General features: G+C 72.6%; 45 protein-coding genes (1 of these 45 cut by a window edge). 19 read left to right on the plus strand and 26 right to left on the minus strand.

Going from position 1 to position 56,300, the window contains the following annotated elements; genetic code table 11:
• From CLV71_RS34495 to CLV71_RS34505, 3 genes are all read left to right on the plus strand, one after another.
• On the plus strand, positions 1 to 2,655 hold the 3' portion of the coding sequence (locus CLV71_RS34495; protein ID WP_133907089.1) for a non-ribosomal peptide synthetase. The gene continues 636 nt to the left of window position 1, outside the view; only the last 2,655 of its 3,291 coding nucleotides appear in the window; the start codon falls outside the window, past its left edge; it ends in the stop codon at positions 2,653 to 2,655.
• A 247-nt stretch (positions 2,656 to 2,902) separates the two neighbouring features.
• Positions 2,903 to 3,892, plus strand: a complete 990-nt coding sequence (locus tag CLV71_RS34500) for an ArsR/SmtB family transcription factor (protein WP_133907090.1) — start codon at positions 2,903 to 2,905, stop codon at positions 3,890 to 3,892.
• A gap of 281 nt (positions 3,893 to 4,173) precedes the next feature.
• Entirely contained in the window at positions 4,174 to 6,549 is a 2,376-nt protein-coding gene (locus CLV71_RS34505) for a helix-turn-helix transcriptional regulator (protein ID WP_133907091.1), read from the plus strand.
• Here CLV71_RS34505 and CLV71_RS34510 read toward each other — a convergent pair.
• Genes CLV71_RS34510 through CLV71_RS34525 form a run of 4 tightly spaced genes read right to left on the minus strand, consistent with a single transcriptional unit; the run spans position 6,520 to position 10,168 of the window.
• Positions 6,520 to 7,761 (minus strand): cysteine desulfurase-like protein, encoded by a 1,242-nt coding sequence (locus tag CLV71_RS34510; protein ID WP_133907092.1) that lies wholly within the window; start codon positions 7,759 to 7,761, stop codon positions 6,520 to 6,522. The genes CLV71_RS34505 and CLV71_RS34510 overlap by 30 nt on opposite strands.
• 28 nt (positions 7,762 to 7,789) lie before the next feature.
• Positions 7,790 to 9,130 carry a M20/M25/M40 family metallo-hydrolase gene (locus CLV71_RS34515; RefSeq protein WP_133907093.1) on the minus strand — a complete coding sequence of 447 codons (1,341 nt, stop codon included), beginning with the start codon at positions 9,128 to 9,130 and terminating at the stop codon, positions 7,790 to 7,792.
• Positions 9,127 to 9,972, minus strand: a complete 846-nt coding sequence (locus tag CLV71_RS34520; protein ID WP_133907094.1) for an amino acid kinase family protein — start codon at positions 9,970 to 9,972, stop codon at positions 9,127 to 9,129. The genes CLV71_RS34515 and CLV71_RS34520 overlap by 4 nt, the downstream gene beginning before the upstream one ends.
• A 10-nt stretch (positions 9,973 to 9,982) precedes the next feature.
• Entirely contained in the window at positions 9,983 to 10,168 is a 186-nt protein-coding gene (locus CLV71_RS34525) for a lysine biosynthesis protein LysW (RefSeq protein WP_243866982.1), read from the minus strand.
• 151 nt (positions 10,169 to 10,319) lie between these two features.
• Between CLV71_RS34525 and CLV71_RS34530 the strand changes: the two genes are divergently transcribed.
• A complete protein-coding gene (locus CLV71_RS34530) occupies positions 10,320 to 11,225 on the plus strand; it encodes a GNAT family N-acetyltransferase (protein ID WP_133907095.1) in 906 nt (301 codons plus the stop codon).
• Between the two features lie 129 nt (positions 11,226 to 11,354).
• Here CLV71_RS34530 and CLV71_RS34535 read toward each other — a convergent pair whose 3' ends face one another.
• Complete coding sequence (locus tag CLV71_RS34535) at positions 11,355 to 12,455, minus strand: glycosyltransferase family 2 protein (RefSeq protein WP_133907096.1); 1,101 nt, start codon at positions 12,453 to 12,455, stop codon at positions 11,355 to 11,357.
• Between the two features lie 139 nt (positions 12,456 to 12,594).
• Here CLV71_RS34535 and CLV71_RS34540 point away from each other — a divergent pair, with 139 nt between their 5' ends.
• Entirely contained in the window at positions 12,595 to 13,851 is a 1,257-nt protein-coding gene (locus CLV71_RS34540) for an MFS transporter (RefSeq protein ID WP_166664385.1), read from the plus strand.
• On the opposite strand, the gene CLV71_RS34545 is transcribed toward CLV71_RS34540, so the two are convergent.
• Genes CLV71_RS34545 through CLV71_RS34570 form a run of 6 tightly spaced genes read right to left on the minus strand, consistent with a single transcriptional unit; the run spans position 13,842 to position 19,700 of the window.
• A complete protein-coding gene (locus tag CLV71_RS34545; protein ID WP_243866984.1) occupies positions 13,842 to 14,813 on the minus strand; it encodes a transketolase family protein in 972 nt (323 codons plus the stop codon). The two genes, CLV71_RS34540 and CLV71_RS34545, sit on opposite strands and share 10 nt — an antisense overlap.
• Positions 14,810 to 15,664, minus strand: coding sequence for a transketolase (locus tag CLV71_RS34550; RefSeq protein WP_243866986.1), 855 nt, complete (start codon positions 15,662 to 15,664; stop codon positions 14,810 to 14,812). The genes CLV71_RS34545 and CLV71_RS34550 overlap by 4 nt, the downstream gene beginning before the upstream one ends.
• Positions 15,661 to 17,019, minus strand: a complete 1,359-nt coding sequence (locus tag CLV71_RS34555; RefSeq protein WP_133907098.1) for a DegT/DnrJ/EryC1/StrS family aminotransferase — start codon at positions 17,017 to 17,019, stop codon at positions 15,661 to 15,663. Before CLV71_RS34555 ends, CLV71_RS34550 begins: the two co-directional genes overlap by 4 nt.
• Complete coding sequence (locus tag CLV71_RS34560) at positions 17,016 to 17,882, minus strand: RimK family alpha-L-glutamate ligase (protein WP_133907099.1); 867 nt, start codon at positions 17,880 to 17,882, stop codon at positions 17,016 to 17,018. Before CLV71_RS34560 ends, CLV71_RS34555 begins: the two co-directional genes overlap by 4 nt.
• 2 nt (positions 17,883 to 17,884) lie before the next feature.
• The gene (locus CLV71_RS34565; RefSeq protein WP_133907100.1) at positions 17,885 to 18,976 is read right to left on the minus strand and encodes a M20/M25/M40 family metallo-hydrolase; all 1,092 of its coding nucleotides are present in this window, start codon (positions 18,974 to 18,976) and stop codon (positions 17,885 to 17,887) included.
• Positions 18,966 to 19,700 (minus strand): 2OG-Fe dioxygenase family protein, encoded by a 735-nt coding sequence (locus tag CLV71_RS34570; RefSeq protein WP_166664386.1) that lies wholly within the window; start codon positions 19,698 to 19,700, stop codon positions 18,966 to 18,968. The genes CLV71_RS34565 and CLV71_RS34570 overlap by 11 nt, the downstream gene beginning before the upstream one ends.
• A gap of 178 nt (positions 19,701 to 19,878) precedes the next feature.
• Between CLV71_RS34570 and CLV71_RS34575 the strand changes: the two genes are divergently transcribed.
• The 6 genes from CLV71_RS34575 to CLV71_RS34600 all read left to right on the plus strand — a co-directional run bounded on the left by CLV71_RS34575 (position 19,879) and on the right by CLV71_RS34600 (position 26,057).
• Positions 19,879 to 20,601: a sulfotransferase-like domain-containing protein gene (locus CLV71_RS34575; RefSeq protein ID WP_133907102.1), complete on the plus strand. Its 723-nt coding sequence runs from the start codon at positions 19,879 to 19,881 to the stop codon at positions 20,599 to 20,601.
• 110 nt (positions 20,602 to 20,711) lie between these two features.
• Positions 20,712 to 21,737, plus strand: a complete 1,026-nt coding sequence (gene argC, locus CLV71_RS34580) for an N-acetyl-gamma-glutamyl-phosphate reductase (protein WP_133907103.1) — start codon at positions 20,712 to 20,714, stop codon at positions 21,735 to 21,737.
• Between the two features lie 8 nt (positions 21,738 to 21,745).
• On the plus strand, positions 21,746 to 24,268 hold the full coding sequence (locus CLV71_RS34585) for a penicillin acylase family protein (RefSeq protein ID WP_133907104.1): 2,523 nt from the start codon (positions 21,746 to 21,748) through the stop codon (positions 24,266 to 24,268).
• Positions 24,265 to 24,690 (plus strand): hypothetical protein, encoded by a 426-nt coding sequence (locus CLV71_RS34590; RefSeq protein ID WP_133907105.1) that lies wholly within the window; start codon positions 24,265 to 24,267, stop codon positions 24,688 to 24,690. Before CLV71_RS34585 ends, CLV71_RS34590 begins: the two co-directional genes overlap by 4 nt.
• A 72-nt stretch (positions 24,691 to 24,762) precedes the next feature.
• Positions 24,763 to 25,161, plus strand: coding sequence for a GntR family transcriptional regulator (locus CLV71_RS34595; RefSeq protein ID WP_133907140.1), 399 nt, complete (start codon positions 24,763 to 24,765; stop codon positions 25,159 to 25,161).
• Complete coding sequence (locus CLV71_RS34600; RefSeq protein WP_133907106.1) at positions 25,158 to 26,057, plus strand: ABC transporter ATP-binding protein; 900 nt, start codon at positions 25,158 to 25,160, stop codon at positions 26,055 to 26,057. The genes CLV71_RS34595 and CLV71_RS34600 overlap by 4 nt, the downstream gene beginning before the upstream one ends.
• A 13-nt stretch (positions 26,058 to 26,070) precedes the next feature.
• Here CLV71_RS34600 and CLV71_RS50230 read toward each other — a convergent pair whose 3' ends face one another.
• A complete protein-coding gene (locus CLV71_RS50230; RefSeq protein ID WP_133907141.1) occupies positions 26,071 to 26,286 on the minus strand; it encodes a winged helix-turn-helix transcriptional regulator in 216 nt (71 codons plus the stop codon).
• Positions 26,283 to 27,284 (minus strand): NAD(P)-binding domain-containing protein, encoded by a 1,002-nt coding sequence (locus CLV71_RS34610; RefSeq protein WP_133907107.1) that lies wholly within the window; start codon positions 27,282 to 27,284, stop codon positions 26,283 to 26,285. Before CLV71_RS34610 ends, CLV71_RS50230 begins: the two co-directional genes overlap by 4 nt.
• A gap of 165 nt (positions 27,285 to 27,449) precedes the next feature.
• On the opposite strand from CLV71_RS34610, the gene CLV71_RS34615 reads away from it, so the two are divergent.
• Both CLV71_RS34615 and CLV71_RS34620 read left to right on the plus strand, forming a co-directional pair.
• Complete coding sequence (locus CLV71_RS34615; protein ID WP_133907108.1) at positions 27,450 to 28,994, plus strand: DUF885 family protein; 1,545 nt, start codon at positions 27,450 to 27,452, stop codon at positions 28,992 to 28,994.
• A gap of 144 nt (positions 28,995 to 29,138) precedes the next feature.
• Positions 29,139 to 30,275, plus strand: a complete 1,137-nt coding sequence (locus CLV71_RS34620; protein ID WP_133907109.1) for a hypothetical protein — start codon at positions 29,139 to 29,141, stop codon at positions 30,273 to 30,275.
• 15 nt (positions 30,276 to 30,290) lie between these two features.
• On the opposite strand, the gene CLV71_RS34625 is transcribed toward CLV71_RS34620, so the two are convergent.
• From CLV71_RS34625 to CLV71_RS34635, 4 genes are all read right to left on the minus strand, one after another.
• On the minus strand, positions 30,291 to 35,330 hold the full coding sequence (locus CLV71_RS34625; RefSeq protein WP_133907110.1) for a non-ribosomal peptide synthetase: 5,040 nt from the start codon (positions 35,328 to 35,330) through the stop codon (positions 30,291 to 30,293).
• Positions 35,327 to 36,067 carry a thioesterase II family protein gene (locus CLV71_RS34630; protein WP_133907111.1) on the minus strand — a complete coding sequence of 247 codons (741 nt, stop codon included), beginning with the start codon at positions 36,065 to 36,067 and terminating at the stop codon, positions 35,327 to 35,329. The genes CLV71_RS34625 and CLV71_RS34630 overlap by 4 nt, the downstream gene beginning before the upstream one ends.
• Before the next feature lie 112 nt (positions 36,068 to 36,179).
• Complete coding sequence (locus tag CLV71_RS48095) at positions 36,180 to 36,326, minus strand: hypothetical protein (protein ID WP_166664387.1); 147 nt, start codon at positions 36,324 to 36,326, stop codon at positions 36,180 to 36,182.
• Between the two features lie 2 nt (positions 36,327 to 36,328).
• On the minus strand, positions 36,329 to 38,242 hold the full coding sequence (locus CLV71_RS34635) for a B12-binding domain-containing radical SAM protein (RefSeq protein WP_133907112.1): 1,914 nt from the start codon (positions 38,240 to 38,242) through the stop codon (positions 36,329 to 36,331).
• Between the two features lie 125 nt (positions 38,243 to 38,367).
• Between CLV71_RS34635 and CLV71_RS34640 the strand changes: the two genes are divergently transcribed.
• On the plus strand, positions 38,368 to 39,750 hold the full coding sequence (locus CLV71_RS34640; RefSeq protein ID WP_208297892.1) for a cytochrome P450: 1,383 nt from the start codon (positions 38,368 to 38,370) through the stop codon (positions 39,748 to 39,750).
• Position 39,751: 1 nt separating this feature from the next.
• Here CLV71_RS34640 and CLV71_RS34645 read toward each other — a convergent pair whose 3' ends face one another.
• Positions 39,752 to 43,108 (minus strand): non-ribosomal peptide synthetase, encoded by a 3,357-nt coding sequence (locus tag CLV71_RS34645; protein WP_133907113.1) that lies wholly within the window; start codon positions 43,106 to 43,108, stop codon positions 39,752 to 39,754.
• Positions 43,109 to 43,417: 309 nt separating this feature from the next.
• Here CLV71_RS34645 and CLV71_RS34650 point away from each other — a divergent pair, with 309 nt between their 5' ends.
• Both CLV71_RS34650 and CLV71_RS34655 read left to right on the plus strand, forming a co-directional pair.
• A complete protein-coding gene (locus tag CLV71_RS34650; protein ID WP_133907114.1) occupies positions 43,418 to 44,437 on the plus strand; it encodes a PLL family lectin in 1,020 nt (339 codons plus the stop codon).
• Positions 44,438 to 44,546: 109 nt separating this feature from the next.
• On the plus strand, positions 44,547 to 44,780 hold the full coding sequence (locus tag CLV71_RS34655) for a hypothetical protein (protein ID WP_243866989.1): 234 nt from the start codon (positions 44,547 to 44,549) through the stop codon (positions 44,778 to 44,780).
• An 88-nt stretch (positions 44,781 to 44,868) separates the two neighbouring features.
• On the opposite strand, the gene CLV71_RS34660 is transcribed toward CLV71_RS34655, so the two are convergent.
• Complete coding sequence (locus tag CLV71_RS34660; RefSeq protein ID WP_133907116.1) at positions 44,869 to 46,050, minus strand: sensor histidine kinase; 1,182 nt, start codon at positions 46,048 to 46,050, stop codon at positions 44,869 to 44,871.
• The gene (locus tag CLV71_RS34665; RefSeq protein ID WP_133907117.1) at positions 46,047 to 46,706 is read right to left on the minus strand and encodes a response regulator transcription factor; all 660 of its coding nucleotides are present in this window, start codon (positions 46,704 to 46,706) and stop codon (positions 46,047 to 46,049) included. The genes CLV71_RS34660 and CLV71_RS34665 overlap by 4 nt, the downstream gene beginning before the upstream one ends.
• Before the next feature lie 90 nt (positions 46,707 to 46,796).
• Here CLV71_RS34665 and dacB point away from each other — a divergent pair, with 90 nt between their 5' ends.
• Both dacB and CLV71_RS34675 read left to right on the plus strand, forming a co-directional pair.
• Entirely contained in the window at positions 46,797 to 48,335 is a 1,539-nt protein-coding gene (gene dacB, locus CLV71_RS34670) for a D-alanyl-D-alanine carboxypeptidase/D-alanyl-D-alanine endopeptidase (RefSeq protein ID WP_133907118.1), read from the plus strand.
• Between the two features lie 10 nt (positions 48,336 to 48,345).
• Positions 48,346 to 49,488 carry a serine hydrolase domain-containing protein gene (locus CLV71_RS34675; protein WP_243866991.1) on the plus strand — a complete coding sequence of 381 codons (1,143 nt, stop codon included), beginning with the start codon at positions 48,346 to 48,348 and terminating at the stop codon, positions 49,486 to 49,488.
• Here CLV71_RS34675 and CLV71_RS34680 read toward each other — a convergent pair.
• A complete protein-coding gene (locus CLV71_RS34680; RefSeq protein ID WP_133907119.1) occupies positions 49,460 to 50,977 on the minus strand; it encodes a carboxylesterase/lipase family protein in 1,518 nt (505 codons plus the stop codon). The genes CLV71_RS34675 and CLV71_RS34680 overlap by 29 nt on opposite strands.
• A 51-nt stretch (positions 50,978 to 51,028) precedes the next feature.
• On the minus strand, positions 51,029 to 52,447 hold the full coding sequence (locus tag CLV71_RS34685) for an MFS transporter (RefSeq protein ID WP_133907120.1): 1,419 nt from the start codon (positions 52,445 to 52,447) through the stop codon (positions 51,029 to 51,031).
• A 90-nt stretch (positions 52,448 to 52,537) separates the two neighbouring features.
• On the opposite strand from CLV71_RS34685, the gene CLV71_RS34690 reads away from it, so the two are divergent.
• Positions 52,538 to 53,056 carry a winged helix-turn-helix transcriptional regulator gene (locus CLV71_RS34690; protein WP_133907121.1) on the plus strand — a complete coding sequence of 173 codons (519 nt, stop codon included), beginning with the start codon at positions 52,538 to 52,540 and terminating at the stop codon, positions 53,054 to 53,056.
• A gap of 9 nt (positions 53,057 to 53,065) precedes the next feature.
• On the opposite strand, the gene CLV71_RS34695 is transcribed toward CLV71_RS34690, so the two are convergent.
• Genes CLV71_RS34695 through CLV71_RS34710 form a run of 4 tightly spaced genes read right to left on the minus strand, consistent with a single transcriptional unit; the run spans position 53,066 to position 56,230 of the window.
• The gene (locus tag CLV71_RS34695) at positions 53,066 to 54,046 is read right to left on the minus strand and encodes a hypothetical protein (RefSeq protein ID WP_133907122.1); all 981 of its coding nucleotides are present in this window, start codon (positions 54,044 to 54,046) and stop codon (positions 53,066 to 53,068) included.
• Positions 54,043 to 54,381, minus strand: a complete 339-nt coding sequence (locus CLV71_RS34700; RefSeq protein WP_133907123.1) for a PadR family transcriptional regulator — start codon at positions 54,379 to 54,381, stop codon at positions 54,043 to 54,045. The genes CLV71_RS34695 and CLV71_RS34700 overlap by 4 nt, the downstream gene beginning before the upstream one ends.
• 52 nt (positions 54,382 to 54,433) lie before the next feature.
• On the minus strand, positions 54,434 to 55,699 hold the full coding sequence (locus CLV71_RS34705) for a TRAP transporter large permease (protein WP_133907124.1): 1,266 nt from the start codon (positions 55,697 to 55,699) through the stop codon (positions 54,434 to 54,436).
• 3 nt (positions 55,700 to 55,702) lie between these two features.
• On the minus strand, positions 55,703 to 56,230 hold the full coding sequence (locus CLV71_RS34710; protein ID WP_243866993.1) for a hypothetical protein: 528 nt from the start codon (positions 56,228 to 56,230) through the stop codon (positions 55,703 to 55,705).
• Between the last annotated feature and the right edge of the window lie 70 nt (positions 56,231 to 56,300).

Below are 56,300 nucleotides of genomic sequence, written 5' to 3' on the forward strand. Positions count from 1 at the left end.
TGGGAGCACACCCGGCAGGTCGAGCCGCAGCTGCGGTACTGGGAGCAGCGGCTGCGCGGCCTGGCGCCGGTCGACCTGCCGACCGACGTGCCCCGCCACGCACTGGCGTCGTTCGCGGGCGAGTCCCTGCCCGTCACCGTGCCGGCGGACCTGGTGCGCAGGCTGCACGAGCTGGGCGCCGCCGAGCGGGCGACCCCCTACACCGTGCTGCTCGCCGGCTTCGTGACGCTGCTGGGCAGGTGGAGCGGCCAGGCGGACGTGGTGGTCGCGGCGTCGACGGCCAACCGCACCAGGGTCGAGACCGAGCAGATGATCGGCTGCTTCGTCAACACGCTGCCGCTGCGGGTCGACCTGTCCGGCAGGCCGGGCTTCCGGGAGCTGGTCCGCCAGGTCCGCGACGGCTGCCTCGCCGACTACGACAACCAGGACGCGCCCTTCGACCAGGTCGTGGAACGGCTGCGCCCGGAACGCGAGCGGACCGCGCACACCCCGCTGCTGCGGCACACGCTCGTGCTGGCCGACCCGAACCCCTCGGTGGACCTGCCGGACCTGCGCATGGAGGTCACGCCGGTGCGCACCGCGACGGCCAAGTTCGAGCTGCGGCTGGAACTCTGCCCCGACCGGACCGGCGCGCTGACCGGTGTCCTCGAGTACTCCTCCGAGGTGTACTCCGCCGACTCGGTTCGCCGCCTCGCCGACAGCTTCGTGACCGTGCTGGGCGCCGCGGTGCGCGAGCCGGACCGGCCGGTCACGCTGTCGAGCCTGATGGGACCCGCCGAGTACGACCGGGTGGTCCACGACCTCAGCGGGGCCGGGGTGCCCGCGCCGGCACCCACGTGCCTGCACGAGCTGTTCGAGCGCTGTGTGGACGAGGCACCGGACAGGGTCGCCGTCGTGGACGGCCCGGTCCGGCTCACCTACCGCCAGCTCGACGAACGCGCGAACCGGTTCGCGCACTTCCTGCGTGGCCGAGGGATCGGCCCCGAGCAGCGGGTCGCGGTCTGCCTGCCGCGCTCCGCCGAGCTGGTGGCGCTGCTGCTCGGCGTGCTCAAGGCGGGTGCGGCGTTCGTGCCGCTCGACCCGGACTACCCGCAGGCCCGGCTCGCGTTCATGGTCGGGGACAGCGACCCGACCGTCGTGCTGGCGGGCTCGGACCTGCCGCCGGACCAGACGGCACCCGTCGTGCTCCTCGACGACGTGACAGCCCAGCTGGCGACGCAGTCGAGTGACCGGCCGCCGGTCGCGACCCGGCCGGGCGACTGCGCCTACGTCGTGTACACGTCCGGCTCGACCGGGCTGCCCAAGGGGGTGAGCGTCGACCACCACGCGCTCACGAACCTGTTGCGCTGGCGCCAGGCGACCTTCCCGCTCGGCACGGACGACACCGCGTTGTTCAAGGGATCGATCGGCTTCGACGTCACCACGGGCGAGTGGGCGTGGCCGCTGACGTGCGGCGCCCGGGTCGTCGTGGCGCGGCCCGGGGTGGAACGCGACCCGGCGGGACTGGCCGCGCTCATCCGGGACGAGCACGTCACCACCTGCAACTTCGTGCCGTCCATGCTGCGGGTGTTCCTGGCCGACCCCGCGGCGGCGGGCTGCAGGCAGTCGCTTCGCCGAGTCCTGTCCGGGGGCGAGAGCCTCACCAGGGACCTGGCCGAACAGTGCCGGGCCGTGCTGCCGGGCACCCAGCTGCACAACCTGTACGGGCCGACCGAGGCGACCATCGACGTCACGACCTTCCCCGCCGATCCCGCCGGGCTCGCGGACCACACGCGTGTCGTGCCGCTCGGCAGGCCGGTGACGGGATCCCGGCTCTACGTCCTCGACCCGGAGCTGGCTCCCGTCCCCGTGGGGGTCGCCGGAGAGCTGTACGTCGGCGGTGTCGCCGTCGCCCTCGGCTACCACCGGCGCCCCGGCCTCACCGCGGCGCGGTTCGTCCCCGACCCGTTCACGCCGGGCAGGCGCCTCTACCGGACCGGCGACCGGGTGCGGTGGCTCGCCGACGGCGCGCTGGCCTTCCTCGGGCGGCTCGACGACCAGGTCAAGATCCGCGGCCAGCGGATCGAGCCCGCCGAGACCGAGGCGGTACTGGCACGTCATCCGGCCGTGCGGGGGGCCGTGGTGACCGTGGACCGGGACCAGGACGGCGACACACGCCTCACCGCCTACCTGCTCCCGCACGACCGGGTGGCGGCCTCGCTCGTCGAGGAGGTCCGGGCGCACGCCCGCGAGCACCTGCCCGAGCACATGGTCCCGGCGGCGTTCGTGCTCCTCGCGGAGTGGCCGGTCGGCCCGAACGGGAAGCTCGACCGGTCCGCGCTGCCCTCGGCGACCCCGGTCGGGGACCTCGCCCGCCCGGCCACCGCCCCCCGCACACCGACCGAGCGCCGCGTCATGGACATCTGGCTCGGGGTGCTCGACGTGGAGCAGGTCGGGGTCGAGGACAACTTCTTCGACGTCGGCGGGCACTCGCTGCTCGCGGCCAAGCTGGTCGCCAGGATCCAGGCCGCGTTCGGGGTGGTGCTGTCGCTGGAGGGGCTGTTCGGCGACCCGACCGTCGCGGGCGTGGCGGCGCAGCTCGACACGGTTCGCCGGGACGAACCGACGGCGGTGCCGATCACCAGGGCCGCGCGCCGCCGCCACGTACCGGGATGACACGCTCCCGACACGCCGCTCCCGACACGAACCGGATATGCCGATTTTTCGGTCCGAGGTGGACGATGGCTTCGCCCAGGTGACCCCTCCCGCACGGCCGTTTCCTTGCCGGGCAGGATGTCCCTCGACAGTCCGGCCCGACCGGTCAAGGTGGTTTAGTGGTCCGGTCATGGGTATGATGTGACATGCAGAGCCAATTCGTCACACCTCTTCACGTTCCTTCCCGGTCGGCGATGATGGGGACGGTATGAGTTTGCGGCTAGCGTTCGACTGGGAAGACCTTCAGCGCGTACGGCTCGCGTCCAGGCCGGACGTGATGTGGGAGCTGGTGCTCGGCCTCAACCGGTTGCGCGACCCGAGGATCGGCGTCCAGCTGTCCCGGTGGCAGCGACAGACCCGGGTACGGCTGCGCAGCGGGAAGTCCCACCAGCACTGGCAGAAGACCCTGTTCACGCTGGTGCCCTACCCCGGGCTGTTTCCCGACTTCCTCACCCCGGCACCCTCGTTCGCGGACATCGGCGCGGCGTGCGAGGCCATCGCGGGCACCGGACGCGGACGGCTGCGAACCGACCTCACCACCGCGTTCCCCGACGCCACCCGTCCCCCGGTCTGGCTGCGTGAGCTGGCCGAGGGCAACCGAGGCGAGATCAGCTCCGTTGTGGATTCCGTGCACGCCGCCTACGAACACCTGGTCGCGCCGCAGTGGGACGCGGTACGTGGGTCCGTCTCCGCCGACCGGACCGCGCGAACCCAGGTGCTGGGACACCACGGCGTCGAGGCCCTGCTCGCCGGGATTCCCGGCGTCGAGGGCTGGGACGGCCAGGTGCTCAACATTCGCTATCCGCGTACCCGCACTGTCCACCTGGCGGGACGGGGACTGACCCTTGTGCCGAGCTATTTCTGTGCATCCCCTGTGAGTCTCATCGATCCGGATCTCCCTCCGATCCTGGTCTACCCGACCGCGGCCCGCATCCAGGCCGAGGGCGCGCAGGTGCCGAGGCGACTGGTCGCCCTGCTCGGACAGACGCGGGCGGAATGCCTTGCGGCCCTTGTCACACCGTGCACGACGACCACTTTGGCCGAACGCCTCGGCATGTCCGTCGGCAACGCCAGCAAGCAGGCCGCGGTACTGCGGGAGGCGGGGCTCGCCACGGCCCGGCGGCAGGGCCGTTCCGTTCTACACCATCTCACCCACCTCGGCGAACAACTGCTCGTCGGCGCGGACGTCTTGCGTTGACGCACGTTTTCCGCCACGGGAAAAGGCGTTGCCCGCACCACCGGTCCCGATCACGCTGGGGTTGTGATCAAACGGTGTGGGTGACCATTTCGGAACGCCCCGACCTCCCCGTCGAGCGGGGACGGCCACATGCGACCACCACCAAGCCACGGAAGGGAGATGTGCTGGCGACATCATCGGACGGCACCCGCGGGACTCACCGGCGGACGTGCTCGACACGAAGGCTCACTAGCAGAAAAGCGTTGTCGCGCAACGGGAAACTCTAGTCAAGGGGGCCTGAGATGAATGCACAGAACCGCAGTCCCGGCGAGGGACGGCTCCGGTCGGACGGGTCGGCGGGCCGGGCCGGGGAACTCGCCCGGCTGGCCTCGGTCGTCGACGCCGCGACCACCAGCGTCCAGGTGGTCCAGGTCAGCGGAGACCCCTGGATCGGCAAGACCCGGCTGCTGACCGACCTGGCCGAGATGGCGAGGCACCGCGGCTGGACGGTCCTGGAAGGCTCGGCCGACGCCGGGTCCTGTTCGCCACCCGGCGGCATCCCCTACGGTGTCCTCGCCGACGCCTTCGACGGGCTCATGGCTACCGGTCCGGACCTGACCGGCGTGCCGGACGAGCACCGCCAGTGCCTCGCCGGGATCTTTCCCAGCCTCGCGGACCTGTGGCCGCAGAACGGGACCGCGCCCGACGGCGACGCGACCGACGCCATCCACGCCCTGCTGTGCGCCCTCGCCTCCCCCGAGGGCCTGCTGCTGGTGGTCGACGACCTGCAGTTCGTCGACGGCGGGTCGCTCGACCTGCTGTCGCGTCTGGTGCGCCAGCCCCCGGCCGGGCGGTTCGTCCTCGCGCTCGCCTACCGGCGCAGGCAGGTGGACATGCGGGTGCTGAGCGCGTTGGCGCAGCTGCGGGAGGGTTACCCGCACGTCGAGATCGAGCTGACCCCGCTCGCCGACGAGGACGCCGCCGCGCTGCTGCCTCCCGACCTCAGCGACCTGCGCAGGCAGTCGCTGCTGCGTCAGGGCGGCGGCAACCCCGGGGTCGTGCGGGCGATCGGGTCGGTCAGCATGCTGCCCGGCAGCCCGGAGGACTCGTTGCACCACCTCCCCCACGAGACGCTGACCGCGTGCTTCCGCGACTTCCGGACGCTGTCGCGGCTCGGCTGGCTCGCCGCGCGTGCCGCGGCGGTGCACGCCGAGCCCGCCGACGCCGACCTGATCAAGGCGATCGCCGAGCTCACCGAGACCGAGATCTGGCACGCCCTCGACGAGGTCACCGCCGTCGACGTCCTGCGGATCGACGAGGGCTCCCACACGTTCCGGTTCCGCGACCCGCTGCTGCGCACGGCCGCCTACCGGTCGGCGAGCACCGGGTGGCGCATCGGCGCACACCGGCGCGCGGCGGCGTGGTTGCGGTCCCGGTCCGCGCCGCCGGTCGAGGTGGCCCACCACCTGCTCGGCAGCGACGACATCCGCGACGCGCCCAGTGTCGAGGCGGTGCTGGACGCCGCCGAGTCGGTGCTGTGGGACCGGCCGACGCGGGCCGCGTCCTGGGTCCGGGCCACCATCGGCTCGGTGTCGCTGGACAGCGGGACCGTGGCGCGCCAGCACCTGTTGCTCGGCAAGAGCCTGACGCTCGCCGGTCCCGTCCAGGCCGCGGCGACCACGCTGGACCTGGTGGACGAGCGGCACCTTGACGACGCGAAGCACCGCGCCGACCTGGCGTGCTGGCGTGGCGCCGCGGCGCGGCTGCTCGGCAGGCACGACCACGCGGCGGCACTGCTCCGCCACGCCCTTCGGTCGATGCCCGCCGAGGACACCTACGCCAGGCTGCTGCTGCACGTCGAGCTGACCGCCATCGCACTGGAGCGCAACGCCGAGCTGGACCAGGCCGACCTCGCCGCGGTCCGCGAGGCCGCGCGGGCCGGGGGCACCGACACCGCGCTCCACGCCTACCTGGTCGCGCTGCTCAGCGTCGCGGACGCCGGGCAGGCGCGGACCACCGTCGACGTCCGCGCGGTCGGCAGGCTGGCCGACGAGCTCACCACCACCGAGGTCATCCGGCTGCCCCACACGCTGCTCTGGGTCGCCCGCGTCGAGGTCACGCACGGCCTGCTCGACGAGGCGCGGGCACACCTGCAGCACGGCCTGGAGATCGCGCGGGACCGGTTGCTCACCGGGCTCGTCCCGCCGATCGCGCTCGAGCTGGCCGCGCTGGCGGCCCGGCGCGGCGACACCGCCGCCGCCTCGGCGCACGCGAACGACGCCGTGCAGGCCGCACTGCTCATCGAGAGCTCCTTCCTGCTGGACGTCGCACGCAACCTCCAGGTCCAGCTGGCGACGGGCGGGTTACCCGAGGCCGAGGACCAGCCGTCGGTCCCGGAGAGCCGGAGCCCGGCCGACAGCGAGGCGGCGGCCGAGCCCCAGCTCGACCGGTTGAGCGAGCGCGAGCTGGAGATCGCGGTGCTGGTCAGCAAGGGCCGCACCAACCAGCAGATCGCCCGCGCGCTGACGCTCTCCCACAAGACGGTGGAGACATACCTGGCCAGGATCTTCAAGAAGCTGTGTGTCTGCTCCAGGACCCAGGTGGCGACCCTGATCGGCCAGCGGGCGATCCCCGCGGGCCGTCTTCGTTCAGCGCATGCCGGCCACGGCGTCCAGTAGCCGGTCGACCTCCGCCCGGACGTTGTAGTGCACGAGGCCGGCGCGCACGGCGCCCCCCGAGTCGCGGACGCCGAGCGCGCCGGTCACCTCCCAGGCGTAGGCGTGCCCGCTCCAGACGTTGACGTTGCCCTCGGCGAGCTTCCGTGCGACGTCGCGAGGCGCGATGCCGTCGACGGTGAAGAACGCGGTCGGCGTGCGCCTGCGCGGGGACCCGACGAGGCGGACGTGCGGGATCGAGGACAGCCCGCCGAGCAGGTGGGCGAACTCCGCGCGCTCGTAGGCCTCGACCGAGGACATGGAGGCCAGGATCCGGTCCCTGCGGCTGCCCCCGGCGGTCGGGTCGAGCCCGGCGAGGTGGTCGACCGCGGCGGTGACGCCTGCCAGGTCGGCGAAGGGCGGGGTGCCGTGCTCGAACCGGTCCGGCACCCGGTCGGGTGCTGGGGCGAGCTTGTCGGGCCGCAGCCGTGCGAGCAGTTCCGGGTCGGCGACCACGGCACCCACGTGCGGGCCACACCACTTGTAGGCGCTGGTGGCGAAGAAGTCGGCGCCGAGCGCCGTGACGTCGATCGGGAGGTGCGGGGTGGCGTGGACGCCGTCGACGTAGAGGAGGGCGCCGGCGCGGTGGACGGTGTCGGCGATGGCCGGCAGGTCGGGCATCGTGCCGAGCACGTTGCTGGCCGCGGAGACGGCGACGAGCTTCGTCCGCTCGTTGACGAGCGCGTCGAACCGCTCGGCGGGCAGCTCGCCGGAGGGCACGTCGACCTCGGCCCACCGGACGGTGGCACCGGCGTGCTCGGCGGCCTGGACCCACGGCCGCACGTTCGCGTCGTGGTCGAGCCGGCAGACGACCACCTCGTCGCCCGCCCGCCAGTCCGAGGCGAGCGTGGCGGCGATCCGGTAGGTCAGGGTGGTCATGTTGGGGCCGAACACGACGCCGTCGGCCTGTCCGCCGAGCAGGTCGGCCACGGCGAGCCTGGCGTCGGTCACGATCGACTCGATCCGGTGGCTGGCGGGGAAGACCCCGTTCACGTTCGCCATCCCGGCCCGGTAGGCACCCGCGACCGCGTCGATGACCGTCTGGGGCACCTGGGTACCGGCCGCCGCGTCGAGCTGCGACCAGTCGTCGTCCAGCGCGGGGAAACCGGCGCGGACCGCGGTCGGGTCGAACCCGGACCGCGTCGGAGTCCGGTCGTCGGTTGCGTTGGCCGTCATGCGGGGGCGTCCTCTCGGTTGTGGATGGTCACCGGTAGCGCTCGACCATGCGGTGGACGCAGTCGGCGCCGAAGCGCAGTGCGTCGACCGGGACGCGTTCGTCGGCGGCGTGCATCGTGTCCTGGTAGCGCGCGCCGGGTGGGACCCGCAGCGGGAGCCAGCCGTAGCAGGCGATGCCCAGTGAGGCGAACAGGCGGGCGTCCGTGGACGCGGTCATCAGCATCGGCAGCGGCAGGCCCGCCGGGTCGGCCTCCCGCAGCACGTCGGTCAGCAGCTCGTAGAACGACCCGAGCTGGGGTGCGGGCATCCGCTCGCCCTCGACCAGTACCTCGAACTCGTGGTCGCCGATCAGGCCGCGCAGCTCGTCCTGGTAGTCCGCGACCGTCCAGTCGCCGGGCAGGATCCGTCCGTCGAGGTCGACCGTGATCGTGCTCGGCAGCACGTTGATCTTGTCGCTGGTGCGCACGATCGTCGCGTTGACGGTGTTGCGCAGGATGGAGTCGAGGAACACCGCGTCCGGTTCGGACAGCAGGTCGAACGGGACCGTCGCGGCCGGGTCCTCGCGCAGCGCCCGGAACCGCCCGGCCAGCGGCTCGTCGGAGTTCGCGGCCAGTTCGGCCAGCAACAGGTCGACTGCCGGGGTGATGTGCGCGGGCATCCTGCGGTCGTGCACAGCCGTCAGCAGCGTGGCCAGCCGGCCCATCGCCGTGCCGGAACGGCCCTGCCGGGAGGCGTGGCCACCGGGGCCACGCAGCGTGACCCGCTGCCAGCACGCCCTTTTCTCCGCCACGACGATCGGGTAGGTGCGGCGGTCGCCGCACGTGAACACCGCGCCGCCGTCCTCGCCGATGGCGTGCCGGACGCCGGCGAACAGCTCGGCGCGCTCGGCCACCAGGTGCGCGGCACCGACCGCGCTGCCCGCCTCCTCGTCCGGCGACACCGCGAGCACCACGTCTCCCGGTGGCTCGATGCCCTCGGTGCGGAACCGCAGGATGGCGCTGAGCATCATCGCCAGGCCACCCTTCATGTCGATCGCGCCTCGACCCCACACGTGGCCGTCACGCAGCTCGCCGTCGAACGGCGGGTGCGACCAGTCCTGGCCCTCGACCGGCACCACGTCGACGTGCGCGTGCATCAGCAGTGGTGGCGCCGCGCCCCGGCCACGCAGCCTGGCCACCAGGTTCGGCCGTTCCGGGTCGACGCCGGTCAGCACGCACTCGACGCCTGCGCTCCGCAGGATGTCCTCCACATACCGCACGCACGGTCCCTCGCCGCCCGGCGGGTTGACGCTGGCGAACCGGATCATGTCCTGCAGCATCGGGACCGGGTCGGTGGTCGTGATCTCGCTCGTCAGTGGTTCCGCTGTCATGGTTTCCTCGCTGTCGTGGGCAGGATCCGTGTCCCGCCGGTGCCGGCCAGTGCCCGCGCGGCGCTGTCCCGGTCGCGGCCGTCGGCCACGACCACGTCCCCGACCCCGCCCGCGAGCGCGGCCTGGGCGGCGGCGAGCTTGACGGCCATGCCGCCCGCGATGGCGGGGTCACGGCCATCCGGCGGGGGGCGGTAGGTGGCGAGCACGGTGCCCGCGTCGTGCCGGTCGGCCAGGACCCCGGGCGCGGCGGTGAGCAGCACGAGCCTGGTGGCGCCCAGTGCGACCGCGACGGCCGCGGCGATGCGGTCGGCGTCCACGTTGACCACGGTGCCGTCGGAGGCGAGCGCGGGCGGCGAGACCACGGGCACCAGTCCCTCGTCGAGCAGGACCCGCAGGATCCCGGGGCGGACCGAGGCGATCCGGCCGCTGCGGTCGTCGCGGACGACGACGGTTCGGCCGCCGACCACGGCACGCTGCGCGCCGTTGCGCCTCGCCTGGAGCAGTCCGCCGTCCAGCCCGGTGATCCCGGCGCACGGGACCCCCTCGCGGATCAACGCGGTGACCAGCGCAGGCTTCACCCGGCCCGACCACGCCAGGGTCAGTGCCTCCATGGCACCGTCGTCGGTGTGGCGGCTGGTCGAGCCGTCCGGCGCCACCATCCGCCGCAGCGGTATGTCGAGCCGGGCTGCGAGTGCCGCGGCCTCCGCCGAACCGCCGTGGACGAGGACGACCCGGCAGCCGCCCGCCACCGCCCGTGCCACGGCGGCACAGACAACGGCCGGGTCGACGCCTGCCGTGCCGCCGCTCTTGACCACGATCAGGCTCGTGCCGTCGGTCGTCACCTCGGTGGCTCTACTCGCCCCAGTCCTCGTCGGCTTCCGGCGCGACCGCGAGGACGACGGGTTCCAGCCCCACCACCTCCAGCTCGCACCGGCAGTCCGGGCACTCGACGATCTCGTTCTGCCTGGTCTCGGTGTCGATCTTGACATCGCCCTCGCACTCGGGGCATGCGGCCAGCGAACTCGTAGCAGGGGGCATGGTGGGTCTCCTCGGCTGACAGAGGCGCGAAGGCGTCCAGAGTGCAGAGTTCCCCAGCCGCGTAACCGTTTGCAGTCAGGAGAATCCCTACCGGGCACGCAGGAGGGCTCCCGACTCCCTGACACCCCTCGTGCGCCGAATACTTCCCACCATGGCGACCAACACCGGTGCGCGGGCGACCACGTGGCAGCTGACCGAAGTCGAGCCGTCCGAGCACGCGCTGCTCGAGGAGCTGGCGGTGCTCACCAGGCGCGCGTTCGCCGTCGGCGACATGCTGCCGGGCCTGCCGGACGCGGACGGCGCACACGACACCGCCGCGTCGATCAGGGCGGACCTGGATGCCGGGATACGGCTGTGGATGGCGCATGCCGGGGACGGCCGGCCGGTCGGCTGCGTGCGTGCGATCCCCCGACCCGACAGGGTCTGGCAGATCCGCAGGCTGGCGGTCGCACTCACCGACCAGGGTGCGGGGCTGGGGCGGCTGCTGGTGCGCGGGCTCGAGCGGGCCGCACTGGCCGAAGGTGTGCGCAGGCTCGTCGTGTGGGCGTTGGTGGAGCGGGGAATCGCGCCGCTCTACAGCAAGCTCGGCTACCGCACGACCGGCCACCTCGGCACGCCGGACAAGCCGTTGTCGGAGGCGGTGATGGAGCTGGACCTCGGTCGCCCGTCCCCGCCGCTGGCCTACCCGTGGGGCACCCAGCCGCGGTGCCCGTACCACGGGGGGCTCATGGTCACCTGGTTCGGTTCGGCGAGCCGGACCGTCGCGGTGACCGATCGGCTCACCGCGAACCCGCGCCCGGTCGTGGCCCGGCAGCAGGAGCGGGTGACCCGCCTGCTCGGTACGGCGAGGTTCCTGGGCGGTGACGGCTGGGCGGACTGCCCGCCGAGGTCCTCGGCAGCCGTGTGCGACACGCTCGCCGCGCGGGCGGACACAGTGGACGGACGGGTGCTGGTGTTCGAGCGGCCCTACCGCGAGGTGGTCGAGTACACCATGCCCAGGACAGTGGCCCCGGAGCTGCTCGCACTGTGGCGGGTACCGGGCGACCCCGTGCACTGAAGGACGCCTTCCTTACGCTGGGCGTTACGAAGGCGTCCATCAGTGCACTGGGCGATACGAAGGACGCCATCAGTGCGCTGGGCGTTACGAAGGCGTCCTTCAGTGCGCGGGGCGTCACGAAGGCGTCCTTCAGTGCGTTTCGGTGCCGGCCTGGCGCTTGGCCCGAGCCCGGTCGTGTGCCTGCTGCACCCAGTCCGCTACGGGGCCGAGCTTGGCGCGGGCCCGGGCCGGGAAGGCCCTGACGTAGACGTCCAGCACGACACGCCAGACGGCCAGCGCCCGGATCGTGCCGACTGCGCTCGCCAGGGCGCGGAAGGCGACGGGGCCGGGGAGCTGGGGGCTGATGTCCTTCGCGAGCGACACGTACCTCTCGGCGTTGCGGGGCTTTCCTTCCCGGACACAGTCCAGCGCCAGCTCCCAGACGAGGAAGGTCACGGCGAAGTCCTTGATGGCGCCGGACATCTGCCCGTGCGCGTGCACCAGCTCGATCAGCTTCACCAGTGAGCGGTAGTAGACCTCCTGGTCGTAGCGCAGCTTGCTGGTCCACCGCTCGCCGGGATGGTCCCGGTAGATCACACCGACCATCGGCACGTGCCGAACCCGCGCCCCGCACAGGATCTGCCTGCACACCAGCTCGTAGTCGTCGAGCACCACCAGCGTCTCGTCGAAGGCGCCGTTCTCGTGCAGCACCCTGCTGCGGTAGAGCGGTTGCGACGTCTCCAGCGCGGGCATTCCGGTGCCGGGGAACTGTTTCTCGTACGCGTACTCGATCATGCCGTCCACCGTCCGCTGGAACTCCGCCGACGTGAACTCCGACTCGTCGACGAAGTCGTAGGACTCCGGCAGGTGGATGGCGGTGAACACGATGTCGGTGTCCGGGTGCTCGCGGAAGCAGTCCATCGACCGCTCGATCTTCTCCGCGGTGAGAACATTGTCGGCGTCGAGGTACTGCACGAACTCACCGCTCGCCGACTCGAGCGCCACGTTCCGCGCCGCGCCGGGACCCGAGTTCGCGATGCCGATGACCTTCACGGCGTCCCCGAACTCCGCCTCGATCACCGCGCGGCTGTCGTCGGTGGACCCGTCGTCCACCACGATCACCTCGATGTTCGGGTAGGTCTGGCGCAGTATGCTGTGGATGGCGTGCTCCACCCACGGAATGCCGTTGTAACAGGGAATGATGACGCTGACCAACGGCGAGGTGTCCATGGTGGACGGACGTCCGGTCACTGTCTCCTCCTCGGCTCCCGCGTGCCAGCCAATCTGACACGCGGAGGCGCCCGGCGTGCTGTCGGGAGTTCCCCCGGCTGCCCGCGCCGCCCCGCCACGCCGAGACTGGACCGATGACACCGACCTGGAAGCGGTCCGGGTGAGGCCGCGCGCGGTCGACGAGCACGACTTCCGCCTGCTCTGGGCCGGAGACGTCGTCTCCCACGTCGGTACGCAGATCACCCTGTTCGCACTGCCGGTCCTCGCGGTGGCCACCCTCGAGGTCACCGGCAGCCAGATCGGGCTCCTGCAGGCGCTCTACACGCTCCCGTTCCTGCTGGTGCCGATCCCGGCGGGTGTCTGGATCGAACGGCGGCCGCTGCTCACCGTGCTGATCGCGGGCCAGCTCGTGTGCGCCGCCCTGGTGCTGTCCGTCCCGGTGGCGGACGTGCTGGACCGGCTGGGGCTCGTGCAGCTCTACACGGTCGCCGTGCTCGGCGGCGCGGCCATCATCGTCTGCGACATCGCCAAGGTGTCGCTCATCCCCCGGCTCGTCCACGCCGACCGGCTCGCCGCCGCGAACAGCAGGATCGCCATCGGCCTCGCGGTCGGCCTGACCGCGGGTCCCGTGCTCGCCAGCGCGCTCACCGCCCTCGGCGGGCCGTCGCTCGCGCTGACCGTCGACGGCGTGACCTACCTCGTCGGCATCGCACTGCTGGCGCGCCTGCACCACCGGGACCGGCCGACCGCCGAACCGGACGCCGGACGCAGGCAGGTCCTCGCGGAGGTGCGTGCGGGCCTGCGGACGGTGTTCGGCTCGCCGTCGATCCGCAACATCGCGGTCCACACGGCGTTGTTCAACGGCGGCGTGCAGGTGCTGAGCGTCGCGATCGTCGTGTACTTCGTCCGCGACCTCGGCTACGGCAGCGCCGCGTTCGGTGTCGCGATGCTGTGCGGTGGCGCGGGGGCGGTGCTCGGTGCCGTGGTCGCGCCCGCGCTCATCCGTCGGCTCGGACACGGCACCACGCTGCTGGCCACGATCGGGGTCACGGTGAACGCGTTCTGGGTGCTGCCGTCGGCGCACGGGTCCGCGGCGACAGTGGTGGTCCTGTGCGGGCTCGCCATGGTGGTCGGTCTCGCGGGCGGCGGTGTCGCGGGCGTGACGAGCGTGACCGTGCGGCAGCTCCTCACGCCGAAAGCGTTGCACGCCAGGATGAACGCGAGCTACCAGCTCGTGAATCTCAGCACCACGCCGATCGCCGCCATCGTCAGCGGTTACCTCGTCGACGGGGTCGGGGCGCGGGACACGCTGTGGATCGCGGCGGGTGTGCTGGCGATCTCGGTGGTGCCGCTGACACATCGCGCGGTGCGGTCACTCGGCACCGTGGTCGAACCCGTCCCGGCCCGTCAGGGCTGAGCCGACACGATCGCCATCGCCTCGCGGACGACCGCCTCCGTCGTGATCCCGGCGGCGGTGAGCAGGTCCAGCTCGCCACCCACCCGGTCACTGAACCGGTCCGGCACGCCGATGCGCCGCACCGGACACGGGTCCGCCGCGACGGCCTCGCACACGGCCCCACCGAGCCCGCCGACCACGAGGTGGTCCTCGACGGTCACGATGCCCCGCGTCCGGGCCGCCGCCTCCCGCAACGCCGCGACGTCCAGGGGCTTGACGGTGTGCATGTTCAGGACGCGGGCGTGCACGCCCGCGTCGGCGAGCAGCTCCGCGGCCCGCACCGCCATGCCCACGGGATACGGGCCGGTGGCCACCAGGGTGACGTCGTCGCCGTCGGCGAGCCGCACCGCGCGGCCCACCTCGAACTCGTACGGGCCCCGGTAGACGAGCGGGGTGGCGGCACGGCCGAGCCGGATGACCACCGGCCCCGGCAGCCGGTGGGTGGCCAGCAGCGCCCGCTCGGCCTCCGCGGCGTCCGCGGGCACCACGACGGTCAGGTTCGGCATCAGCCGCAGGATCGCCAGGTCCTCCACGGCGTGGTGGGTCGGACCGTAGTGTCCGGCGGACAGTCCGCCGTGGGTGACGACGATCCGCACCGGCAGGTCGTTGCCCGCGACGTCGATCTTGATCTGCTCGCACGCCCTCGCCGCGGCGAAGCTGCTCAGCGTGTGCGCGTACGGGATCAGCCCCGCCGCGGCCATCCCGGCCGCCGTGCCGATCAGGTTCGCCTCCGCGATACCCACGTTGACGTACTGGTCGGGCAGGTCGCCGAAGAGGTCCTCGAGGCCGCCGACGTCGGAGTCGACGCACATGATCCTCGGGTCCTCCCGAGCCAGCTCGAGCAGCGCCTGGCGGCAGACGTCCCGGCTCGGCGTGGCGTAGCGCCGGGCCCACTCGGTCGTGTCCTCGATCGTGTCCGTCACGACTGGCGCTCCCTGCGGTTGCGCATCCCCACGCTGGCGCGGTGGTACATCTGCGGCGTCAGCTTCACGTAGTGGCACTTCTTGCGGCCCTCGAGCATGGGCACGCCCCGTCCCTTCACCGTGGCGGCCAGCACGACCGTCGGCCTGCCCTCCGGGTCCGGCAGGCTCGCGAACGTCGTGACCAGCGCCTCGACGTCGTGCCCGTCGACCTCGACGACCGCCCAGCCGAAGCTGCGCCAGCGGTCGGCGAGCGGCTCCAGCGAGACGGTCTCCTCGGTCCGGCCCGTGATCTGCCACCCGTTGCGGTCCACCACGGCGACCAGGTTGTCGAGCCGCTGGTGCGGCGCGGCCATCGCGGCCTCCCACACCGAGCCCTCCTGCAGCTCCCCGTCGCCGAGGACCGCGAACACGCGGGCCGGCCTGCGCAGCCTGCGTGCGGCGATGGCGGCGCCGGTGGCGAGGGACAGGCCGTGGCCGAGCGAGCCGGTCGGGAACTCGACGCCGTCGAGGCGCCGCAGCGGATGGCCCGCGAGGCGGCTGCCGGGTTGTGCGTAGGTCCGGTACTCGTCCGCCGGGATGAAGCCGAACTCGCCGAGGACCGCGTACAGCGCGGCGGCCGCGTGGCCCTTGCTCAGGACGAGCCAGTCGCGGTCCGGCCAGTCCGGCTCCTCGGGTCGCACCCGCAGGACCGCCCCGTACAGGACGGTGAGCAGGTCCGTGGCGGACAGGCTGCCGCCGAGGTGGGTGCCCTCCGAGGACGCGCCCATCTCCAGCACCCGGCCCCGGACGCGGTGGGCGCGTTCGGTGAGGTCGGCGACCAGCGAGGTCATGGCCGTCTTCGCGCCGGTCATCCTGGCACCTCCGCGCTCGTCCAGTCCGGCCCGTGCCACGCGGGGGTGTAGACCATCGACCGCGCGGCGGTGGCGACCGCGTCGCGGTGCTCCCAGACCTTCTCGAACGCCCCGGCCCAGTCCCGCAGCACCGGACCGGCGTTCGGGTTGAGGTGCAGGCGTTGCAGCGTCAGGGAGTCCTCCAGGACCGCCACCGTGTGCGGGTAGTCCGCCGCCTCCTCCTGGCGCCGGTCGTCGGCCAGCAGCCACGGGTAGCCGCCGAAGCCCTCGCGGGTGCGCAGTGCGCGCTGCATCGGCAAGGGCGCCAGCTGGTAGGGCGACACCGGGACGCCCTCCGCGCGCAGGGCGCGTTGCAGCACCGCACGGACCGCGCCGGGGTGCGCGCCGTCGATGCCCATCGCCGCAGGGTCGAACCGGAACCGCAGGATGTGCCACGCGTGGGTGCGGTCCGGCGGACACGCGGGCGTCCGCAGGCCCGGCAGCGCGTCGAGCCTGGTGAGCATGGCGCGCACGTTGCGGTCGCGTGCCGCGTGGTACTCGTCGAGCCGTGCGAGCTGGCAGCGGGTGAACGCCGCCTGCATCGCCGACAGCTTCGCGTTGCCCGCGAGCTCGCGGGAGATGTAGTCGCGCTCCCGCCTGCCCTCCAGGTCCTCGCCGAACTGGCGCAGGCGCAGGATCCGCCGGTGGGTCTGCTCGTCGTCGGTGTTGAGCAGCCCGCCCTCACCGCACGTCGGGAGGTTCTTGACCACGTTGAGGCTGAACGCGGCGATGTCGCCCAGCGAGCCGGTGCGCCTGCCGCGGTAGTGCGCGGCGTGTGCCTGGGCGGCGTCCTCGATCAGCAGCAGGCCGTGGTCGTCGGCGACGGCACGCAGGCCCGCCATGTCACACGGGAGCCCGTGCAGGTGGACGGCGATGATCGCCCGCGTGCGGGGACCGACGGCGGCCCTGGCCGCGGCGGGGTCCATCGTGAAGGTGTCCGGGTCGATGTCCACGAACCGGGGCACGACGAGCCGGTGCACGGGGGCGACGGCCGTGGCGATGAAGGACAGCGCGGGCACCAGGACCTCCGACCCCGGCTCGACACCGGCGGCGGCCAGCGCGATCTCGAGTGCGGCCGTCCCGTTGGCGATGCCCGCGGCGTGGGCGGTGCCGACGTAGGCGGCCCACTCACGCTCCAGCAGCTGCACCTCGCCGTTACCCGTGCTGTTCGACGTGTAGCGCCCGCTGTCGAGGACACCGAGCACGGCCTTGCGTTCGGCGTCGGTGATCACCGGCCAGCCGACGAGGTCCCGGCTCGCCCGCCGCGGCGGTATGGCACGGGTGCCGCCGAACAACGCGAGCTTGTCCGCCGTCATGTGTCCTCCTCCCGTAACCGGGTGAGGACGAAGTCGACGTACCTGGCGACGAGGTCCACCGGCAGCACCTCGATCGCCCCGTGGAACTCCGGCGTGTGGTTGATCTCGTTGACGTAGCGGGTGCCGTCGCGGTGTTCGAGGACGTCGATGCCCAGCACCCCGTCACCGGCGACGGCCGAGGCGCGGGTGAGCAGGTCGACCAGCTCGTCGTCGAGCGGGCACACCTGCGGGGCACCGCCGCGCTTGGTGTTGGTGCGCCACTCGGTGGAGACCTTGTAGATGGCGCCGACGACCTCGCCGCCGAACACGTACGCCTTGATGTCCCGGTCGGGCTTGTCGACGTACTCCTGGACGTAGGTGATCCGGTTGGTCGGGTTGCTCAGCGCGGCACGGTGTTCCAGCACCGTCTCGGCCGTGTCGTGGCCGTCGAGGCGGGCGGCGAGCCTGCCCCACGAGCCGATCACTGGCTTCACCACCGCCGGGTAGCCGAACTCGTCGAGCGCGTCCAGCGCCCCCTCGGGGCTGAGCGTGGCCATCCACCTCGGCACCGGCAGGCCCGCCGCCTCCAGCGCGAGCGTGGTGAGCAGCTTGTCCCCGCACAGCGACACCGTGCGTGCGTCGTTCACCACGCGTACTCCGCCGCGCTCCAGCAGGTGCGTCGCGTAGGTGTTGCGGGTGTGGGAGATCTCGCGGCTGATCGCGCCGCCGTAGGGGAGCTTCGTGCCGCCCCGGAAGACCGTCCGGCGCGTGTCCAGCACCTCGTAGGGCACGTGCCTGCGTTCCAGCTCCTTGCACAGGAGCTTCTCCTCGAGCCGGACGATCGAGGTGAGCACGGCCAGTGGCCGGTCGTCCCGAATGGACATCGTCACCCTCCCGGTGTGCCCGCCGCCGCGGGATCGCGAGTGGACAGCCTGGCCGCGACGTCGGGCAGTGCCTCGGCGAGGACGTCGATCGCGGTCAGGTACTCCTCGACGGCGACGCGTTCCTCGTCGGTGTGGTCGAGCGCGGAGTCACCGGGCCCGTACGCGACGGCGGGCACCTGCCAGGCCGGCACGAGCACGTTCATGTCCGAGGTGCCGAGCTTGACCTTCACGTTCGCCCGGCCGGTCACCCGCCGCACCGCGCGGACGAACGTGCGGACGAGCGGGTCGCCCCGGCTGGTCCGCACCGCGGGCAGGTCCTCGTGGACGGTCACCTCCGTGCTGTCCGTCCAGCCACGCAGCCAGGTCAGGAAGGGCGCCGACTCGAAGCCGCGCGGCACCCGGCACGAGAGGTGCGCGTACGCCTGCACGAGGTCGCCGCGCAGCGCGGTCAGCGCCGGGATCGCACGGTCGAACGCCGGCGCGGCCGGGTCGGTGTCCAGTCGGTCGCACACCGCGGCCCACAGCCCGGCGGCCACCTCGACGGCCCGCTCGGCGGGGCTGCTGGTGTGTGCCGCCGGTCTGCGCACCCGCCAGTCGAACCGCAGGATTCCCTTGTAGCCGACGACGACCGCCGCCGCGCTGCTCGGCTCGCCGATCAGCAGGAAGTCCGGCCGCTCGAGGGTGGCGGGCAGGTGCCGGGCACCGCGTGAGGCGTCCTCCTCGTCGACCGCGCCGACCACGACGACCCGGTAGGCCGGGCTCGCGGCCCGCGCACCGGCGTGGACCATCGCGGCGAGCGGGCCCTTGGCGTCGACCGTGCCCCGGCCGTACAGCACGCCGTCGACCTCGCGGACCGGCAGCGTGCCCGCGACGGTGTCGAGGTGCCCGACCATCATGATCGTGGGGCCGCCGGCGCCGCCGAGCTCGCCGACCACGTTGCCGACCGCGTCGATCCGCACCGCATAGCCGAGGTCGGCCATCCGCCCGGCGAGGTACTCGGCCGCGGGTCCCTCGTCGCCGGAGAACGACGGGATCGCCACCAGGTCGCGCAGAACGCGGACGGCCGCCCTGTCCTGTTCCCGGTCACGTCGCATTCAGGTCCACCAGCAGCATGTCGCGCACGCCGGTCATGCCGTCGGAGACCACGGGCGTCACCTCGTGGGTCAGCCGGGTGTCGGCGACCACCAGTGAGTCGAGCCGTTGGGTGAGCGTCAGGTGGACCGGCACGCGGCCCTCCCGGTACACAATGGACTCGCCGCCGACACAGCCGGTCCTGCGGAACAGGTGCATGCCGACGAAGTCGTGCCCGTCGCGGTGGCGTCCCTCCGGGGTCGGGCTCCCCGGCTCGGCGGGGACCGCGACCACCCGCACCATGTGCAGGCCGACGTCCCACTGTCCTCTGTGGCCGGTGACCCGCTCGACGACGGAGAGGTCGGCGGCCACCAGGCCGAGCAGCGCGGGATCGAGCAGGGTCTCGTCGGAGATCGCGCCGAAGACCCGTTCCCGGCCGCCGTAGTCGGGCATGCACTCGGCCGACTGCCAGAACGGGGCGTGCGGCAGCGGGGTGAACCGCCGGTGTCCCGGCGAGTCGCCATCGGCACGCAGTCGCCCGTAGCGGCGGTAGCGGTAGGTGCCCCCGTCGAACAGTGCCTCGTCCAGCTCGAGCCGGTCCCAGCCGTTCGCCAGCCGGTCGAGGTCGCCTGCCGGGAGCAACGCCGTCAGCTCGGCGCCCGGCACCAGCACGAAGTCCTCCGCGGCGAGGGCGTCCCCCCACGCGCCGGTTCTCGCGGCGTGGTCCGACTGGTTCCGCACGTCCACAGGCACGACAGTCTCTCCGATCTCCGAACCGGCGAAGGGACTCACCTCACCGTGCTCTGCCCAGAAGGCTCGCAACCGGGCCAACCGGCGGCCAGTCGGGCAGTTCCCCTACGCGACCCGCGAGGTGCCTGTGACAGGCTCCCGTGCGGCAGGTGAGACGACGGAAGGGGCGGCAGGGATGCGCCACTCGATACTCGCGCTGTGGAGCATGCCGAGAAGCCGCTCCACCGCGTTCTTCCGCATGATGTCCGAACGCGGCGACTTCCAGGTGCTGCACGAGCCGTTCTCCAACTTCACGCAGTTCGGCCACCTCGACGTCGGCGGCCGGACGGTCCACTCGGAAGGCGCGCTGGTCGACGCGATCCGGGGGCTGGCTGCCGACGGTCCGCTGTTCTTCAAGGACACCACCGACGAGCGGTACGCCGACGTGCTGTCCGATGTGGACTTCCTGGGCAGGGATGCGACGCACACGTTCCTCATCCGCCATCCCGAGGAGACCATCGCCTCCTACCACGCGCTGAACCCCGACGTCGGCTGCGCCCAGATCGGCGCGGCACACCTGCACGAGCTGTACCGGCGCACCGAGGAGGTGACCGGCACCGAACCGGTCGTGCTCGACGCGGCGGACCTCGTCGCCGATCCCGAGGGCATCGTGGCGGCCTACTGCGGGCGCGTGGGCATCCCGTACCTGCCGGACGCGCTGTCCTGGTCGGCGGGAGAGCGCGACGAGTGGCGCAGGACCGCGCGGTGGCACCGCGACGCCAGCGCCTCCACCGGTTTCACGACCAGGCCCGACCGGTACGACCTCGACGTGGCGAACCACCCGGTGCTGTCCGGGCACCTGCGCCACCACCTGCCCTTCTACGACGACCTGCACCGCAGGCGACTCACCGCGGGCTGAACAGCGGTCGGGGTATCTCCCGACTACAGCGATCACCTCCGTCCACCGATGCTCGGCACAGCGACCGGCCCGCGACGAGGAGATGGCGTGCGCACTGGCGAGGACCGAGGATGACCGACGTCGCCGTGGTCGGTGCGTCGGGCTACATCGGCGGAGAGCTGCTGCGCCTGCTGCTCGGCCATCCCCGGGTGCGGCTGTCTGCTGCGACCTCCACCCGGTACGCCGGACGCAGGCTGGACTCCGTCCACCCGAACCTGCGTGACCAGACCGACCTGACCTTCAGCGAGCCGGAGCGCCTCGCCGACCACGACGTGGTCTTCCTCGCCGCCTCCCGCACGGCCGCGATGGCGCTCGTCCCCCGACTGCTCGACCGCGCCAAGTGCCTGGTCGACCTGAGCCCCGACTTCCGGCTGCGTGACCCGGACACCTACGCGGACCACTACGGAACCCCCCACACCGCGCCGGAGCTGCTGGACCGGTTCGTGCCGGGCCTCCCGGAGAGCCACCGGACCGACCTCGCCTCGGCCGACGCCGTCAGCGTGCCCGGCTGCATGGCGACCGCCGCGATCCTGGCGTTGCGCCCGCTCGTCCCGCTGGCCGCGCCCGGCGCGCTGGTCACCGTCGACGGCCGGATCGGGTCGAGCGGCTCCGGTGTCGGTGCCACGCAGGTCAACCTCCACGCCGAGCGCAGCGGGGTGATGCGGCTGTTCGCCCCGGCAGGCCACCGCCACGAGGCCGAGATCACGCAGACCACCGGGCTGGCCGTGCGGATGAGCGCCACGGGTGTCGAGGCGGTGCGCGGTGCGCAGGTGGTGTGCCGGGTGCCGCTGGCGCGGCCGTGCCGCGAGGCGGAGCTGCGGCGCCGCTATCTCGACTGCTACCGCGACGAGCCGTTCGTCCGCGTCGTCGCACAGCGTCGCGGTCTGTACCGGCTGCCGGAGCCGAAGATCCTGACCGGGTCGAACTTCTGCGACGTGGGCTTCGCGGTCGACGACCGGACCGGCGCCGTCGTCGCCGTCGCCGCGCTGGACAACCTGGTGAAGGGCGGCGCGGGCAACGCGGTGCAGTGCCTGAACATCCGCATGGGCTGGCCGGAGTCGACGGGGTTGGGGTTCGCCGGGCTGCACCCGATCTGAGGAGCGACATGCACAGGAAGTTCGGCCGGGTGCTCGGGGCGGGCTGCGCGGTGGTCGTGTCGTCCGCGCTGATGGCCGTGCTGGGCGGCGGTTACGGCCCCCTGCCCGCACTCGGGCCCGCACTCGCGCCAGGGCAGGGCGTGTGGTCCTCGGCCACCGTCGGCACGTCGCCGACCGACGAGACGCTGCGCCTGCCCGGCATGCACCGCCCGGCCACGGTCTCCTTCGACGCAGGCGGTTTCGCGGCGATCACCGCGGCGACCGACGACGACCTGTTCCTCGCGCAGGGCTATGTCACCGCCCGGTTCCGGCTCACCCAGCTGGACCTGGCGCGGCGCCTCGGCTCAGGACGGCTCGCGGAGCTGAACGGGCCCGCACAGCTGGAGTCCGATCGGTTCGAGCTGCGGTTGGGACTGTTGCGGACCGCGAGGGCCCAGTGGGCGGACACACCGCGCGACAGCCCGGCAGGCAGGGCGCTGCTGGCCTACGCGCGGGGCGTGAACGCCCGGCTGTCCGAACTGGCGGCCGACGACCAGTGGCCGGAGATCTACCAGCTGACCGGGGCAAGGCCGGCGCAGTGGACCCCGGTGGACAGCCTCGTGGTGCAGGGGCTGCTGACACAGCAGCTCGACTTCTCCACGGTGCCGCTGGACTACGCGCTGCTGTGGAGGACCCTGGGGCCGGAGCGCACGATGGCGTGGTTTCCCGTGCAGCCGGTGACGAAGACGGCCGAGCAGCCCTACGACCTGGGCCCGGACCCGAAGCTGCCACCGGAACCGTTCGCGGTCCCGGACGCGAACGCCGCACCGCCGGACGAGGCTCCCGCACAGACGACACCGGGAAGCGCGCCGCCGGCCATGACACCGGAGACGGCGACCACGTTGCTCACCACGGTGCGCGAACAGCCGGTCAACACCCAGCACCTGCATCCCAACAGCAACGCGTGGGCGGCCAACGGTCCCCTGGTCGCCGGCGGTGGGGCCGTCCTCGCAGGCGATCCGCACCTGCCGTTGTCGCTGCCCTCCTACTGGTTCCAGGTCCGGCTCCGCTCCCCCGGCTACGACGTGGCGGGCGGGAGCGTGCCCGGGATGCCCGCCGTGGTGATCGGGCGGAACGCGCACGTCTCGTGGTCGATCACCAACGCGCAGACCCAGGCGACGCTGTACTACGTGGAGCGCACGGACCCGTCGCGGCCCGGCCAGTACTACTGGCGTGGGGCGTGGCGGGACATGGAGCAGGCGCGCTACACGATCGACGTGCGTGGCGGCGACCCGGTGCCGCTCACGGTGGACCTGACCGTGCACGGCCCGGTGATGACCGTCAACGACCAGCGGGTGTCGGTCACGTGGATGGGCAACTACCCGTCACCGGGTCTGGCCAGCCTGCTGTCGCTCAACCGGGCCAGCGACTTCACGGAGTTCCACGCGGCGCTGCGGGACTGGCGGGCGCCTGCGTTGAACTTCGTGTACGCGGACGGCGGCGGGAACATCGGCGCCGTCAGCGCCGGTTACGTGCCCCAGGTGCCCGAGGGGGTCCGGCAGTGGCTGCCGATGCCGGGGACGGGTGAAGCCGACCCGGTGGGCACGATCCCGTTCTCGGCTCTGCCGCTGGTGTACAACCCGCCGGGACACGTGGTCGCGAGCACGAACCAGAGGTCGGTGGGGCCCGACTATCCCTACTACCTGGGCACGTCACTGGACTTCGACCCCGGGTACCGGCAGTCGGTGATCCTCGCCGACCTCCAGGCAGGGCAGCCGAACACGACCGAGGACGTCACCGACCTGCAGGCGGACGTCACCGACTCGTTGGCCGCCAGGCTGGTGCCCGCACTGCTGACCGCGTTGGGGGACAGGAGAAGTCCGGCCGCCGACCTGCTCCGCGGCTGGGACCACACGATGCGCGAGGACTCCCCCGCGGCCTCGGTGTGGTTCACGTTCCTGCGCACGTACCTCCGCCTGGTGTTCCAACCGTGGTGGGAGGCCTACGACGTGCCGGTGAAGACCGATCCGTGGGTGTTCGACCTGTCCACCATGCCCGCCCCGCTGCGGGAGGCGCTGGAGCAGTGGACGCTGCACGATCCGGACAACAGCGCGTTCACCCCGCCCGGCGGGCCGCCACGGGACGCGGCCACGGTGATGCGGGCGGCGTTCGACGAGGCGGTGGCGGAGCTGTCGTCGCGGCTGGGGCCGGATCCGTCGACCTGGGCGTGGGGGCGGTCGCACCAGCGGGAGATCCCGTCGCTGACCGGGACCCCGGGGCTGGGCTACGGCCCGTACGCTGCCGACGGCGACCCGTGGACGGTGGACGCGGCGGTGGGCGGGATGACGGCCGACTTCGGTCCGAGCTGGCGCATGGTGGTGGCGTGGCAGGGTGGCGAGGCGGACGCGCTGGCGATCTACCCCGCAGGGCAGAGCGAGAACCCGTCGTCGCCGCTGTACGACAACCTGATCCCGCGGTGGCGGCGTGACGAGTACCTCCCACTCGACGGCGGACCGGAGAGTGCACTGTGGACACTGGAGCCGGCGCGATGACACCCGACCGGACAACGCCGGCCCGGAAGGTCGACCTGGGCCTGGTCGTGGGCACCGCGGTAGGCGCGGCGGCCGTGGCGGTGGGTGCGACGGTCGGTCTGTGGTTCCTGCCGTTCGTGGCCGGGGCGGTGCTGGGCGCGGTGAGCCCGGTGCGGAGGCCCGGCTTCGCGGCGACCGCGGTCGCGTTGCTCGTGCTGGGTCCACTGGCCTGGGGGGCGGTGCTGTTCTCGGCCATGGCCGACGGTGACACGATCGGCGGCACCGCCCGGACCGTCGCGGCACTGGCCGGACTACCCGCGGCCCCGGCGGTGACGATCGCGCTGACGCTGGTGGTGGCGCTGCTCCAGGTGGTGGCCGGTGCGCTGAGCGGCCGGTCCGTGGTGGGACTCGGCCTGACGCGGCGAGGCGTTCCCGGGTCGTAGGTCGTGCCCGCTTGACAACGGTCACATCCTCCTTCACTATTTCACTCCTTGATTAGTGAAAGGGTGTTGCTCGTGCTGGACTTCCGGCTCGACCCCGGTTCCGGGGTCGCCACCTACCTGCAGCTCGTCCACCAGGTCAAACACGCGTTGCGGCTCGGGTTCCTGCAGCCGGGAGACCGGCTGCCGACCGCGAAGGAGGTGGTCGACCAGCTGGCGATCAACCCCAACACCGTGTTGAAGGCCTACCGCGAGCTGGAGCGCGAGGGGCTGGTCGCGGGTCGGCCGGGGCTCGGCACGTTCGTCCAGCGTTCGCTGGGCGGTGCGTCGGTCGCCGAGCACGCACGGCTGAGGGAGCAGCTCGCGGGCTGGGTGCGGGACGCGCGGGAGGCCGGGCTGGACCCCGAGGACGTCGAGGCGCTGTTCGCCTCGGTGGTGCTGGACTCGTTTCGGGTAGGGGAGGACACGGCATGACGGCGCTGACGACGACGGGACTCGGCAAGCGGTACAGGCGGAAGTGGGCGGTCAGGGACTGCTCGCTCTCGCTGCCCGCCGGCCGGGTGGTCGCGCTGGTCGGACCGAACGGCGCGGGCAAGACGACGTTGCTGCACATGGTCGTCGGCCTGCTGTCGCCGGACGAGGGGAACGCCACGGTCCTCGGCGAGCCGGTCGGCACCACGCGGACCCTGTCCCGGATCGCCTTCCTGGCACAGGACAAGCCGCTGTACGACAGGTTCTCGGTGGCGGACATGCTGCGGTTCGGCGCGCACCTGAACCCGGGGTGGGACGACGCGCTCGCCACCGGCCGGCTCGCGGAGCTGGACATCCCGCCGGACCGCAGGGTGGGCAGCCTGTCCGGCGGCCAGCAGGCACAGGTCGCGCTGACCATGGCGATCGCCAAGCGACCCGAGCTGCTGGTGCTCGACGAGCCGCTCGCGAACCTGGACCCGCTGGCCAGGCACGACGTCATGCGCGGGCTGATGACCGCGGTCGCCGACAGCGGGATGACCGTGCTGCTGTCCTCGCACGTGATGTCCGACCTGACGGACACGTGCGACTGGCTGGTCGTCCTCAACCGCGGCCGGGTGCAGGTGTCCGGTGACATCGAGACCCTGCTCGCCGAACACCGCCTCCTGGTCGGCCCCGCGGAGCTGGCGGACGGCGTCGGCGACCGACTGTCCGTCGTGGACGAGACACGCACCGACCGGCAGGCGACCCTGCTGGCCCGCACCGGCCCGGTGACGCTCGGCCCGAGGTGGACCGCCCGCGGCGTGAGCCTCGAGGAGCTCGTGCTCGCCTACCTGCGCCGACCCGAGGCCGCGGCCCTGTCGGGCCCCGTCCTGGCGGGTGTCGGTCGCGAGGGGGACTGAGTCCGGCTCCTCGTCAGTCGTCGGCGGGTGGGAGGTGGCGTTCGCTCCAGTGCGCCGACGGCTGGAGGACGGAGATCAGCTCCTCCGCGTCGGGGGTGAGGGTGTTGGTGATCTGGACCGGGGTGGTGGGCACGACCGTGCGTTCGACGAGGCCCCGGCCCTGCAGCTGCGTGAGTCGCAGGGTCAGCTGTGGTCCGAGATGCCCGGGACGAGGGCGCGCCTGCTTCAGCGGGGCAGGAGCGTGCCGGTGTCGGTGTCGCGGGCGGCGGTGTGCACGCGGGTGGCGATGGCGACGTCGTGGACTCCCATGCCGAACGGGTTGATCACCGTGCGGTCGGTCGGCGTGATCGGCCGTGGGTAGGCGCCGGACAGGAGGGTGGCGAGGTCCGCGTCCACCTGACGGGCACCCGGGGCCGTGGCACCCGGTGCGGTGACGCGGCCTGCCTGCGCGAGGCGGCCCAGCAGCCGGGTGTCGTCCTCGCTGACCAGGTGCCAGTCGTCGACGAAGAGGTGGTCGGCGCCCAGCAGCACGTCCTCGGCGGCGTCGTCGAGGGACACGTTGAGGAAGACCGAGCCCTCCGGCAGCCAGTCGAGCCGGACGTAGGAGGTCGTGGTCGTCGTCGCGGCGATGGTGACCGGCGCCGACCGGACCGCCTGTTCCGGGTCGCTGACCGTCTCGACCGCGAGCCCCGGCAGTGCGTCGCGCAGGGCCTCGGCGCGGGAGGGCGACCTGTCGAAGGCGACCACGGACTCCACGGCGCCGTTGGCCACCAACAGGTCCAGGTGCGTCCGGGCCTGACGACCGCAACCCAGCAGGGCCACCCGGTTCACTGTCGAGAGTGGACGGACGGCACGCAGTGCGGCCACCGAGACCGCCGCGGTGCGCAGCGCGCTGATGTGCGCGCCCTCCATGATGCACACCGGCGCGGCGGACTCCCTGTCGTACAGCAGGATCAGGCCCGCCGCACGGGGCAGGCCGCGGTCCACGTTGCCGAGACAGGCGTTGATGATCTTGCAGCCGTAGGTGTCCTCGTGCCGGGCGGGCAGGATCAGGCTGCGGGCCGCGGTGCCGTCCGGGGCCGTCCAGCGCAGCGCCGCCTCGGGAGCCACGCCCGACCGGCCGGCACGCACCGCGAGGAACGCCTCGGTGACCACCTCGAGCGGATCGATCCGAGCGCACAGCGACTCGACCGTCGCGCCATCGAGGTACCGCAGCGAACTGGGCATGAACACGTCCGTTCTCGGGGAGGAGACAGGTTACTCGACCAGGCTTCCCGACCACCTGCCGGTCCGTTCCCCGTCGTCGAACACGCTGGTGTCCACAACGGGCGAGTCGCAGTCGGGGAAATCCACGACAGCCGAACCGGGCGTCCCCGCCCGTACGGTCGGGGGATGGAACAGCGGCTGCGCGCGGTGTGCGACCTGTCCGTCGCCACGGTCCGGGAGGTGTCGGGCAACCACGAGTACGACGGCCGGCTCCAGGACCTGTCCCCTGCCGGCGTGGCGGCCGGCCTGTCCGCGATGACGTCCGCGACCGACGCGGAGGGCCCACTGGACGATCCGGGCGAGGAGGCGCACCTGTCCGCCTTCGAGCGGGCCCTGCGCGTGTCGTTCGGCGAGCTGGAACTGCACCGGCGTGATCTCTACCCGCACCTCGCGAACCTGGAACTGGCCTGCTACGAACGCGAGTACGCGCCGCGGGAGGAACGCGACCGGGCCCGCCACCGGCATCTGGCGCAGTGGCCGGACGCGGTCGACATGGCGGTCGGCTCGCTGGACCGGCTGAGCGCCCCGGTGGCGGGCGCGCTGCTGGACGCGGTCCGAGGCCTGGCGGCGGACGTCCGTCCCGAGGACGGGGAGACGGGTGAGCGGGCGTTGGCGGCCCACGCCCGGCTGGTGGCCCACGTGGCGGAGGCGGCGGCACACGGCGATCCCGACCCCGCGCTCGGCGCACCCGCGCTGGCCGCGCTGATGGGCGCGTCGGAGGCGCTGGAGGTGGACCTCGGCAGGCTGGCCGAGCAGGCCGACCGGGAACGGGACCGGCTGACCGCGCGGCTGACGGACCTGTGCGCGCCACACCGCGACCCCGACGGCACGGTCGGCGTGGTCCGACGGCTGCTGGCCGACCACCCGGGTGCCTGCGAGGTGGTGGCCGCGGCGAAGGCGTGCACGGAGGAGGCCATCGCGTTCTGCCGCGAGCGGGACCTGGTGCCCCACCTGGACGGGGAGTGCCTGGTCGGCCCCGCACCCGCGTCACGGCGATGGGTGAAGGCGATGATGACGTGGGCCGCGCCCAACGAGCCGGACAGCCCGTCGTGGTACCACGTGACACCGCCCGACGAGAGCTGGCCGGCGGAGCGGACCGACGAGTGGCTGACCATCTTCAGCGCGACGACGCTGCCTGCGATCACGGTGCACGAGGTGGCGCCGGGGCACTTCGCCCACGGCAGGACCCTGCGCAGGGTGCGTGGTCCAGTGCGCAGGACCCTGCACTCGTTGACGTTCATGGAGGGCTGGGCACACTACGTCGAGGAGATGTGCGTCGAGGAGGGCTTCCGCGCGGGCGACGAGCGGTTCGCGATCGGCGTCGTGCTGGAGGCACTGGTCCGGGTGACCCGGTTCGCCTGCGCGATCGGGCTGCACACGGGCGGCATGGACGTGGCGGAGGCAACGGCACGTTTCGTCGACGACGCGCACCTGGCACCGGCCTCCGCCGCCAGCGAGGCACGACGCGGCACGTTCGACGCCACCTACGGCCGCTACACGTGGGGCAAGCTCGCGATCCAGGACCTCCGCGACCGCGCGAGACGCGAGTGGGGAGCCGGTTTCACGCCGGGCCGGTTCCACCGGGCACTGCTCGACCTCGGCTGTCCACCACTCGGCCTGATCGACCAGGCTCTGGCCTCCCCCGTCGCGACCACGCGCAGAAGCAGGTAGGCGCCGGCAACAAAGGACCAGGAATGGCGGGCCACCTCGCGCACATACGCTCGGCGACCGATGACCTCCATTCACAAGACCCGACCGGGTGACGTTCTCGTTGTTCCAGCGTCCGCGGTGACCGAATCGGCCTATCCTGGTGATATGTTCCCCCGCCGGCCGGTCGTCAAGAACGAGATCGTCGCGCGTCAGATGAGACAGTTCTTCCGGTCGCTCCGTGAGATCAGACCCGAGGGTGTCGCCAAGAGCTACGGCGCGTTCCAGTGGGATCGCGTCAACGAAAGCCTGGACAACGCGATCGAGCTGTCCAGGGACAGATACCACATCAGCCTGTCGACGGCCCGGGAGAATTTCGACCAGCTCACCAAGCGCACGGCTCTGGTGTCGGACACTCTGCTGCTGTGCCACGACTGGACCGGCACCTATCACGGTATCGGCGAGAGCGGTCCAAAAGGGCGGGACTACATCTCCCCCAAGTACACCGTCGCCGACTCGAACTACGCGGTCGCGGAATGGCAGACGCAGCAGCGCGAGCACGACGCCAGGCAGGGAGAGAGCACGACGGTCTACGGCATGCACTGCCCGGACCTGGACGAGCTGGGCCGATGGCTCCTCGGTGCGCGGGACCTGCTCGAGGCCGGCCTGGTCTGGTACCTGCCGAGCTACTCGGTGGTGACGCACCACGTCGGAGAGCGGCGTGATCCGTACCTGCAGACCTACGGCGCCCTGGAACGTGCCAAGGCGGTCGACTTCCTGGTCCGGGACGGTCGTGCGGTGGACACCTCGGACGTGTGGCCCACCAAGAGCCATCTCGTGCGACCGCTCATGCAGGTGGACCTGCCGTTCATGGACGGCCTCAGCATGCGGGACTTCAGCAAGGTCACCCTGGAGGAGTTCGCCTCCTACTCGGCTTTCCGCGACTTCCTGCGCAGAAGCTTCCTGGAGATGGACCAGTCGCTGGACGCGGTCCAGTCGGACCAGGAGATCGCCAAGCTGGGCCTGCGGATCAGGGAGCAGGTCCGCGCCGCGCGTGCGGAGATGGAGCTCGTCCGCCGGAAGAGGGCCGTCGCGGTGACCGGCGCGGTCGTGGGCACGGTGGCCACGGTCCTGGTGGCGGTGTGCGGGTCGGTCCTCGCGGCGGCGATCACCGCTCTGGGCGCCAGCGGCGGCCTGTGGAGCTACATGAACGCCGCGGCGGAGAACAGCACGCGTCTCCTCTGCGAGACGAACTGGCACTATGTCTGGGTGCTGGCCAGGAAGAGCGGCACCCACGTCGTGTGACGGGCCGGACCACGTTCACGGGGCCGCGTCGTCGGGTCGTCCCTCCGTGAGCAGGCCCGCGGCCTCCCGGTCCGTGAGCGCCTCGATCCTGCGCAGCATGGCCAGCACCTCCTCCCGGTCCGCCTGTTCGAGCTGCCTGCGCTGCACCTCGTCAGCCTGGTCCGCCAGCGTCCAGCGGCGCTCCAACAGCTCCACCACCGTGATCTCGAGCCCGAACCCGCTCCGCAGCCGCGCCGCGAGCTGTGTCGCCATCAGCGAGTGCCCGCCCAGCCGGTGGAACTCGTCATCGCGGCCCACCCTCGGCACCCGCAGCACCGACGTCCAGATGTCGGCCAGTGCCCGCTCCACCCCCGCCCTCGGCGGCCGGTAGCCGGGGCGGCCGGCGAACCCCGGCACCGGCAGGGCACGGCGGTCGACCTTGCCGCTCGCGTTCAGCGGAATGCCATCCACGACGACGATCGCCTGCGGCACCATGAAGTCCTGCACCCGCCGCCGCAGGTACGTCCGCAGCTCCTCCTCCTCGACGTCCGCACCCACCACGTACGCGACCAGCATCCGGTCGCCACCAGGCCCGTCCGCGGCCACCACCACCGCGTCCCGCACCGACCCGTGACCGGCCAGCGCCGCCTCGACCGCGCCCGGCTCGACCCGGTGCCCCCGGATCTTCACCTGACCGTCGACCCGGCCGAGGAACTCCAGCCGTCCGTCCGGCCACCAACGCGCCCGGTCGCCCGTCCGGTACATCCGCTCCCCGACCCGGAACGGGTCCGCCACGAACCGTGTCGCCGTCAGGCCCGGCTGGCTGAGATAACCACGCGCCAGGCACGCCCCCGCCAGGTACAGCTCCCCCGTCACCCCGACCGGCACGGGTGCGGCGTGGGCGTCGAGCACATAGCAGCGCGTGCCGTCGATCGGCCGGCCTATCGACACCGGTCCCGCCTCGTCCGGCACCGGCTCGTGGGTGACGACCATGGCCGCCTCCGCCGGGCCGTACACGTTGTGGACGGCCACCCCCGGCATCGCCTGCCGGGCCGAGGCGACCAGCTCCGGGGTCAGCGGCTCCCCCACGCTCAGCAACCGCGTGAACGGACCCCGCTCCGCGACGAGGAGCTTCAGCACCGACGGGACCACGTAGGTGTTGTTCACGCCGCGCCGCCGGCAGAACTCCGCCCACCGCGCCGGATCGCGACGGTCCTCCTCCGGCGGCACCACCAGCCTGGCGCCCGCGACCAGCGGCCACAGCACCTCCGTGACGGACATGTCGAACCCCAGCGGCGTCCGGTGCAGCACCCCGTCGCCCGGCGACAGCGGGAACGTCGCCGCGTGCCAACGCGTGTGGTTGGCCAGCCCCAGGTGGGTGTTCGCGGTGCCCTTGGGCCGGCCGGTCGAGCCCGACGTGTAGATCACGTAGGCGAGGTCGCCCAACCGAAGGGACACTGGCACGCGGTGAGCGGGCTGGTGCGCGATCGCGTCGGTGTCCAGCCGGACCAGCCGTGCACCCGACTCCGTCAACGCCGCCGCGACGTCCGGGCCCGCCGCCAGCACGTCCGACCTCGACACCACCGCCGCCGGGCGCGCCTCACCCGCCGCGAGCCGCAGCTGCGCCGCCGGATAACCCGCGTCCAGCGGCAGGTACGCCGCCCCGGCCTTCAGCGTGGCGAGGAACGCGACCACGCCGGCCGCCGAGTGCGGCAGGTACACCCCGACCAGGTCCCCGACGCCGATCCCGAGGCCCCGCAGGTGTGCGGCGAGCCGGTTGGCCCGCTGGTCCAGCTCCAGGTAGGTGAGCAGGCCGTCCGGCGCCTCGACCGCCACCGCGTCGGGCTGTCCGTCCACACGGGACTCGACCAGGCGGTGCGCGGGCACCGGGTCGTCCGTCAGCGGGGCCGGGTCGCTCCAGCGCGCGACGTGTTCGTCCGCTGTGGACAGCCGGGCCAGTGCCCGGTCCGGGTTCGCCGCCGCCTCGGTGAGCAGGTGACCGAGATCGGTCACCATGGCGGCCACCGTCGGCTCGTCGAACAGGTCCGCCGCGAACGACGCCCGCCCGGCCAGGCCGCCGCCGGTCAGCTCCACCAGCTCGACGGCCAGCTCGAACTGTGCCGCGGCGGGTGGGATCTCGAACGGCTCGGCGGTCAGGTCCGGCGTGGTCCAGTCCGGCACCGGCGGCCGGAGGCCGAACACGGCCCGCACCGACGCGCCCGGCGACCCGCCGTGTTCACGGCCCAGCGCCTGGATCACGGCCTCCAGCGGCGTGTCCTGGTGTGCCAGCGCGGCGAGGCCGGTCGCCCGCGCCCTGTCGACCAGCGCGCGGAAACTCCCGACCCCCGTGTCCACCCGCAACGGCAGCACCAGCGCCAGCGAGCCGACGAGCCGCTCGGCCCCCGGTCGGTGCCGGTTCGCGACGAACGAGCCGAACACCACCTCCCGCTGTCCGCTCCACCTCGCGAGCAACGCGGCGAACCCGGCCACCAGCACCGTGTTCAGCGTGGTGTGTTCCTCCTCGGCCAGCACCCGTAGCCGAGCGGCGACGTCCGCCTCGACGCGGACCGGCACGTACCCGGCAGGGCTCCCGGTCCGGTTCGTTCTCGGCCGGTCGACCGGCAGCTCCAGCACCGGCGCGTCGGCCAGTTCCCGTCGCCAGAACTCGGCCCCGCCATCGCCAGCCGCGCCCACGGTCGCCACCCTCGGCAACACCGGCGGCCTGCCCTCGGTGACCGCCCGGTACAGCTCGGCCAGCTCACGCCCCAGCACGCCCATGGACCACCCGTCCACGGCCGCGTGGTGGGCGCACACCAGCAGCGCCGCGTCGTCGTCGGCGAACCGCGCCAGTGCGACCCGCACCATGGCCGACCGCAGGTCGAACGGGGCGCCCAGCTCGCGCCGGTAGGCCGCCTCCAGCTCGGTCGCCCGCACGTCCAGCTCGGGCAGGTCGATCTCCGCCCAGGGACGCACCGTCTGCCACACCACGCCGTCCGCGTCGATGTCGAGGGTCGTGCGCAGCGCGGTGTGCCTGCGGAACAGCTCGCCGACCGCCGTACGAAGCGCCGCCACGGCCAGCCTGCCGCGCAACCGCACGCCGCCGCCGACGTGGAGGGCCGCGCCCGCGCCGATCTCGTCGAGCAGCCACAGCCGGGTCTGTCCCGCCGACGCGGGCCCGTGCGCCGCCTCGACGCCCGCCGCGCCCGCCGGCCGGGTCCCGCGTGGCAGCCCGTCCAACGTGGTGACGGTGGCCCCGTCGAGGAGCCACGCCGGCGAGACGTCCACACCGAACTCGTCGTACAGCACCGAGACCAGCTCCACCGCACGCACCGAGTCGAGCCCCTGCGCCACGAGCGGGCGCGTGGCGTCCACCGGTCGGCCGAGGACCCGCGCGACCGTCGCCGCGAGCGGCCCGTCCGGCGCGGGGTCGACCGGTTCGGCTGCCCACGTGACCGCGAGGGGGCGGAAGCCGTCGCCCAGATACCGTTCCCTGGTCGCGAGTCTGCGGAGCTTCCCACTGGAGGTGCGCGGCAGCGCTCCCCGCCGGACCAGCACCACGTCGTCGAGGTCGACGCCGTGCTCGGTGACCACGGCCGCGCGCACCGCGGCAGCGGCCCGTGCCGCGCCCTCGCCTGCCGAGGACACCTCGTGGACCAGCACCAGCCTGCCGTCACCCACCTGGAACGCCGCGCCCCGCCCGGGAAGCAGCACCGGATCGGCTCTCCCGGCCACCACCTCGATGTCGGCGGGGTGGTAGTTGTGCCCGCGCAACACGATCAGCTCACGTCGCCGGCCGGTGACGAACAGCTCGCCGCCGTCGAGGAAGCCGAGATCGCCGGTGCGCAGGAACGTGCCGGGCCCGTCGGCACGCTCGGCACCGAACACCTCGGCCGTCGCCCGCTCTGCCCGCCAGTAGCCCCGCGTCACCGTGGGACCGGACACCCAGATCTCGCCCTCGGTCCGGTCCTGGCACGTCAGGCGCGTCTCGGGGTCGACGACCAGCACGGCGTCCGGCGCCCGGACGTGTCCGCAACCGACCACGGGCACGCCGCTGCCCGGCGCGACCGTGGTCACCACTCCCCTGCCCGGCACACCACCGGTGACGAACAGCGTCGCCTCGGCGAGCCCGTAGCAGGGCTGGAAGCTCGACCGCCGGAAGCCCGCGGCACCGAACCGGGCGGCGAACGCGTCCAGCGTGGCGGCGCGGACGGTCTCGGCGCCGACCAGTGCCGAGCGCCACGTCCGGAGGTCGAGCCCGGCCAGGTCCTCGTCGGTCACCCGCCGCAGGCATTCCGCGTAGCCGAAGTCCGGCGCGACGCTCGCGGTCGCGCGGTGCTCGCTGATCGCCCGCAGCCAGCGGACGGGCCTGCGCAGGAACGACGTCGGCGACATCAGCGCGACCGGGAACCCGGCGTGCACCGGCGCCAGGATGCCGCCGATCAACCCCATGTCGTGGTAGGGCGGCAGCCAGCTCACCGACGAGACCCCGTCGCCGGGGCCGAGGACCCGACCGAGCACCGCGCAGTTGTGCAGCAGGTTGTCGTGGCCGACCACCACGCCCTTCGGCGCGCCGGTCGAGCCCGAGGTGTACTGCAGGAACGCCGTCTCCTCGCCCCGGTGTGCGTGGGGGGACCAGTCGTCGGCGAGGTCGTCGGGCACGTCGTCGATGGTGACCACGCGCGGTGCCGCCAGCTCGGGCGGCAGGCCGCGTGCGGTGGTCCGGTCCAGCAGCAGGACCTCGGCACCCGAGTCCGCCATGATGCCGAGCACCCGCTCGCTCCCGTGGCGGCCGGTGGGCGGCGGCACCGGCACCGCGACCACCCCGGCGTGGAGGCAGCCGTAGAACCCGGTCACGTAACCGGCACCCGGCCCGCACATCAGCAGCGCCCGCGCACCGGGTGCGGCCACGGCGGCCAGCGCCACCGCGACGGCCCTGGCCCGCCGGTCCAGCTCGGCGTAGGTCATGACCAGGTCGTCGTCGAGGAACGTGACGGCCGTGCGGGTGCCCTCGTCGGCGGCCCTGGCCAGCAGCACGTCCTCGACGCGTGTCGCCCGCTCGGTCCTCACCACGGTCATGCCGGGGACAGGACGGCGTCGACGTCACCGGACAGCCGGGTCAGCACGGCGTCCTCGTCGTTCTGGAAGAAGAAGTGGCCGCCGGGGAACACCGCGACACCGTGGTCGCCGTCGCTCTGGGCGGCCCAGCCCGCCGCGTCGGCGACCGTGGCCGACGGGTCGTCGGCACCCAGGTAGACCCGCACCGGGCACCCCAGCGGCGGGTCCGGTGCGAACCGGTGCCCGGCGATCATGGCGAGGTCGGCACGCACGATCGGCAGGAGCAGCGACAGGTACTCGGGGTCGGCGAAGATCGCCGGGTCGGTGCCGCCGCTGGTGCGCAGGAAGTCGACGACCTCGTCGTCACTCGCCGCGGCGACGTCGGCAGGCACGTGCTCGAGCTCCGGGCCGCCGCACGCGCCCGCGACGAACAGGTCGGGCCGCACACCGAGGCGGCGGAACAGCTCCAGCGCGACCAACGCGCCCATGCTGTGTCCGTAGGCGACGACCGGCCGGTCCAGCAACGCCTCGACCTCGTCGCGCAGGGGGCCGTCGACGATCTCGGCGACGCTGGTCGGCGGCCGCTCACGCAGCCGGGCGCCGTGACCGGGCAGCTCCACGGCGAGCACCCCGATCCGGTCGGGCAGTCGTCGCGCCCACCGCCGGTAGACCTGTGGTCCGCCGCCGCCGGGGGGAAAGCACAGGAGCCGCACCACGGCGTCGTCCCCAGAGGTCCAGTCGCGCAACCACCGTGCCATGCACACCCTCCACAACGGACCGGCCCCTGGGTGGGGTGCGGCCGCACCCCACCCAGGGGTTCAGTGACTCCGATCAACCGGCCGCTCCGGGCGGCTCAGCCGAGTGACATCGTCAACGGGCGGCGAGCCGCTCGTGGGCGATGCCCTCCTGGGCAGTGCGCTCGTGAGCGATGCCCTCCTGAGCGGTGCGCTCGTGGGCGATGCCCTCCTGAGCGATCCGGACCGGCGCCGGGCGCCGTGCGCCAATTTCCTCGATCATGGCTACCTAACCTCCTTCATTGGTTTCAGGACTCCTGCCGTCGTCAGGTCGGACAGCGCGCCCGCGGACAGTTCGACCGCGGCCCGGCCCGTCCCGGCCTGACCGATGCGGTTCAGCTCGCCGACGAGCTCGTCATTCACGAGGAAGTACCTGAGCTGACCGCCCTCCCGGAGAACCAGGTAGTTACCGGGTTTCTCCACGCGCGCGGCCCCGTCGTCGCGGGACAGCGTGGCGAGAGGCTCACTGAGCCGGATCACCTCGTAGGGCTCCGGGGTGTACCAGCGACGCTCGCCCGCGCTCAGCACCTGGACGTCGGCCCCTGGCGGCGACAGGCTCAGCGTCAGCTCCGCGCTCTCCAGCTCGAAGGCCTCCCGCGTCCGCGTCGACACCGTCAGCTCCCGGAACTCGCGCTCGAAGACCGTGCGCTCCAGCTGTCTGCGCTCCCTGGCGGGCACCGGCACGAGGTCACCGACGAGGTCGGCGATCCGTTCGAGCAGCAGCCACGGCGACTGCCCGTCGGTGACGACGTACTGCAGCAGTGTGCGTTGGAAGCTCGTGAACAGGGTGTAGGCGAGGTGCATGGCGGTCGCGAACCGCTCGTAGACCGGCAGGTCGAGCAGCGTGCTGTGGAAGGGGAACAGTTCCGGGTGCTCGCGTGCGTACTCGTTGCGGTACACGGCGGGCGGCGTGTCGAGCAGCAGCCGGGGTTTCAGCTCCGAGTAGTGCCTCGGGTGACCCGCGAACTGCTTCTCGGTGATCGTGTCGTTGTAGACGGTGAGGGTGTTCAGGCGGATGCCGCAGCCGAGGTTGCGGGTCAGCAGGGCCGTCGTGAGCACCGCGTCGGTGTTGGCGTGGTCGCCGTCCTGTGGCACGTCCACCATGAACGCGCACGTCGGCACGATGCCGCGGTCGAGGCAGTCGGTCAGCCGCTTGCGCAGGCTCGACCAGCCCTTGAAGAAGTGCTTGCCGAACGCGGCCTGTGCCTCGGTGGACACCGCGTCGACGCCGACGAAGACCTCGGTGCAGCCCGCCGCCGCGAGCGGGTCGAGCAGCTCCGGGGTGAGCCGCTGCATCGTGGTGTAGGCGTTCCACGTCATGCCGGTGTCCGCCTCGATCAGCGCCGTGCACAGTTCGAGGGTGTTCGCCACGGAGTTGACCAGGTTGTCCTGCACGAAGAACAGGTGCCTGGCGCCCATGGCGTGCAGCCGGGTCACGTCCTCGGCGACCCCGCCGGGGCTGCGCACCTGCTCGCCCTGTCCCCAGAAACCGGGGCTGTAGCAGAAGGAGCACCGGAAGATGCAGCCCCGGCCGGAGTCGAAGTTCAGCAGCCGCAACGGGTTGAGCGCGAAGTACTCGTCGAGGTCGACGAGGTCGTACGCCGCGAACGGCACCTCCTCGTCGAGCCCCTCGATGGTCTTCAGCTCGCGCCGCAGCACGATCTCCCCGTCGCGGCGGAAGCACACGTTCGTCGGCGGCTCGGCCTCGCCGCGCAGGTGGCGCACGAGCCCCCGGATGGCACGCTCGCCCTCGCCGGTGACCACGTAGTCGGTCCACGGGTAGTACTCGAGGGTCTGGCGCGCGATCGAGGAGAAGTGCGGGCCGCCGAAGACGGTGACGAGCTCGGGGCGCCGTTCCTTGAGCAGGCGGGCCAGCTCGAGGCAGACGTGCGACTCCAACGCCATCGAGGTGAACCCGACGACGTCGGGCGTCGTCTCGAGGATCATCTCGACCGTGCGCTCGTGGAACTCGTCGCCGAACAGCGTCGGGTCCTGCATGCCGCGCAGGTTCAGGTCGAGCAGCGCGGGTACCACACCGTCCTGCCGGACCACGGCCGCGAGCGTCAGCAGACCGAGCGGCGGCGCCAGGTCGTAGTAGTCGAGGAATCCGTTCGGCGGCTGTACGAGGGTCAGTCGCATGGCCCGTCCAGCGTTGCTAGCGAGGCTTCCAACACCGTCGAAGCGTGACAGTGGCGAGTGCACGGTCGGCAGTCGGGAAGATTCCCCACAACCGACCTCGGAGGCCGCTCATTAGATTCACGTCAATGACGGAACGAGTTGTGCTCGACCGGTACGCCGACGCCCAGGACGCCTACCGCCGCAAGGAGCTTCGACAGGCCCAGTACGACGACGCCGACGTCGTCATGGCCGATGTCCTCGTCAACCTGCACGGCACCGAGCACCGCGACCGCCGCCGGGTCGAGAACACCCTGTTCCGCCGCGCGACCTTCGACCACTTCGAGCGCGAGGTCTTCCCCGACGTCATCGACGGCGTGCTGGCGCCCGGCGCGGAGGCCGGGCGCACCGAGCTGGTGCACGCGGGGCACCGGATGATGTTGCACGTCGCCGCGCTCGTGGCCGGTCTCGACCTCGACGCGACGGACGTGCGCGCGGTCGACGACCTGCAGGGGCAGCTGAGCCTGTTCACCGAGGCGCTCACGCTCAAACAGTCCAAACTGGACAAGGAGGAGCGGCGGGCGGCGATCGAGCGGGCGCTCGTCGAGTGGACCGACCAGTTCTACTCCCCTGCCAGGCGCAAGCGGCTCGAGACGCGGCGCACGGGCGGGGAGCCGTCCCGCGACGTGCTCAGCGTGCTGCTGGACCACCAGGACGACCTGGGCCTGCCCGACGACGTGCTGCGCCGGGAAACCGCTTTCTTCCTGCTGGTCGCGGCGCACACCAGCGCGACCGCGTTCGTCCGCTCGGCACACCACGTGCTGGAGTGGTTGACAGCGCACCCCGGCGACGTCGACCGGCTCCGCACCGATCCGTACTTCGCGCAGCGCTGCGTGCACGAGACGCTGCGGCTCAACTCGTCGAGCAACGTGGGCATGCGGCGGGCGGCCGAGGCGGTCACCCTGCGCTCGGGTGTCGTGATTCCCAGGGACAGCCTCGTGGTCATCGACCTGCGGGCGGTCAACCGCGACACGGACGTGTTCGGCGCCGATGCCGCGGAGTTCGACCCGGACCGGGTGATCCCGCACGGCGTGCCGCCGTACGGGCTGACGTTCGCCGCGGGCATGCACGTGTGCATCGGCCAGGACCTGGCCGCCGGTGTCGTGCAGCGCGGTGGCGCCGAGACCCCCGACGGCCACCTGTTCGGTCTCATCACCCTGGCCGTGCGCAGGCTGTTCGAGCTGGACGTGCGGCTCGACCCCGCGGATCCGCCCGTCCGGGACACCACCACCGAGCGGGTCTACTGGGCGCGCTACCCCGTGCTGCTGTCCTCGGTCGACGCGCGGGCGCCACGCGTCGACCGGGAGAGCTGCGTCGGCTCCGGCCGCTGCGTGACGGAGGAACCCACCGCGTTCCGCTTCGGCCCCGACGACCTGGCCGAGGCCACCCCGGCCGCCGCGAGCCTGCCTCCGGCCCGGTTGCGTGAGATCGCCTTCGGCTGTCCGGCCGCCGCCATCCACGTGGAGGACTGACTCACTCGCGCAGGGCTCCCTCCGCCTCGGCGTCGGTCATGGCGCTCACCTGCAGCACGAGCCCGGCCGTCGCCTCCAGGTCGGTCCCGGCCGTCTCACGCAGGTGCGCGGCCAGCTCCCGCACGGTGCCCGCGGCGAGGAAGTCGGGGATGCCGAGCGGCACGCGGAACAGGTCCCTGGTCCTGGCCACGGCCTGGGTCGCCACCAGAGAGTGGCCGCCGAGGTCGAAGAAGTCGTCGAGGACGCCGACCCGCTCCACGTCGAGCAGGTCGGCCCAGATCCCGGCCAGCACCGTCTCCAGCGCGTCGGCGGGCGCCACGAAGTCGGTGCCCGCCCCGGTGGCCACCGGTTTGGGCAGTGCGGCCCGGTTCAGCTTGCCGCTAGGCAGCAGCGGGAACCGGTCCAGCAGCACGAACGCGCTCGGCACCATGTGGTCGGGGAGGCGCTCGGCGAGGAAGCGGCGCAGGTCCGCCACGGCGGGGTCGGCGCCGTCGCGGGTGGTGAGGTAGGCGGCGAGCTTGCGTCCCGCCCCGTCCTCGTAGGCGAGGACGACCGGCTCCGCCACGTCCGGGTGCTCGGCCAGCGCACCCTCCACCTCGCCGGGCTCGATGCGGAAGCCGCGGATCTTGATCTGGTGGTCGAGCCTGCCGAGGAACTGCAGGTCGCCGTTCGCGAGGAAGCGTGCGTGGTCCTTGGTCGCGTACATCCGCTGACCGGGCTCGGGACTGTACGGGTCGGGCACGAACGTCGTCGCGGTCAGCCCGGGCCGCCGCCAGTAGCCCCGGCCCGGTCCGGCGCCGCCGATGAACAGCTCCCCGGGTACCCCGACCGGTACGGGCTGGTTGTGCCGGTCCAGCACGTAGATGCGGTGGTTGGGCAGCGCCTTGCCCCACGGCACGCCGGAACGGGCCGCGGTCACGTCCTCGATCAGGTGGAAGGTCGTGCAGTAGGAGACCTCCGTCATGCCCGCGAGGTTGAACAGCCGCACGCCGGGCACCAGCTCGGACAGCCGCTCCGGCAGGGAGGGCGGCATCCGGTCGCCGCCGACCCCGACCACACGCAGTGCGACGTCACCGAGCCCGCCGCGGGAGTGGCTGTACTCGACGAGCATGTCCAGCCAGGCGGGCGCGGAGCTCCACGCGGTCACCCGCTCCCGGTGGAGCAGGTCCAGCAGCAGCTCCGGGTCCGTCGCCTCCGCGTCGGTCGGCACCACCACCGTCGCGCCCGCGGCCAGCGCGCCGAACACCTCGTACACGGACATGTCGTAGTTCAGCGAGGAGATGGCGAGCATCCGGTCCGCGGGCCCGAGGTCGTAGACGCCGTTCATGCCGAGCACGCTGTTGGCGACGCGGCCGTGCTCGTTGACCGATCCCTTGGGGCGCCCGGTGGAGCCGGAGGTGTAGACGACGTAGGCGAGGTTGGGTTCGGCCACCAGCTCCGGCGGCCTGCCGACGGGGTGTTCGGCGATCCGCGCGGCCTCGGTGTCGAGCCGGATCAACCGCACCGGGGTCGCGTCGCCCCCGAACCGCGACTCGTCCGCCGCGCCGGACTCGGTGACCACGAGGCGCACGCGGGCGTCCTCGGCCATGTTCGCGACGCGCCGCCTCGGGTAGCCGGGGTCGAGCGGGACGTAGGCCGCACCGGCCTTGAGGATGCCGAGCACCGCGACCACCATGCGTGGCGACCTGGTCAGCGAGACGCCGACGATCTGCTCCGGCCCGACGCCCTGGGAGCGCAGGTACCAGGCCAGCTGGTTGGCCCGCTCGTCCAGCTCCCGGTAGGTCAGCGTGCCGGCACCACCCACCGCCTGCGCGTCCGGCCGCGCGTCGACCTGCCGCTGGAACAGGCCGTGGAGGGTGCCGAGGGTCCTCGCCGCGGCCGCGGTGCCGCCGCCGCTGTACTCGGCGATCATGTGTGCCTGTTCCTCGGCGGTGGCGATCGGCAGACGCGAGACCGGGGCGACCGGGTCCGTCAGGGCCGCGTCGAGCACGAGGTACATGGCGTCGACCATGCGGCGCACGGTGTCCGAGGTGAACAGGTCGGTGCTGAACTCGGCGCGACCGCCGACGCCGCCGTCGCGGTCCGGCACGAGGTCGAGGCACAGGTCGAACTTCGTGGTCTCGCTCGGCAGGTCGAGCGGTGTCATCGTGACGTCGGCAAGCTCGTCCCGCGACATCGGGGTGTTCCGCAGCGCGAGCATCACCCGCACCAGCGGCACGGAACCGGCGGTCCGGTCCGGGCGCAGCTCCTGTACGACGCGGTCGAACGGCACGGCCTGGTTGGCGTACCCGGCGAGGCACTCCTGCCGGACCGCGGCGAGCAGTCCCTCGAACGCGGGATCGCCGGACAGGTCGAAGCGCAGGGCCAGTGTGTTGACGAAGAACCCGACCAGGTCCTCGGTCTCCGTGGGGTTCCTGCCCGCGACCGGGGTGCTGACGACCAGGTCGTCCTGACCACTCCAGCGCCACAGCACGACCACGAACGCCGAGAGGAGCACCATGAACCGGGTCGACCGGGACCGCTCCGCGAGCCGGTCGATGCGCGCCACGACCTCGGCGGGGAACCGCATGGGCACCGACGAGCCCGCGTCGGTGCGCCGGGCGGGGCGCGCGTGGTCGGGGAACAGCTCGAGCACGGGCGCGTCCGCGAGCCGGGCGCGCCAGTGGGCGAGCTGGTCGAGCAGTGCCGGGTCGTCCATCCGGTTCCGCTGCCACGCCGCGAAGTCGGCGTACTGGAAGGGCAGCGGGGGCAGCGGGTCCGGCTCGCCGTTCGCGAACGCCGTGTAGAGCGCCGCCAGCTCGTGGCGCAGCACGCCGAGCGACCAGCCGTCGGACACGATGTGGTGTGTGGTCAGGAAAAGCACGTGCTCGTCGTCGGCCACCCGCAGGAGGCTCGCGCGGACGAGCAGGTCGCCGGTCAGGTCGAAGGGCCGGGTGGCCTCGTCCCGGAACCGGTCGGCGACGACCGCGCGGGGTGTCCCACGCAGGTCCTCGACCGGCAGCGCCAGCTCCTCGGGTGGCCTGATCCGCTGGTGCGGGAGGCCGTTCCGCTCGACGAAGCCGGTGCGCAGTGCCTCGTGCCTGGCGACGATCCCCGACAGTGCGCGGCGGAGCACGTCGACGTCGAGCGGGCCACGCAGCTCGACGGCCGCCGGCATCACGTAGGCGGCGGAACCCGGGTCCGCCTGGTCGAGGTACCACAACCTCTCCTGGGCGAACGAGCACGGCAGCTCGTCGGTGCGGGGCACGAGCGGCACCGTGTGGCCCACGGCCGCCTTCCGCGTCAGCTCCTGGGTGAGCAGGGCCCGCTTCTCCGGGGAGAGCCGTTCGAACGCGGCGTACAGGTCGTCTTCCAGCATGCACAACTCCAGACGGCACGGCTCGGACGGGCACTGGAGGTGAGCCTGCTGAGCCCGCACGCGGCGCGGAAGTCGGGAGAATCCTCGGCGCCACCGCGCCGTCGGTGACCACCCTGACAGCGGGACCACGGCGTTGACGGCTCTCCACCACCGGCGGCATAACGGTTCCGCGCACACCCTAACGAATTAACGACCGTTAACCTCGCGGATTCTTCCCGGAATTCCGGGCAACCTCCCGCCGGGTTCGACGTCCTAGGTCCTGTCAGCCGGCAAACGAGAGGGGAACTGACAATGAGCAGGATAAGATCAATGGCGGTCGCCACCGTCGCGGCGGGGGTCGCGTTGTTCGGTGTGCCGTCCACCGCGTCGGCCGCGCAGGCGCCGTGCACGGTTCCGGGCAACTGCTCGGCCGACACGCAGGTTCTCGCGGTGACCGGTTCCGGCGGCCTGTTCCACGCCTACCGGTCGGGGATCGACGGCTCGTGGACGCCGTTCGCCTCGGTCCTGGCCCAGGCAGGCGGTTTCGGCCGCGTGGTGGACACGTCCGCCTCGATCAACTACGGCCGCCTGTACGTGGCGGCGGTGAGCAGCGACGGCGGGTTGTTCTGGACGATCCGCCAACAGGACGGCTCGTGGTCACCGGTCAGCAACGTGAAGGCCAGCGCAGGTGATCCGGGCAGGATCGTGGACGTCTCCATCGCCGACATCCAGAACACGACGCATTTCCTGGTCCGCACGGAAAACGGTCGGCTATTCCACGCGGAACAGGGCGAGACCGGGTTCTGGACGCAGTTCAGCGACGTGACCGCGATGACCGGAAGCCCCGGTTTCGTGACCGATGTCGCGGCGGTTCTGATCGACTACCGGCTGCACATCCTCGTGACCAACAGCGAGGGGAACACGTTCCACGCGGTGCGGGAGACCACCGGTGCGTGGACGGGGCTGGGTGACGTCGAGTCCATGACGGGCGACCCGGGTCGGGTCACCCGGGTCTCGGGCACCAAGGCCAACGGCGAGCTGCAGATCCTGGCCGGCACGAACACCGGCGGCCTGTACCACGCGATCCGGCACACCGACGGCTCGTGGACCCGGATCGGCGACGTGAAGGGGGCGACCGGTGACCCCGGGGCGGTTCAGGACGTGGCCGCGGGTACCGCGTTCGGTCAGGACGGGGGCGGTATCGCGGGGCAGATCCAGATCACCGTGGCCGCCAACGGGAGCGTCTACCACGCGCTGCGGTTCGCCGACGGCTCGTGGACCCCGCTCCGCGACGTGAAGCAGGTGTCCGGTGACCCGGGCCCTGTCACACGGGTCGCGATCAGCGGGTAGGCAGTCGGTTTCCGGAGGACCGCTCCGCGCTCGCGGGGCGGTCGCTTCCGTGTTCGGGAAGTTATTGGCGCCCTCCCGCCGAGTACGGGCGACACACCGTGCGACAAGGGTGCCGCTGCGGGTGCTGGACGAGACCGGCGCGTCGATCCGGCCGAAGCGGCTGTCGGTCGAGGTCTCCTACGACGAAGGCACGTCGTGGCAACGGGTTCCGGTCGACGCGAAACTGGTCGCCACACTGCGACACCCGGCCGCCGCGGCATCGGTGTCACTGCGTGCGTCGGCGACCGACGCGGACGGCAACACGGTCAGGCAGACCGTGATCCGCGCCTACACGCTGCGGTAACGCTGGTTCGGTGCGTGAGGTAGAAACCGTGTGCGGCAGCGGACATCCGTTGCCGCACAACGGCGTCCGGCCGAGCGGCGAGTGTCCGCTATTCGCGAGCAGGCTCGTCGGCCGGTAGCGCCAGCGTCACCGTGAGGCCGCCATCGGGACGGGGGCGGGCATCGAGGTGCGCGTCGTGTGCGGTGGCTATCGCCGCGACGATGGGCAGGCCCAGGCCAAGACCGTCCCGGGTGGTGGTGCGGTCCGGGGCCAGACGGGCGAAGGGTTGGAAGAGCTGGTCCAGCTTCTCCGGCGGGATGACCGGACCGCTGTTGGTCACGGTCAGTGTCGCCATCCCGCCGCGCGTGCCCGTCGACACCTCGACCGTGCCGTTCGGCGTGTTGTGGCGGATCGCGTTGTCGACGAGGTTCGCCACCAGCCGCTCTGCCAGCCGGGCGTCGCCGCGCACCGGGGCACCGGCCAGATCGGTGTCGATGCGGACCGTCCGTGCCGCCGCTTCCGCACAGCGGGCCTCGACCACGGCGCCTGCCATGGCTCTCAGGTCGAGCGGGTCGCGCCGGTCCAGGCCGCGTTCGCCGCGGGCCAGGGTCAGCAGCGCCTCGATGAGACGCTCCTGCTGCTCCCCCGCGGCCAGCGCGCGGCGGCACACGGCCGCCAGGTTCACGGCCGTGGGGGCCGGGTCGGCGAGTGCGACCTCCAGCAGGGTCCGCTGCCGCGCGAGCGGGGTGCGCAGCTCGTGGGAGGCGTTCGCCACGAACTGGCGTTGCGCGTCGAACGCGGCCTCCAACCGGGTCAGCAGCCCGTCGATCGTGTCGCCCAACTCCCTCAGCTCGTCCCGCCTGCCGGGCATCGCCAGGCGCTGGTGCAGGTCGCCTGCCGAGATGCGGCGGGTCGTCGCGGTGATCGTCCGCAGTGGACGCAGCACCCGGCCCGCCATCAGCCAGCCCAGCCAGACGGACACCCCGGTCATGATCGCCAGCGCGGCGCCGGACCGGAGAAGCAGCAGGCGCAGCGTCTCGGCCTGCTGCGCGGCCATCATGTCGCGCGCCTGCTCGGCACACGCGTCGAACCGGCCGTCGGTGACCACGGAGCCGTCCTGCCGGGCACAGATCCGCAGAATTCCGTCCCCGTCCGACACGCCACGCAGCTGGATCACCGGGAACCCACCGGCCACCAACAGGTATGTGACCACCAGCAGAGCGGCACCGGAAAGCAGGAACAGTCCACTGTAGAGGCCCGTGAGCCGCCAACGGACCGTGTGGCGCGTCATTCGCCGATCCGGTATCCGGCCTGCGGCACGGTCTCGATCAGCGCAGGCGGACCGAGCTTGCGGCGCAGCCGGCTGACAGTCACCTTCACGGCGGTCGTGAACGGGTCGGCCATCTGGTCCCACACCCGTTCGAGCAGCTCCTCGGCCGGCACGAGCCGTCCCTGGGCGGCCAGCAGCAGCTCCAGCACCCCGAACTCCTTCGGCCGGAGGTCCAGCGCCCGGCCGTCCCGGCTGGCGAACCGGCGCGCCGGGTCCAGCACGAGCCCCGCGTGCGCCAGCACCGGCGGCAACGCGGGCTGGGCACGCCGGAACAACGCCCGCAGCCGCGCGACCAGCTCGGCGAACGCGAACGGCTTCGGCAGGTAGTCGTCGGCGCCGAGGCCGAGGCCGTCCACCCGGTCCTCGATGGTCGCGGCGGCGGTCAGCATGAGCACCCGCCCCCGGCAGCCGCCCGCGACCAGCCGCGCACACACGTCGTCGCCGTGCCGGCCGGGCAGGTCGCGGTCGAGCACGATCACGTCGTAGTCGCTGGACCGCGCCTGTGCCAGCCCTGCCAGGCCGTCGAACACCACGTCGACGGCCATCCGCTCACGCCGCAGCCCCACGCCGATCGCCTCGGCCAGCTCGGCGTCGTCCTCGATCACCAGTACCCGCACGCGCGCCAGCGTGCCGGACGCGACGTTGCGTCGCGGTTACACCGGACGTGTCACCGCCGGGCAACCGGCGACCGCGTACCTCTACCCGTCATGAACGCACCACGATCCCGGCGGGCCGTGCTCGGCATGCTCGGCGCCGCCCCGGTCGCCGCGGCGACCCTGCTGTCCACTTCGGACAAGGCACGTGCCGACCCGTCGCTTTCCGCACGCATCCGCGACCTCATCGACTCCTCCGCGTTCGCCGGTGCGCGCTGGGGCATGCGGTTCCACGTCCACGGGACCGCCGAGCCGGTGTGCTCGCTGAACCCGGCGGAGCAGTTCCTGCCCGCGTCGGCGGTCAAGGTGCTCATCGCGGGGTCGGCGTACTCGGCGCTCGGGCCCGGCCACCGCTTCCGCACACGCGTCCACCGGACCGGCTCCGTTCGCCACGGCGTCCTCGCCGGCGACCTGGTGCTGGAGGCGAGCGGCGACCTCGTGCTCGGCCCCCGGCTCCGGCCCCACGGCACCGTGGCCGTGCCCTACCCCGACCACACCTACGGCAGCGCCACGGAGATCGTGCCGGGCGACCCGCTCCAGCAGTTGCGGGAGCTGGCCGCTCAGGTGCGGCACCGGGGGATCCGGCGGGTCCGGGGACGGGTGCTCGTGGACGCCTCGCTGTTCCGCCAGGGACGGGAGAACATCGCGAACGGCGTCGGCGAGATCCCCGTGTCGCCGATGATGCTCAACGACAACGTGGTCGACGTCGTGGTGACGCCCGGGGCGGTCGGTGAGCAGGCGACACTGCGGATCTCGCCCCGGACCGCGTATGTGAGCGTGCTCGGTGACGTGGGCACGATCGGCGCGGGCCGGCCCGCGCGACCGTGGGCGTTCACCCAGGTGGCCACGAACCCCGACGGCACGCACACCGTGCGGCTCACCGGGGACGTCGTCGCGGGCGCGCCACCGACGGTGTGGCCCTATTACGTACCGGACCCGGTGCGGTACGTCGAGGTCGCGTTCGCACAGGCACTCGCCGACGCGGGCGTGGACGTCACGGGCGCGGCGACGGGAGGGACGACCCGGCGGCTGGTGGCCGAGCACGTCTCACCGCCGCTGTCCGAGATGTCGAAGGTCATGCTCAAGCTCAGCTCCAACGTCCACACCGTCCACTTCCCCTATCTGGTCGGCGCGATCGCCGGCGCGGATCCCGTCGACGCCAAGGCGACCGGCGTCGATCTCCAGCGGGCCCTGTTCGCGCGGGCGGGACTCGACCCCGACGAGTCGAACGACGGCACCTACTCGCCGGACTTCTTCGTGCGGTTCCTCGACCACATGGCCCGCCAGCCGTACTTCACCCCCTACCACCGGGCCATGCCCATCCTGGGGCGGGACGGCACCCTCGCCGACGTCGCACCCGACTCCCCCGTAGCGGGACGCGTCCACGCGAAGACCGGCACCGGTGGCACCGGAACCAAGCTCTACAAGGCACTGGCCGGCTACCTCTTCCTGCCCGACGGTCGGCTGGTGGTGTTCGCGGAGTTCCTCGACCGCAACGTCGGCTCGCTCGCGGAAGCCATGGCGCTGCAGGCGAGCGCGGGCGAGCTGCAGGCCGACATCGTCACGGCCGTCTACGAGTCACTCACCAGGTAAGGGGAAAACGGTGTCCACGACAAGAAGGTCGGCACTCGGCATGTTCGGCGCGGCGGCCGGCCTGCTCGGCACGGCCGGTGCCGCGACCGGCGAACCGTCCCCCGGGGACCTGGGCCCGGGCGGGAGGTTCGAACGGTTCGTCGCGGCACGCGCGGCGGCCGACCAGTTCTCCGGCACGGTCCTGCTGGCCCGCCACGGCAGGCCGGTGCTGACCAGGTCGTACGGCCTGGCCAACCGCGACGGGAACGTGCCGATCCGGCCGGAGACCCGCATCGACCTCGCGTCGATCACCAAGTCCCTCACCGCCGTGGCCGTCACGCAGTTGGTGGAGCGGGGCGCGGTGGCCTGCCACGCACCGCTCGGCACCTACCTCGACGGCTACCCGGCGGACGTGGCCGGGGCGACGGTGCACCAACTGCTCACCCACACCGCGGGCGTCGGCAGACCGGGGCTGACCAACCAGCGCCCACCGGGCGAGGACGCGTGGGACAGCGTCGAGGAGGTGTGGCAGGGGATGTCGGCGTACCTGCGCACGTTGCCGCTCCGGTTCCCGCCGGGCACCCGGTTCGACTACAGCAACGACGGGTACTTCGTGCTCGGCGAGATCGTGGCCGCGGTGTCCGGCCAGACCTACCACGACTACGTGCGCCGGCACGTCTTCGCGCGGGCCGGCATGTCCACATCCGACTTCTTCACCAGGCCCCGGATCCGGGCGGACGCCGGCATCGCCCGTGCCTACGCGACCCAGCCGGACGGCAGCCGCGCCGACGCGACCTCCTCGCCGTACTTCCCGTACGTGGGCGGTCCGTTCACCGGGGCGTTCTGCTCGGCCGGGGACCTGCTGCGCTTCGCGACCGCACTGCACGGCGGCAGGCTGCTCGACCTCGCGTACACGGCGGTGGCGACGAGCGGGAAGCAGGCCACGGGGCCGCAACCCCCGCAGTTCTACGGCTACGGCCAGGTCGAGACGATCATCGGTACCCACCGCGTGGTCGGCCACACCGGCAGTGGCGCCGGCCGGGCGAACAACCTCGACGTGTTCCCCGACGCCGGCTGGGTGGCCGTCGTCCTGAGCAACTACGACACGACGGTCCGACCGATCGTCGACCTGGCACGCGAGCTGGTCACGGGAGTCCGGACGGCGACGGGCTGACAGCCGGGTGCAGGGGCATGGGCGGGAAGGGGTGGTCGCGCCAGAGCAGGCGCGACCGCTCCTCCGGGTACGGCTCGACCGAGGGGGGCACGTCGAACAGGCGGGTCAGGCGTCGCTCGGGATCGTAGGCGGGCCAGCCGGGGTCGCCGGTGGCGGCGAAGGTCGTCCACGCGCCGCGGAAGTCGGCCGACAGGGCCGCCACCCCGGGTCCCGGTTCCGGCCCGAGCAGCATCGGCCCCAGCTGCGTGTCGAACGTGCCGAACATCAGCGGGCCGGCGATCGCGTGGCACGCGCCCAGCGGCCCGCCGCGCCAGGTCGTCTCGTACAGGTGCGCCCGGCCACCCCCGGCGACCTGCGCGTCGGCCACCCGCACCGACGGCATCCGGAACACCAGGTCCGACTGGACCAGCTCGTACAGCCGCTCCGCCGACGCCTCCGGGTACGCCTCCCGGTACGCCCGCTCGCTGCCGGGCCCCGGCCCGAACACCCGCAGCGCCAGCGCGGCCTGCTCGTCGGTGACCCTGCCGAGCTCCCCGGCGAGTGCGAGGAAGAGCCTGGCCTCGTCCCGGTTGTGCCCGGCGACCAGCGGCACGTCCCGGCCCGCACCGGCCGCGAGTGCCTCCCACGGCGTCACCGGCAGCACAGCGCCGTCGACGACCGGCGCGAACGGGAACCGCGAGTACGCGAGCGAGCCCCACCGCTCCCGGTGGTCACCCATCTTCCCGGCGAGAGCCACCCCCGCCGCGGTCAGCGTCGCCGGCGCCACGGCCGACAGCTCGGCGACGGTCGGCGACAACCCCAGCTCGGCCGCGATGGCCTTCGACACGTCCGCCGCGAGCGACTCGGAGAAGAACGTGCCGGGCACGCTCTGCAGCACGGCACGCTGGAACAGGCCTCTGGCCGCCGGCATCGCGTACATCGCCGCGATCGACCCGGCCCCCGACGACTCGCCGACGACCGTGACCCTGTCCGGGTCGCCACCGAAGGCCCCGATGTTCTCCCGCACCCACGTCAGCGCCGCGAGCTGGTCGAGGAAGCCGCGGTTGGCAGGCGCCCCGTCGATCCAGGCGAACCCCTCGACGCCCAGCCGGTAGTCGAAGCTGACCACCACGACCTCACCCGCGACCCGGCGGGCGTCGTAGCCGGGACTGCCGGAGTAGCCGAGCTTGTAGGCGCCGCCGTAGATCCACACGAGGACGGGGAGCCGGGCGGCACGATCCGGCGACGGCGACCACACGTTGACCGTCAGCCAGCCGTCACCCGGTGGCGCGTCGATCTCACCCGGCACGCCGAGGAACCCGAGGTCCTGCGGCGCGGGCGGCCCGAACGTGACCGCGTCCCGCACCCCGTCCCAGCGCCGCACCGGCACGGGTGCCGCGAACCGCAGCGCACCCACGGGTGGCTCGGCGAACGGGATGCCGCGGAAGACGGCCAACCCGTCCTCCGTCCGGCCACGCACCACACCGGACTCGACGCGAACCTCGACCATGGGCCAAGCCTCGCAAGGATCGGCCGCGCGCTCAGCCGGATCACGCCACCTCTACCCGTTCGTGGACCTCGGAGCCGCCGGTTCCCGTGCCACGGCAGGGCTTTCGACGCGGGACCGCCGACCGGCCGCGGTCAGTGCCGCGATCACCGCGGCACCGACGAGGGACACCGCGATCCCCACGTGGACCGCGGCGTTCCAGCCCTCGACCAGGGCCGCCGGGGTCGCCGACGGGTGGACGGCCACCAGGGTCACCACCGTGACACCGACCGCGGCGCCGACGTACCGGCTCGTGTTGTTGATCCCGCTGCCCATGCCCGCCCGGTGCGGCGGCACGCTCGCGACCGCCTCCCGCCCGAGCGACGCGTTCAGCACCCCGGTGCCCACGCCCGCCACGACCAGCCCCACGGCCAGTGCCGCGACGCCCGAGTCCGGCGCCAGGAACGCGAGTGGCACCAGCCCGGCGCTCACCACCAGCAGGCTGACGCTCATGCGCACCCCACCGGACAGCCCGGCGGGCAGCCTGCGTGTCAGCAGCGCCGACACCACGCTCGTCGCCGACCAGAACAACACCGTCGACGCCGCCGCGAGCGGGGTCAGCGCGAGCCCCTTCTCCAGCAGCGTGCTCACGTACACCATCAGCGCGGTGACCCCGGCACCCGCCACGAACGCGCCGACCGTCGCCGACAGCAGCGCGGGGCGGCGGAACAGGGTCGGGTCCAGCATCCCGCCCGTGACCCGCGCCTGGTGGGTGAAGAACGCGCCGAGCAGCACGACCGTGGCGACGACCAGCGTCAGCTCGAGTGGGCCCGTCCAGCTCTGCCGCCCCTCGGTGAGCGCCGCCAACAGCGCGGCGAGCCCGCCGGCCAGCAGGAGCGAGCCGACGGTGTCGACCCGCCGCAGCCGCCCGGACACCGACTCGTCCAGCAGCACCCGGCCGACCACGGCGACCGCGATCGACAGCACCGTCGCCACGACGTAGAGCGTGCGCCAGCCCGCGACGTCGTCGAGCGCGGCACCCACGAGCGGACCGGTGGCGATGCCGGCCCCCAGGCACGCGCCCCACACACCGGTGGCACGGGCGCGGCCGGCGGCGTCCGGGAAGGCCGGGCCGAGCACCGCGAGGCCGCACGCGAGCACGGCCGCGGCACCGAGCCCCTCCACGACCCGGCCACCGACGAACACCAGCGACCCCGGCGCGACCGCGCACAGCAGCGAGCCCACGGCCAGCACGCCCGCACCCGCGACGAACACCCGCCGCCTGCCGAAGTCGTCGCCGAGCGCACCGGAGGGCAGCAGCGCGACGGCCAGCCCGAGGCTCATCGAGCTGAGGATCCACGACGTCGCGGTCGCACCGGCGCCGAGGCCGCCCGTCACCGCCGGGACGATCGAGAGCGGCGCGGTGAAGACGAACAGTGCGAGCAGGGTGCCACCGCCAGAGGCGACGAGCACGGCTCCCGGCCGACGACCCATGAAGACTCCACTTGTTCGGTGACCGAACTCTTCACGGGAAGGCTAGCACCTTTGTTCGGTGACCGAACTCGGCTGTGGCAGAGTGGACACATGGCGCTACCTCGCGAGTACACCCGTCAGGCCTGCTCGATGGCCCGCACGCTGGAGGTCGTCGGCGAGCGCTGGACACTGCTGATCGTCCGCGACGCGGTGTTCGGCGTCCGCCGGTTCAGCGACTTCCTCGAACACCTGGGCATCCCCCGGGCCGTCCTGACCGAACGGCTCGAGTTCCTGGTCGGCGAGGCGGTCCTGACCCGCGTGCCCGGCCCCGGCAGGCGGAGCGAGTACGAGCTGACCGCGAAGGGGCTCGCACTCTGGCCGGTCATCCGCGACCTCTCGGCGTGGGGGGACGAGTACTACGCCCCGGCGGGCCCGCGACGCGTCTACGTGCACGACGCCTGCGGGGGCGAGGTCTGTCCGGCGGGCACCTGCGTGCGCTGCGGTGACGACGTGCCGGTGGCCGAGACCGTGATGACGCCCGGCCCCGGCCTCCCGCCGCCGTCACCGGAGGACAGCCAGGTCACCGCGCTCCTGGCCCGTCCCCGGCGACTGCTGGCGCCCCTGCACTGACACACCCCGTCAGGCGTTCGCCCTCGGCCCGGACACGCGGCGCGGCAGCCCGCCCAGCCCCAGGAGCACCACGAGGGACACGCCGTAGCAGACCGCGGCCGCCACCAGGAGGTGCGAGTCCCTCGGCAGCACCACCATGAGCACGCTCACCATCACGGGCACGCAGAGCACGAGCGCGGCCCGGCGTCCCTCCCGCGTCGCCACACCGCCCGCCACCACGGCACCGACGACCAGCACCACCAGCGCCAGACCGAAGAGCACCAGGCTGGTCGCCCCGTACGCCGCCGTCAGCTGCCCCAGCGGGAAGTACAACAGGCCGTAGGTGCCGTAGGACTTCATCACCAGCAACGCGCTCGCCATGACCGCCATGGCGAGCAGGGTGAACCGCGCGCCGCCCACCAGCCGCCAGCCGCGGGCCGGACCTGGTGACCAGGTCAGCGCGGCGGCGACCACCGCGCCGAGCAGCATCCAGGCGGTGCTGACGACGACCATGTCCCAGAACCTGGCGTACCCGTACAGCGAGGCGAGCACCAGACCGGCGGTGCCGAGCCACGCGCCGACCGCGGCCGTGCGCCGCATCCTGGCGAGGCTCAGCACCGCCACCACGAACCACAGCCCCCACACCGGCGCGTCCGGGAGGTCGCCGAACAGGGCCTGCCACGACCACGGCGAGCCGGACCGCAGCACCCCGGACAGCCAGTCCACCGTCTGGATGGCGCCACCCAGCAGCATGACCGGGCCGAGCAGGCTCACGATCGCGAGCACGTCCCGGTGGTCGATACCGCCGTCCGCGCCGACCACCCGCCGCGCGTGCAGGCGCAGCGCGCCCCTGCGCAGGTCCGAGATCTCCTTGCGGCTGGGCTCGGTCCGCTCGCCCGCACCCGCCAGCAGGACACCGAGCATCTCCTCTCCGTGGCGCTCCCGGTGGTCCCGCGGGTACCAGGCCAGCAGGCGCCGGTAGCGGTCGGCCAAGCTCGTCGTCTTCTTCACGCTGTCCCTCCAGAGAACCGCGCACGCAGGCGCTGCCGCGCCACGCGGGTGTGTGCCGCCAGCTTCTCCACCTCGGCCGCCAGCCTCGCCGCGCCCGGCTCGGTCAGCCGGTAGTAGCGCCGGAGCCTGCCGTCCACGACCTCTTCCCGGTCGACGTCGACCCAGCCGTCCCCGCTCAGCCGGTCCAGCGCGGCGTACAGGGTGCCTGCCTGCAGCACCACGCGGCAGTCGGAGATCTCCTCGACGTCACGCAGGATCCCGTAGCCGTGCTGGGGGCGGGCCGCCAACGCGGTGAGGATGAGGAAGGTCGGCTCCCGCAGCGGAGCGTATGTCATGATCGTCTTTATATACCGATCAATTGACTATGGCAAGCCCTCGGCCGGGAGGTCACAGGTAGAGGATCGCGGTGAGCACGATGCCTGCCGCGCCGACGACCCAGGTGTAGGGCAGCGTGGAGACCATCGCCCGTTCCGGGCGTACGCCCGCGTACTGCGCGGCCCACACCGTCTGCGTGCTGGTCGGGTCGGAGACGCCGAAGACCTGGTTGTAGGAGGCCATGAGGCCCACGACCGCGGGCAGCGGGTAGATCCCGCCGGAGACCAGCACGCCCGCGACCCCGGCGCCGAGACCGAAGACGTTGAGCGGGCCCCGGAACAGGCACAGCGGCACCAGGATCGCGAACACGACGGCGAACAGCACCGCGTTCCCCGGGCTGACCGCGGAGACGATCGGCGTCAGCGCGGACTCCGCACCCGGCAGCTTCACCGCGGCCAGCAGCATGCCGATGGCGATGAACAGCACGATCGGCGGGCCCGCGGTGTCGAACGCGCGGTAGAGCGACCGCAGCGCGCGTTCGCCGTAGGTGCCGGGGCGGGTGGTGGTGACCAGGGCGAAGACCACGCCGACCAGCAGCGACGGCACGATCGGCACGGAGAAGCCCAGTGCCAGCACGATCGGCACGATCGGGGTCAGCAGCGCGTACCAGGGTGCCGTACCCCGGCGGCCCCGGACGGGCGCACGCACGGCCCACGCGTGCCGGGCGCCCCGGCGGCGGGTCTCGACCAACACGTACGCGATGCCCGCGACCAGCGCGAACGGGAACAGGCGGATCATCACCGTGCGGACCTCGTCGACCGGTGCGCCGAGCGCGTCGGAGAGGAACTGCCACACCGGCAGCTCCAGCGGCGACCCGGCACCGACACCCATCAGGACCGTGCCGCCCGCGACGACCGGGTTCACGCCGACGGCGATCATGGCGGGGATGCCGACCACGCCCGCGAGCATGGCGGCGGGCGCGGAGCCGGTGATGCTGCCGCACAGGATGGACACGGCGAACACGCCGAGCGCCACGACCGACGGGCGCTCGCCGCCGAACTCGACGATCCGGCGGACGAGGGTGGCCGCGATGCCGGTGTCGTCCATGAGGGTGCCGAGCCAGGAGCCCAGCAGCACCGCGATCATGGTCGCCGCGAGTGCGGCCGACCCAGTCTGCAGGACCGTCGTCAGGATGCTGTTCTCGTCGCCGGTCAGTGGTGCGCCCGCGAGGATCGCGATGCCCAGTGCCAGCAGCGCGAGTGCGAAGGCGGTGGGCAGCACGCGGGTGAGCATCAGCACCACGCCGACCACCATCAGTGCGAGGATCGCGTAACCCATGGGTCAGCCTCCGAGTCGTGCCGCGAGCGCGGCCGTGAGTAGCAGTGGGCTCGGGCGCAGCGAGCTGTGCCGGTGGGCGTAGCGGTGGGCGACGATCTCGTCGGCACCCGCGACGTGGCCGCGCAGCCGCCACGGGCCGACGCGCAACGCGGTGTGCCCCAACGCCTTGTTCAGGTCGCGGACGTCCACGACGTGGTGCGCAAGCTCGTGCGCGACCGCCGCCTCACGCAGCTGCGGGACGGTCACCTGCCACCTCCTGCCGACCTTCGCGAGCAGTTCGAGTGAGTCCCGGTAGACGGTGATCTCCCTGGTGCGGTGGTGGAACTCGGCGAGGACGACCTCCTTGCCGTGCACACCACCGGTCTTCTCCTTCACGACACAGGAAGGCGGTGGCGGCAGCGTGTCCGCATAGGACAGTGCGGTCTCCGCCCACTGCCGGAGCTGGGTCTCGGGACGGTTCTCGTGGGTCGGGGTCTCCCGCAGCAGCCGGACCGCGAGGTCGACGTCGCTGATAGGACTACCTTCGTTCATGGCCGGGACCTCCGGGGAACGCTTGCTTCGCTTGTCCTGCGAGGACTGTCATGAGACGGCGTCCCTGGAG

The organism is Actinophytocola oryzae (assembly GCF_004364325.1).
Classification (GTDB): Bacteria; Actinomycetota; Actinomycetes; order Mycobacteriales; family Pseudonocardiaceae; genus Actinophytocola; species Actinophytocola oryzae.

Bases quoted from the DNA above. Each gene is read 5' to 3' on its own strand.
- CLV71_RS34515 (WP_133907093.1), bottom strand. From the start codon at position 9,130: ATGACAGCGGAACCACTGACGAGCGAGATCACGACCACCGACCCGGTC.
- CLV71_RS34510 (WP_133907092.1), bottom strand. From the start codon at position 7,761: ATGACGGCCAACGCAACCGACGACCGGACTCCGACGCGGTCCGGGTTC.
- CLV71_RS34710 (WP_243866993.1), bottom strand. From the start codon at position 56,230: ATGAACGAAGGTAGTCCTATCAGCGACGTCGACCTCGCGGTCCGGCTG.
- dacB (WP_133907118.1), top strand. From the start codon at position 46,797: ATGAACGCACCACGATCCCGGCGGGCCGTGCTCGGCATGCTCGGCGCC.
- CLV71_RS34620 (WP_133907109.1), top strand. From the start codon at position 29,139: ATGTTCCCCCGCCGGCCGGTCGTCAAGAACGAGATCGTCGCGCGTCAG.
- CLV71_RS34630 (WP_133907111.1), bottom strand. From the start codon at position 36,067: ATGGCACGGTGGTTGCGCGACTGGACCTCTGGGGACGACGCCGTGGTG.
- CLV71_RS34650 (WP_133907114.1), top strand. From the start codon at position 43,418: ATGGCGGTCGCCACCGTCGCGGCGGGGGTCGCGTTGTTCGGTGTGCCG.
- CLV71_RS34690 (WP_133907121.1), top strand. From the start codon at position 52,538: ATGGCGCTACCTCGCGAGTACACCCGTCAGGCCTGCTCGATGGCCCGC.
- CLV71_RS34610 (WP_133907107.1), bottom strand. From the start codon at position 27,284: ATGCCCAGTTCGCTGCGGTACCTCGATGGCGCGACGGTCGAGTCGCTG.
- argC (WP_133907103.1), top strand. From the start codon at position 20,712: ATGACCGACGTCGCCGTGGTCGGTGCGTCGGGCTACATCGGCGGAGAG.
- CLV71_RS34550 (WP_243866986.1), bottom strand. From the start codon at position 15,664: ATGACCGGCGCGAAGACGGCCATGACCTCGCTGGTCGCCGACCTCACC.
- CLV71_RS34585 (WP_133907104.1), top strand. From the start codon at position 21,746: ATGCACAGGAAGTTCGGCCGGGTGCTCGGGGCGGGCTGCGCGGTGGTC.
- CLV71_RS34565 (WP_133907100.1), bottom strand. From the start codon at position 18,976: ATGCGACGTGACCGGGAACAGGACAGGGCGGCCGTCCGCGTTCTGCGC.
- CLV71_RS34555 (WP_133907098.1), bottom strand. From the start codon at position 17,019: ATGACGGCGGACAAGCTCGCGTTGTTCGGCGGCACCCGTGCCATACCG.
- CLV71_RS34660 (WP_133907116.1), bottom strand. From the start codon at position 46,050: ATGACGCGCCACACGGTCCGTTGGCGGCTCACGGGCCTCTACAGTGGA.
- CLV71_RS34500 (WP_133907090.1), top strand. From the start codon at position 2,903: ATGAGTTTGCGGCTAGCGTTCGACTGGGAAGACCTTCAGCGCGTACGG.
- CLV71_RS34600 (WP_133907106.1), top strand. From the start codon at position 25,158: ATGACGGCGCTGACGACGACGGGACTCGGCAAGCGGTACAGGCGGAAG.
- CLV71_RS34530 (WP_133907095.1), top strand. From the start codon at position 10,320: ATGGCGACCAACACCGGTGCGCGGGCGACCACGTGGCAGCTGACCGAA.
- CLV71_RS34625 (WP_133907110.1), bottom strand. From the start codon at position 35,330: ATGACCGTGGTGAGGACCGAGCGGGCGACACGCGTCGAGGACGTGCTG.
- CLV71_RS34645 (WP_133907113.1), bottom strand. From the start codon at position 43,108: ATGCTGGAAGACGACCTGTACGCCGCGTTCGAACGGCTCTCCCCGGAG.
- CLV71_RS34575 (WP_133907102.1), top strand. From the start codon at position 19,879: ATGCGCCACTCGATACTCGCGCTGTGGAGCATGCCGAGAAGCCGCTCC.
- CLV71_RS48095 (WP_166664387.1), bottom strand. From the start codon at position 36,326: ATGATCGAGGAAATTGGCGCACGGCGCCCGGCGCCGGTCCGGATCGCT.
- CLV71_RS34525 (WP_243866982.1), bottom strand. From the start codon at position 10,168: ATGCCCCCTGCTACGAGTTCGCTGGCCGCATGCCCCGAGTGCGAGGGC.
- CLV71_RS34700 (WP_133907123.1), bottom strand. From the start codon at position 54,381: ATGACATACGCTCCGCTGCGGGAGCCGACCTTCCTCATCCTCACCGCG.
- CLV71_RS34590 (WP_133907105.1), top strand. From the start codon at position 24,265: ATGACACCCGACCGGACAACGCCGGCCCGGAAGGTCGACCTGGGCCTG.
- CLV71_RS34635 (WP_133907112.1), bottom strand. From the start codon at position 38,242: ATGCGACTGACCCTCGTACAGCCGCCGAACGGATTCCTCGACTACTAC.
- CLV71_RS34560 (WP_133907099.1), bottom strand. From the start codon at position 17,882: ATGTCCATTCGGGACGACCGGCCACTGGCCGTGCTCACCTCGATCGTC.
- CLV71_RS34680 (WP_133907119.1), bottom strand. From the start codon at position 50,977: ATGGTCGAGGTTCGCGTCGAGTCCGGTGTGGTGCGTGGCCGGACGGAG.
- CLV71_RS34640 (WP_208297892.1), top strand. From the start codon at position 38,368: ATGACGGAACGAGTTGTGCTCGACCGGTACGCCGACGCCCAGGACGCC.
- CLV71_RS34615 (WP_133907108.1), top strand. From the start codon at position 27,450: ATGGAACAGCGGCTGCGCGCGGTGTGCGACCTGTCCGTCGCCACGGTC.
- CLV71_RS34705 (WP_133907124.1), bottom strand. From the start codon at position 55,699: ATGGGTTACGCGATCCTCGCACTGATGGTGGTCGGCGTGGTGCTGATG.
- CLV71_RS34505 (WP_133907091.1), top strand. From the start codon at position 4,174: ATGAATGCACAGAACCGCAGTCCCGGCGAGGGACGGCTCCGGTCGGAC.
- CLV71_RS34685 (WP_133907120.1), bottom strand. From the start codon at position 52,447: ATGGGTCGTCGGCCGGGAGCCGTGCTCGTCGCCTCTGGCGGTGGCACC.